At 30.0% G+C, this 57,299-nt stretch carries 70 protein-coding genes and 1 pseudogene (1 of these 71 only partly in view); 12 read left to right on the top strand and 59 right to left on the bottom strand.

The window, feature by feature from the left end; translation table 11 throughout:
- Positions 1-484 precede the first annotated feature (484 nt).
- The 5 genes from CRN98_RS09455 to CRN98_RS09435 all read right to left on the bottom strand — a co-directional run bounded on the left by CRN98_RS09455 (position 485) and on the right by CRN98_RS09435 (position 3,301).
- Complete coding sequence (locus CRN98_RS09455; protein WP_097027179.1) at positions 485-673, bottom strand: hypothetical protein; 189 nt, start codon at positions 671-673, stop codon at positions 485-487.
- A 281-nt stretch (positions 674-954) separates the two neighbouring features.
- Entirely contained in the window at positions 955-1,443 is a 489-nt protein-coding gene (locus CRN98_RS09450; RefSeq protein ID WP_097027178.1) for a DUF6773 family protein, read from the bottom strand.
- On the bottom strand, positions 1,421-1,639 hold the full coding sequence (locus CRN98_RS09445; protein WP_097027177.1) for a helix-turn-helix transcriptional regulator: 219 nt from the start codon (positions 1,637-1,639) through the stop codon (positions 1,421-1,423). The genes CRN98_RS09450 and CRN98_RS09445 overlap by 23 nt, the downstream gene beginning before the upstream one ends.
- 187 nt (positions 1,640-1,826) lie before the next feature.
- On the bottom strand, positions 1,827-2,297 hold the full coding sequence (locus tag CRN98_RS09440) for a hypothetical protein (RefSeq protein WP_097027176.1): 471 nt from the start codon (positions 2,295-2,297) through the stop codon (positions 1,827-1,829).
- A gap of 98 nt (positions 2,298-2,395) precedes the next feature.
- Positions 2,396-3,301 (bottom strand): AEC family transporter, encoded by a 906-nt coding sequence (locus CRN98_RS09435; RefSeq protein ID WP_097027175.1) that lies wholly within the window; start codon positions 3,299-3,301, stop codon positions 2,396-2,398.
- 332 nt (positions 3,302-3,633) lie between these two features.
- Here CRN98_RS09435 and CRN98_RS09430 point away from each other — a divergent pair, with 332 nt between their 5' ends.
- Positions 3,634-5,091 carry an NADP-dependent glyceraldehyde-3-phosphate dehydrogenase gene (locus CRN98_RS09430; protein ID WP_097027174.1) on the top strand — a complete coding sequence of 486 codons (1,458 nt, stop codon included), beginning with the start codon at positions 3,634-3,636 and terminating at the stop codon, positions 5,089-5,091.
- Between the two features lie 93 nt (positions 5,092-5,184).
- On the opposite strand, the gene CRN98_RS17735 is transcribed toward CRN98_RS09430, so the two are convergent.
- The gene (locus tag CRN98_RS17735) at positions 5,185-5,418 is read right to left on the bottom strand and encodes a hypothetical protein (RefSeq protein ID WP_179632079.1); all 234 of its coding nucleotides are present in this window, start codon (positions 5,416-5,418) and stop codon (positions 5,185-5,187) included.
- Here CRN98_RS17735 and CRN98_RS17730 point away from each other — a divergent pair.
- The gene (locus tag CRN98_RS17730; RefSeq protein ID WP_179632077.1) at positions 5,396-5,740 is read left to right on the top strand and encodes a hypothetical protein; all 345 of its coding nucleotides are present in this window, start codon (positions 5,396-5,398) and stop codon (positions 5,738-5,740) included. The genes CRN98_RS17735 and CRN98_RS17730 overlap by 23 nt on opposite strands.
- A gap of 192 nt (positions 5,741-5,932) precedes the next feature.
- Here the strand turns inward: CRN98_RS17730 and CRN98_RS09420 are convergent, their stop codons facing one another.
- The 4 genes from CRN98_RS09420 to CRN98_RS09405 form a co-directional block, all read right to left on the bottom strand.
- On the bottom strand, positions 5,933-7,987 hold the full coding sequence (locus CRN98_RS09420) for a cell wall-binding repeat-containing protein (RefSeq protein WP_179632075.1): 2,055 nt from the start codon (positions 7,985-7,987) through the stop codon (positions 5,933-5,935).
- A 286-nt stretch (positions 7,988-8,273) separates the two neighbouring features.
- Complete coding sequence (locus CRN98_RS09415) at positions 8,274-9,470, bottom strand: sensor histidine kinase (RefSeq protein ID WP_179632073.1); 1,197 nt, start codon at positions 9,468-9,470, stop codon at positions 8,274-8,276.
- Positions 9,454-10,146, bottom strand: a complete 693-nt coding sequence (locus tag CRN98_RS09410) for a response regulator transcription factor (protein WP_097027171.1) — start codon at positions 10,144-10,146, stop codon at positions 9,454-9,456. Before CRN98_RS09410 ends, CRN98_RS09415 begins: the two co-directional genes overlap by 17 nt.
- A gap of 117 nt (positions 10,147-10,263) precedes the next feature.
- The gene (locus tag CRN98_RS09405) at positions 10,264-10,623 is read right to left on the bottom strand and encodes a hypothetical protein (RefSeq protein ID WP_097027170.1); all 360 of its coding nucleotides are present in this window, start codon (positions 10,621-10,623) and stop codon (positions 10,264-10,266) included.
- A gap of 422 nt (positions 10,624-11,045) precedes the next feature.
- On the opposite strand from CRN98_RS09405, the gene CRN98_RS09400 reads away from it, so the two are divergent.
- The gene (locus CRN98_RS09400; RefSeq protein WP_097027169.1) at positions 11,046-11,609 is read left to right on the top strand and encodes a GNAT family N-acetyltransferase; all 564 of its coding nucleotides are present in this window, start codon (positions 11,046-11,048) and stop codon (positions 11,607-11,609) included.
- A 150-nt stretch (positions 11,610-11,759) separates the two neighbouring features.
- On the opposite strand, the gene CRN98_RS09395 is transcribed toward CRN98_RS09400, so the two are convergent.
- The 15 genes from CRN98_RS09395 to CRN98_RS09325 all read right to left on the bottom strand — a co-directional run bounded on the left by CRN98_RS09395 (position 11,760) and on the right by CRN98_RS09325 (position 21,829).
- Positions 11,760-12,464, bottom strand: coding sequence for an alpha/beta hydrolase (locus tag CRN98_RS09395; RefSeq protein WP_097027200.1), 705 nt, complete (start codon positions 12,462-12,464; stop codon positions 11,760-11,762).
- A gap of 170 nt (positions 12,465-12,634) precedes the next feature.
- Positions 12,635-13,000: a hypothetical protein gene (locus CRN98_RS09390; RefSeq protein WP_097027168.1), complete on the bottom strand. Its 366-nt coding sequence runs from the start codon at positions 12,998-13,000 to the stop codon at positions 12,635-12,637.
- A gap of 163 nt (positions 13,001-13,163) precedes the next feature.
- Positions 13,164-13,412 (bottom strand): hypothetical protein, encoded by a 249-nt coding sequence (locus CRN98_RS09385; protein ID WP_097027167.1) that lies wholly within the window; start codon positions 13,410-13,412, stop codon positions 13,164-13,166.
- Between the two features lie 328 nt (positions 13,413-13,740).
- Complete coding sequence (locus CRN98_RS17725; RefSeq protein ID WP_179632071.1) at positions 13,741-13,887, bottom strand: hypothetical protein; 147 nt, start codon at positions 13,885-13,887, stop codon at positions 13,741-13,743.
- A 139-nt stretch (positions 13,888-14,026) separates the two neighbouring features.
- Entirely contained in the window at positions 14,027-14,491 is a 465-nt protein-coding gene (locus CRN98_RS09380; RefSeq protein ID WP_097027166.1) for a DUF1648 domain-containing protein, read from the bottom strand.
- Positions 14,492-14,554: 63 nt separating this feature from the next.
- Entirely contained in the window at positions 14,555-15,088 is a 534-nt protein-coding gene (locus tag CRN98_RS09375; protein ID WP_097027165.1) for a GNAT family N-acetyltransferase, read from the bottom strand.
- Between the two features lie 141 nt (positions 15,089-15,229).
- Positions 15,230-15,580 (bottom strand): SdpI family protein, encoded by a 351-nt coding sequence (locus CRN98_RS09370; RefSeq protein WP_097027164.1) that lies wholly within the window; start codon positions 15,578-15,580, stop codon positions 15,230-15,232.
- 98 nt (positions 15,581-15,678) lie between these two features.
- Entirely contained in the window at positions 15,679-16,233 is a 555-nt protein-coding gene (locus CRN98_RS09365; RefSeq protein ID WP_097027163.1) for a flavodoxin family protein, read from the bottom strand.
- Positions 16,234-16,457: 224 nt separating this feature from the next.
- The gene (locus CRN98_RS09360) at positions 16,458-17,066 is read right to left on the bottom strand and encodes an HDOD domain-containing protein (protein ID WP_097027199.1); all 609 of its coding nucleotides are present in this window, start codon (positions 17,064-17,066) and stop codon (positions 16,458-16,460) included.
- A gap of 2 nt (positions 17,067-17,068) precedes the next feature.
- The gene (locus CRN98_RS09355; RefSeq protein WP_097027162.1) at positions 17,069-18,457 is read right to left on the bottom strand and encodes a leucine-rich repeat domain-containing protein; all 1,389 of its coding nucleotides are present in this window, start codon (positions 18,455-18,457) and stop codon (positions 17,069-17,071) included.
- A gap of 352 nt (positions 18,458-18,809) precedes the next feature.
- On the bottom strand, positions 18,810-19,232 hold the full coding sequence (locus CRN98_RS09345) for a VOC family protein (RefSeq protein WP_097027161.1): 423 nt from the start codon (positions 19,230-19,232) through the stop codon (positions 18,810-18,812).
- 59 nt (positions 19,233-19,291) lie between these two features.
- Positions 19,292-19,552 (bottom strand): TfoX/Sxy family protein, encoded by a 261-nt coding sequence (locus tag CRN98_RS09340; RefSeq protein WP_097027160.1) that lies wholly within the window; start codon positions 19,550-19,552, stop codon positions 19,292-19,294.
- Positions 19,553-19,625: 73 nt separating this feature from the next.
- Complete coding sequence (locus CRN98_RS09335; protein ID WP_097027159.1) at positions 19,626-20,441, bottom strand: MBL fold metallo-hydrolase; 816 nt, start codon at positions 20,439-20,441, stop codon at positions 19,626-19,628.
- 185 nt (positions 20,442-20,626) lie between these two features.
- Positions 20,627-21,301, bottom strand: a complete 675-nt coding sequence (locus CRN98_RS09330; RefSeq protein ID WP_097027158.1) for an HD domain-containing protein — start codon at positions 21,299-21,301, stop codon at positions 20,627-20,629.
- 129 nt (positions 21,302-21,430) lie between these two features.
- The gene (locus CRN98_RS09325) at positions 21,431-21,829 is read right to left on the bottom strand and encodes a hypothetical protein (RefSeq protein ID WP_097027157.1); all 399 of its coding nucleotides are present in this window, start codon (positions 21,827-21,829) and stop codon (positions 21,431-21,433) included.
- Positions 21,830-22,111: 282 nt separating this feature from the next.
- Between CRN98_RS09325 and CRN98_RS09320 the strand changes: the two genes are divergently transcribed.
- A complete protein-coding gene (locus tag CRN98_RS09320; protein ID WP_097027156.1) occupies positions 22,112-22,717 on the top strand; it encodes an FMN-dependent NADH-azoreductase in 606 nt (201 codons plus the stop codon).
- Between the two features lie 103 nt (positions 22,718-22,820).
- Here the strand turns inward: CRN98_RS09320 and CRN98_RS09315 are convergent, their stop codons facing one another.
- From CRN98_RS09315 to CRN98_RS09305, 3 genes are all read right to left on the bottom strand, one after another.
- Positions 22,821-23,909, bottom strand: coding sequence for a diguanylate cyclase (locus CRN98_RS09315; RefSeq protein WP_097027155.1), 1,089 nt, complete (start codon positions 23,907-23,909; stop codon positions 22,821-22,823).
- A gap of 172 nt (positions 23,910-24,081) precedes the next feature.
- Positions 24,082-25,299 (bottom strand): amidohydrolase family protein, encoded by a 1,218-nt coding sequence (locus CRN98_RS09310; protein ID WP_097027154.1) that lies wholly within the window; start codon positions 25,297-25,299, stop codon positions 24,082-24,084.
- Positions 25,300-25,311: 12 nt separating this feature from the next.
- The gene (locus tag CRN98_RS09305; RefSeq protein WP_179632069.1) at positions 25,312-26,418 is read right to left on the bottom strand and encodes a hypothetical protein; all 1,107 of its coding nucleotides are present in this window, start codon (positions 26,416-26,418) and stop codon (positions 25,312-25,314) included.
- A 230-nt stretch (positions 26,419-26,648) separates the two neighbouring features.
- Here CRN98_RS09305 and CRN98_RS09300 point away from each other — a divergent pair, with 230 nt between their 5' ends.
- The 4 genes from CRN98_RS09300 to CRN98_RS09285 all read left to right on the top strand — a co-directional run bounded on the left by CRN98_RS09300 (position 26,649) and on the right by CRN98_RS09285 (position 30,461).
- Positions 26,649-27,446: a MerR family transcriptional regulator gene (locus tag CRN98_RS09300; protein ID WP_097027153.1), complete on the top strand. Its 798-nt coding sequence runs from the start codon at positions 26,649-26,651 to the stop codon at positions 27,444-27,446.
- Positions 27,447-27,621: 175 nt separating this feature from the next.
- The gene (locus tag CRN98_RS09295; protein WP_097027152.1) at positions 27,622-28,260 is read left to right on the top strand and encodes a GNAT family N-acetyltransferase; all 639 of its coding nucleotides are present in this window, start codon (positions 27,622-27,624) and stop codon (positions 28,258-28,260) included.
- 256 nt (positions 28,261-28,516) lie between these two features.
- On the top strand, positions 28,517-29,368 hold the full coding sequence (locus CRN98_RS09290; protein WP_097027151.1) for a TerC/Alx family metal homeostasis membrane protein: 852 nt from the start codon (positions 28,517-28,519) through the stop codon (positions 29,366-29,368).
- Positions 29,369-29,612: 244 nt separating this feature from the next.
- Positions 29,613-30,461 (top strand): TerC/Alx family metal homeostasis membrane protein, encoded by an 849-nt coding sequence (locus CRN98_RS09285; RefSeq protein WP_097027150.1) that lies wholly within the window; start codon positions 29,613-29,615, stop codon positions 30,459-30,461.
- Between the two features lie 99 nt (positions 30,462-30,560).
- Here CRN98_RS09285 and CRN98_RS09280 read toward each other — a convergent pair whose 3' ends face one another.
- From CRN98_RS09280 to CRN98_RS17720, 10 genes are all read right to left on the bottom strand, one after another.
- Entirely contained in the window at positions 30,561-32,168 is a 1,608-nt protein-coding gene (locus CRN98_RS09280) for a hypothetical protein (protein ID WP_097027149.1), read from the bottom strand.
- Positions 32,161-32,871, bottom strand: a complete 711-nt coding sequence (locus CRN98_RS09275) for an ABC transporter ATP-binding protein (protein WP_097027148.1) — start codon at positions 32,869-32,871, stop codon at positions 32,161-32,163. Before CRN98_RS09275 ends, CRN98_RS09280 begins: the two co-directional genes overlap by 8 nt.
- Before the next feature lie 252 nt (positions 32,872-33,123).
- The gene (locus CRN98_RS09270) at positions 33,124-33,501 is read right to left on the bottom strand and encodes a PH domain-containing protein (protein WP_097027147.1); all 378 of its coding nucleotides are present in this window, start codon (positions 33,499-33,501) and stop codon (positions 33,124-33,126) included.
- A 211-nt stretch (positions 33,502-33,712) separates the two neighbouring features.
- Entirely contained in the window at positions 33,713-33,943 is a 231-nt protein-coding gene (locus CRN98_RS09265; RefSeq protein WP_097027146.1) for a DUF4351 domain-containing protein, read from the bottom strand.
- Between the two features lie 193 nt (positions 33,944-34,136).
- Positions 34,137-34,349, bottom strand: a complete 213-nt coding sequence (locus tag CRN98_RS09260; RefSeq protein ID WP_097027145.1) for a hypothetical protein — start codon at positions 34,347-34,349, stop codon at positions 34,137-34,139.
- A 227-nt stretch (positions 34,350-34,576) separates the two neighbouring features.
- Positions 34,577-34,981 carry a hypothetical protein gene (locus CRN98_RS09255; RefSeq protein ID WP_097027144.1) on the bottom strand — a complete coding sequence of 135 codons (405 nt, stop codon included), beginning with the start codon at positions 34,979-34,981 and terminating at the stop codon, positions 34,577-34,579.
- Between the two features lie 160 nt (positions 34,982-35,141).
- A complete protein-coding gene (locus tag CRN98_RS09250) occupies positions 35,142-36,158 on the bottom strand; it encodes an alpha/beta hydrolase (RefSeq protein ID WP_097027143.1) in 1,017 nt (338 codons plus the stop codon).
- Positions 36,159-36,585: 427 nt separating this feature from the next.
- On the bottom strand, positions 36,586-37,170 hold the full coding sequence (locus tag CRN98_RS09245; protein WP_278335422.1) for a type 1 glutamine amidotransferase family protein: 585 nt from the start codon (positions 37,168-37,170) through the stop codon (positions 36,586-36,588).
- Between the two features lie 313 nt (positions 37,171-37,483).
- Positions 37,484-37,978 carry a DUF7832 domain-containing protein gene (locus CRN98_RS09240; RefSeq protein WP_097027141.1) on the bottom strand — a complete coding sequence of 165 codons (495 nt, stop codon included), beginning with the start codon at positions 37,976-37,978 and terminating at the stop codon, positions 37,484-37,486.
- 99 nt (positions 37,979-38,077) lie between these two features.
- On the bottom strand, positions 38,078-38,236 hold the full coding sequence (locus CRN98_RS17720; protein WP_179632067.1) for a hypothetical protein: 159 nt from the start codon (positions 38,234-38,236) through the stop codon (positions 38,078-38,080).
- Between the two features lie 185 nt (positions 38,237-38,421).
- Between CRN98_RS17720 and CRN98_RS09235 the strand changes: the two genes are divergently transcribed.
- Together CRN98_RS09235 and CRN98_RS09230 are read left to right on the top strand one after the other, a co-directional pair.
- The gene (locus CRN98_RS09235; protein ID WP_097027140.1) at positions 38,422-38,628 is read left to right on the top strand and encodes a hypothetical protein; all 207 of its coding nucleotides are present in this window, start codon (positions 38,422-38,424) and stop codon (positions 38,626-38,628) included.
- Positions 38,629-38,643: 15 nt separating this feature from the next.
- Positions 38,644-38,937 (top strand): spore coat protein, encoded by a 294-nt coding sequence (locus tag CRN98_RS09230; RefSeq protein WP_097027139.1) that lies wholly within the window; start codon positions 38,644-38,646, stop codon positions 38,935-38,937.
- A 351-nt stretch (positions 38,938-39,288) separates the two neighbouring features.
- Here the strand turns inward: CRN98_RS09230 and CRN98_RS09225 are convergent, their stop codons facing one another.
- The 4 genes from CRN98_RS09225 to CRN98_RS09205 form a co-directional block, all read right to left on the bottom strand.
- A complete protein-coding gene (locus CRN98_RS09225; protein ID WP_423237094.1) occupies positions 39,289-39,504 on the bottom strand; it encodes a DUF5661 family protein in 216 nt (71 codons plus the stop codon).
- Positions 39,505-39,786: 282 nt separating this feature from the next.
- Positions 39,787-40,374 (bottom strand): GNAT family N-acetyltransferase, encoded by a 588-nt coding sequence (locus CRN98_RS09220; protein WP_097027137.1) that lies wholly within the window; start codon positions 40,372-40,374, stop codon positions 39,787-39,789.
- Positions 40,375-41,031: 657 nt separating this feature from the next.
- Entirely contained in the window at positions 41,032-41,199 is a 168-nt protein-coding gene (locus CRN98_RS09210; protein WP_341455806.1) for a hypothetical protein, read from the bottom strand.
- A 179-nt stretch (positions 41,200-41,378) separates the two neighbouring features.
- Positions 41,379-41,561: a hypothetical protein gene (locus tag CRN98_RS09205; RefSeq protein ID WP_097027135.1), complete on the bottom strand. Its 183-nt coding sequence runs from the start codon at positions 41,559-41,561 to the stop codon at positions 41,379-41,381.
- A 75-nt stretch (positions 41,562-41,636) separates the two neighbouring features.
- Between CRN98_RS09205 and CRN98_RS09200 the strand changes: the two genes are divergently transcribed.
- Entirely contained in the window at positions 41,637-42,053 is a 417-nt protein-coding gene (locus tag CRN98_RS09200) for a hypothetical protein (protein ID WP_097027134.1), read from the top strand.
- A 202-nt stretch (positions 42,054-42,255) separates the two neighbouring features.
- Here the strand turns inward: CRN98_RS09200 and CRN98_RS09195 are convergent, their stop codons facing one another.
- From CRN98_RS09195 to CRN98_RS09185, 3 genes are all read right to left on the bottom strand, one after another.
- Complete coding sequence (locus CRN98_RS09195) at positions 42,256-42,642, bottom strand: hypothetical protein (protein WP_097027133.1); 387 nt, start codon at positions 42,640-42,642, stop codon at positions 42,256-42,258.
- Positions 42,643-42,751: 109 nt separating this feature from the next.
- Positions 42,752-43,090 (bottom strand): hypothetical protein, encoded by a 339-nt coding sequence (locus tag CRN98_RS09190; RefSeq protein ID WP_097027132.1) that lies wholly within the window; start codon positions 43,088-43,090, stop codon positions 42,752-42,754.
- Positions 43,091-43,251: 161 nt separating this feature from the next.
- Positions 43,252-44,100: a PhzF family phenazine biosynthesis protein gene (locus CRN98_RS09185; protein WP_097027131.1), complete on the bottom strand. Its 849-nt coding sequence runs from the start codon at positions 44,098-44,100 to the stop codon at positions 43,252-43,254.
- A 229-nt stretch (positions 44,101-44,329) separates the two neighbouring features.
- Between CRN98_RS09185 and CRN98_RS09180 the strand changes: the two genes are divergently transcribed.
- Positions 44,330-44,794: a GNAT family N-acetyltransferase gene (locus tag CRN98_RS09180; RefSeq protein WP_097027130.1), complete on the top strand. Its 465-nt coding sequence runs from the start codon at positions 44,330-44,332 to the stop codon at positions 44,792-44,794.
- A 286-nt stretch (positions 44,795-45,080) separates the two neighbouring features.
- Here the strand turns inward: CRN98_RS09180 and CRN98_RS09175 are convergent, their stop codons facing one another.
- The 14 genes and pseudogenes from CRN98_RS09175 to CRN98_RS09115 form a co-directional block, all read right to left on the bottom strand.
- Positions 45,081-45,302, bottom strand: a complete 222-nt coding sequence (locus tag CRN98_RS09175) for a hypothetical protein (RefSeq protein ID WP_097027129.1) — start codon at positions 45,300-45,302, stop codon at positions 45,081-45,083.
- A gap of 452 nt (positions 45,303-45,754) precedes the next feature.
- Positions 45,755-46,093 carry a hypothetical protein gene (locus CRN98_RS09170; RefSeq protein ID WP_097027128.1) on the bottom strand — a complete coding sequence of 113 codons (339 nt, stop codon included), beginning with the start codon at positions 46,091-46,093 and terminating at the stop codon, positions 45,755-45,757.
- Positions 46,094-46,257: 164 nt separating this feature from the next.
- Positions 46,258-46,836, bottom strand: coding sequence for a hypothetical protein (locus CRN98_RS09165; RefSeq protein ID WP_097027127.1), 579 nt, complete (start codon positions 46,834-46,836; stop codon positions 46,258-46,260).
- Positions 46,837-47,111: 275 nt separating this feature from the next.
- Entirely contained in the window at positions 47,112-47,789 is a 678-nt protein-coding gene (locus CRN98_RS09160; protein WP_097027126.1) for an SMI1/KNR4 family protein, read from the bottom strand.
- Between the two features lie 207 nt (positions 47,790-47,996).
- Positions 47,997-48,146, bottom strand: a complete 150-nt coding sequence (locus CRN98_RS17490; protein ID WP_179632065.1) for a hypothetical protein — start codon at positions 48,144-48,146, stop codon at positions 47,997-47,999.
- A gap of 70 nt (positions 48,147-48,216) precedes the next feature.
- Positions 48,217-49,509, bottom strand: coding sequence for an MFS transporter (locus CRN98_RS09155; RefSeq protein ID WP_097027125.1), 1,293 nt, complete (start codon positions 49,507-49,509; stop codon positions 48,217-48,219).
- Between the two features lie 135 nt (positions 49,510-49,644).
- A complete protein-coding gene (brnQ, locus tag CRN98_RS09150; RefSeq protein WP_097027124.1) occupies positions 49,645-50,955 on the bottom strand; it encodes a branched-chain amino acid transport system II carrier protein in 1,311 nt (436 codons plus the stop codon).
- A gap of 88 nt (positions 50,956-51,043) precedes the next feature.
- Entirely contained in the window at positions 51,044-51,829 is a 786-nt protein-coding gene (locus CRN98_RS09145) for a gamma-glutamyl-gamma-aminobutyrate hydrolase family protein (protein WP_097027123.1), read from the bottom strand.
- 422 nt (positions 51,830-52,251) lie between these two features.
- Positions 52,252-53,991 (bottom strand): sigma-54-dependent Fis family transcriptional regulator, encoded by a 1,740-nt coding sequence (locus CRN98_RS09140; RefSeq protein ID WP_097027122.1) that lies wholly within the window; start codon positions 53,989-53,991, stop codon positions 52,252-52,254.
- Positions 53,992-54,510: 519 nt separating this feature from the next.
- Positions 54,511-54,780 carry a ribosomal protein L7/L12 gene (locus CRN98_RS09135; RefSeq protein ID WP_097027121.1) on the bottom strand — a complete coding sequence of 90 codons (270 nt, stop codon included), beginning with the start codon at positions 54,778-54,780 and terminating at the stop codon, positions 54,511-54,513.
- Positions 54,781-55,005: 225 nt separating this feature from the next.
- Entirely contained in the window at positions 55,006-55,746 is a 741-nt protein-coding gene (locus CRN98_RS09130) for a site-2 protease family protein (RefSeq protein ID WP_097027120.1), read from the bottom strand.
- A 251-nt stretch (positions 55,747-55,997) separates the two neighbouring features.
- Positions 55,998-56,093: pseudogene (locus CRN98_RS17940) on the bottom strand (alpha/beta hydrolase); the annotation flags it as partial.
- A 46-nt stretch (positions 56,094-56,139) separates the two neighbouring features.
- Complete coding sequence (locus CRN98_RS09120) at positions 56,140-56,943, bottom strand: hypothetical protein (protein WP_097027119.1); 804 nt, start codon at positions 56,941-56,943, stop codon at positions 56,140-56,142.
- 146 nt (positions 56,944-57,089) lie between these two features.
- Positions 57,090-57,299 carry the 3' end of an ATP-binding protein gene (locus CRN98_RS09115; RefSeq protein ID WP_097027118.1) on the bottom strand. It continues 621 nt past the right edge of the window, so 210 of the gene's 831 nt are visible here — the last part of the coding sequence; its start codon lies beyond the right edge, outside the window; the stop codon is at positions 57,090-57,092.

Raw genomic sequence — 57,299 nt, 5'->3', positions numbered from 1 at the left:
CATTTATTTATGGTACGGTTCAGTATTCATAATTCTAATGCTTTCAGTTACTTAATGCGTTATCTTCTACAATTGTTCAAATATCATGGATTTATGATTAATCAACACATTAAGAAAATTGTATCTTAACTTTTTAGTTGTGAAACAAGAAGTATAGTTATAATCTATGTGTATTTTCAGTAATAAAATCCTTATAAAGAGAAGTACAAAATCACTTGATATAATAAAATGACCACGACAAGGTAACATTTGATGTTGCCATATTTTCCATTCTCAAGGTATTTCTCTACCATTTTTATTATAGGCTCTGTTTTAAACCAATGTTGATATATTAGCATAATAAAAGTGAACAAATCAAGTTGTCCACTTTACTATTTAGTTCGTCTAATTTTAAAATTGTTCCTGTAAAGTGAATCTGCTGCTCTACAAATTGGAATTTGTCGGGCTTCGCATTATACTCATAATTTCACCGAAAAACTGGAAATTAACCTCTTTTACTAATTTCATCTGTTATTAATGATTTTGAAATATACATCGCTTTTATTATGTTCTTAAAGCGGGTGTGATGAGAGGTACCCTCCGCAAATTTTAGCTGCATTTTTTCACATTTACTGATAGTTGAAGATACAACTCGTAGCGCTTCTATCAATTCTTCTTTTGTATATTTGTCCATAGCATTTTACCTCAAATTCATATTTATCTGGCTTGTATTATAATACAATTGTTCTTTACTTCAATATAAATTATAATTCCATAAAAAATATGAATCAAATAAAATTTATACACAATTTATTACTATTATAAGCTAATTTAAACTTTTAAATGGAACACTTCAGCATTTAAAATATTTTCTAATTTAGCATAATCATATGCTTTTGAGCCATCTGACTTTCCTTGTTTCGTTTTATAAGAAGAATACGCATTACTATGACTACAAATTAAATCTCCTAATTTCTATTTTACATCGCTTTCTTCTTTATCTAATTCTTCTGCAATTTTTTTCTGCCTCTTTTGATTAAGTATATATATAGATGAGACTATAAATAAGGTTACAACTGTTCCAGAAACAAATAGAATTGCCAAAGTTATCATAAATAATGAGCCGTCTGTATATTTCTCGCCATATCTTGCATAATTTGCGATTCCTGCAATTACACATGTTGCTAAGCCACCCACAAGGCTACTTACTATAACTGATTTTTTACCGTTGTTTTTTGTTTCATACAAATCATTCCCTGCTATGATGTTCCTAATTACAATATATATGAAAGCTCCAAATAAGCATATAAGTTCTGTAGCATATTGTGAAGAAGGTATATTGAAAACATATTGCTTAATAAGTAGGGATATAATTAGTCCACCGAGCAACAGATTGCAGGCTTCACTGCCAATTTTACGTTTTTGAGCCACAGCTCGCTCATCATGTATTAAGTTTTTTTTCATGTTTTTCCTCCCAAAATAATTCATTTAATGTTTTGCCAAGTACTTTACATATTGCAATACAAAGATTTAATGTTGGATTATAATCACCAGCTTCTATTAAACCAATAGTTTGCCTTGTTACACCAACTGCTTTTGCTAAATCCTCTTGTTTCATATCACATTCAATACGAGCAATTTTCATACGTTTATTTTTCATATACTACCTCCCTACATTACATAGTATACTGTATATCATTCTTAATGTAAAGTATATATTGCATTTATTTGCAAAATAATAGCAGACAATTTTATGTCTGCTACATAAAACATAAATAATCTATATTTCGCATTAAAATACTCTTGCGACACAAAATGTAAAAGTTATTCGCTAGATCTTATAGCTCCTATATACCATAATGAAGTATAAGATATTTATTAGATATAACCTTCTCTGAAAATAATTGTAATTTTCTAAAACTCTCAACAAGCTTATCTCTAGATATTTCAATTATTTCATAGCTTCCTTCTGGCATATACGTATCGTTTCCTGTAAAACCATAATTTCCAGTAAGTTTTAAAGTAGGTGGACCACTTAAAAATAACTCAGCCCATGCCTTTGCTAACTTTAAAATAACTTCCGCTCCTTCTTTATCAAACAATGTAATTCCATAATTGTTTAATCCAAATCCTTTTTTGTAATTCATTGCTGGATTGATTGATGGTATCCAATTCAAAGTATCCTGTATGTATTGAACTATATCATCATGAATTAACACGATATTACTTAAATCTTCATTTGAAAAATAATATCCATCATACCCCATTTCATAATACTCATCATATGTTATTAAAAAAAATTCATGTTCAAGTGCCATAAAAAAACTCCTTTGCTTATGAAGTCTTATGTATGTTATTTCATCTTAAATTAATCTTGGTACGTAAAATAAGAACATTGTGACTTAGCTAATATACCTTATATCTGATACAACCAAACCATAATTGGCATTGTTACAATACAAACAATAGTTGTAACTACATTTATAATACTTGCATATTCTGCATTTTTTTCATAGATTTGAGCCATTTGCGTAACTGTTGATGCTGAAGGCGTGATTGTTGCAAGCAGACTGATAAGCAAAATCATCTTCCCATTCGATAATAAGTTCGCCATTCCGCCATATTTAAGTAGAAGCAGAATTATAACGGGACATATTATCATCTTAAGAAAAGTAACTATGTAAATTCGCTTGTAAGTAAATATCTGTTTGAAACTCATATTTCCAATCAGCATTCCCGTCACAACCATGCTAATAGGACCAATCATAACACTTACTGATTCCATGATTTCCGTGATGATATCCGGCAGTTGGATTCTTGTAACAAATAATAAAATCCCAAAGAAAATAGTAATCATATTGATATTTAAAAGAATTTTTTTAAAATCCATTTTTCGTTCTTCGCAGAGTACCATCCTGCCATGAGTCCAGAGAAGAATTATCTGTACAGATAAGAAAGCACTGGAATAAATAACCCATTCCTTTCCCAAGACAGAAGTTACAATCGGGATAATCAGATTTCCGGAATTTGAATACATTATGGATGCTTTTTCAACTGCATCCAAATGAAATATATTTTCAAGTACCTTTACTAAAATTATCAGTACAACATGAATCAATATTGCTGCCACCAAAGCAAGAATCAAGCCATTTCGGATGCTTTCTGTATATTCGACTTGAAAAGCATTGATAATTACACATGGCATTATCAGATAAATAACAACCATTGAAAGGCTTTTGCTCTCTTCTACTTTCATTAGACGCGTTTTCACCAATACGAATCCCATAGCCATAATTAAAAAGAGCTTGGCAATCTGTTTCATTAATAATAAACTAATCTCAATTCCACCTCCATAATTTAAGAGAAACAGTTATACTTTACATACAACCATTCACAATAAACTCATTTATGTTTGTCCCGAAACTTTTTATTTATATTTTAGCATATTCATCATTTAAATAAACATATATCTTTAGTATCTGTCTTATGCTTTATTGCTTTATTTTACATAAATTCCACTCAATTATAATAAATTATACTAAGTGAAAAAGTGTCTATTCATTAAGAGGATAGTTACTTACTGCTATGTTCAAAGTCTTTAAAAACAACTAAACTATCAAGTGTAATAATTATGTGAAAATAAGAGGTGACAATATGTTCAAGAAGATTGTTAGCAATGATATGATCTATAAAAATCTTTACAATGGTAAATGGGTTGAAAACTCAACAAATAAGTTAATTGAAATAAAATCTCCTGTAGACGGCTCCTTAGTTGGAAAGGTTCAGGCTATGGGCAAAGAAGAAGTTGATAGAGCTATAGCAAACTCTAAAGAAGCAGGAATAAAGTGGGCTGAAACTCCTATTAATGAAAGAGCTGAGATTCTTCATAAGGCAGCAGACATATTAGAAAAAAAGAAAGAAGAAATAGCTGAAATATTAGTACATGAAATATCAAAGGATAGAAAATCATCTATTTCAGAGGTGCAAAGAACTGCTGATTTTTTTAGATTTACTGCAGATGCAGGAAAAAATTTAGAAGGCGAATCAATTATGGGTGATAAGTTTCCAGGTGGAACACAAAATAAAATTTCAATTGTAATAAGAGTACCACTTGGAACAGTTCTTGCAATTTCACCTTTTAATTATCCAATTAATTTATCTGGGTCGAAAATTGCACCAGCTTTAATTGGAGGAAACACAGTTATATTAAAACCACCAACTCAAGGTTGTATTAGTGCCTTATACTTAGCACAGGTATTAAATGAGGCAGGTCTTCCACCAGGAGTAATGAATACAATAACAGGAAGAGGCTCAGAAATAGGAGATTATCTACTTACACATCCTGGGATTAATTTTATTAACTTTACTGGTAGTACAGAGGTAGGAAAACACATTGCCAGCATTTCTACTATGGTTCCGCTGCTTATGGAGCTTGGAGGAAAGGATGCTGCTATAGTCCTTGAAGATGCTGACTTAGAACAAACTGCATCTGATATTGTCTCTGGTGCCTATTCTTATTCTGGCCAGAGATGTACCGCTGTTAAAAGAATACTTGCCACTAATGAAGTAGCAGATAAATTAGTTCCTTTATTAAAAACTAAGATTGAGGATTTAAAGGTTGGAAATCCAGAGGATAACTCTACTATTGTACCTTTAATAGATAGCAGATCTGCAGATTTCGTTCAGGAATTAATTGATGATGCAATTAATAAAGGAGCAACCTTAGTTACTGGAAATAAAAGAAAGGGGAATCTAATCTATCCAACGCTATTTGACAATGTAACTATAGACATGAGGCTTGCATGGGAAGAACCTTTTGGTCCAGTTGTGCCAATAATAAGGGTAAAAGATATGGATGAAGCCATAGAAATATCAAATAAATCGGAATATGGTTTACAATCTTCTGTATTTACAAAGGATATTAACAATGCCTTCTATATAGCAAAAAAACTAGAGGTTGGTTCTGTTCAAATTAACGGCAAAACCGAAAGAGGACCAGACCATTTCCCATTTATAGGAGTTAAATCTTCTGGTATGGGTACTCAAGGTATAAAATATAGCATTGAAGCTATGACTAGACCTAAGGCTATAGTTATGAATTTAGATAAGTAAATATTTAATGTAAAGCTGCTGATAAAACATGTTTATCAGCAGCTTGATTATTTTAATTAGTTTTTAAATAATTTATCTAAAAATACACTTATCTTATAAAATCTCCTGAAAAGCTTCCAATTGAATTCCTCTGCTGGCTTGAACTATACATATATTTACATTGTCTATAGCAAAATTGCTTATAGGCCCTGTTATTGTTATTCTGGAAATTATATTCGAAAATTGGTTGATTTCAATAGGCTCCCAATTGTCAAGAACAACACCATTAAAGTTTCCTGGTGCTGATACAGTTGCAAGAAGATTATTGGATGCATCAAATGCTTTCACTGTGACTGTATCTGTTGAAACATATTTTAAGTCAATGGATGCAATTGGGTTAGTAAAAGTTATCTCGCGGGTATCAGGCGCATCTTTAAAGAAAATTGTTGTTATTGGCGAAGGTAAATTAGCTATATTGCCTGTACCACCTGAACTAATTGGTAGAAGGGCAACCCAGCCCGGGAAAGATGCTGTTGTAAAACCTGCATTAATTGAAGGAACAGGATCAAAATTATTCAGACCAAGTCCTTCAAAGGTTATCAGGAAGCATTGTAAATTTGTTGAGTTATTTGAATTAGACATTTTACTCCTCCTTGTAACTATTTCCTAATTAGAATTTTATTAACTATATTAAATTATATTCAATATAGTTAATATAGTTACATATAAGATAGATTCTTTGCAATTTCAATTTCTTCTTTTGTCCATTTTCTTCTTACAATAAATATATCAGGCCTACATATGAAAATCCTAAATGACCTAACAGATTAAACCCTAGAGAACATATCCCTAGGGCTCTTTTTTACTTGATAGAAATTAATGCATTGTTACTATCGTATAAACGTGCTTGGTCGCCAGTATTGTTCCAAATATAAGCTCCTGTCCACTTTAAATCCCCTGTAGCATTTCCACTAGCTATCCTTATAGTAGCTCCGGCCTTTAAAATATAACCCCTTGGAAAATTATAAGTTTGGTTTCCTTCTACACTTACGAGCTTCCATCCTGTCATGTCTGTATTTTTAGTGCTATTATTCTTTATTGTAACTATTTCTTTAACTAAATCTACACTTATTATTTGTATATTTTTATTAGTTGTCACAGGAGGAACAACGCCTCCATCATTGGAGCTTCCTGGCTTAGTATTAAAAGTTATATTACTTCCATCACAGGTAGCCACTATAGTTCCTAATTCATCTGTTCTATAAACAGCTGCACCAATATTTTTAAGTTTATCCAAAGTAGTTTGTGTTGGATGTCCATAAGTATTACCTTTTCCTACGCTTATAACAGCATACTTTGGTGATACTGCTGATAAGAACTCACTGGTGGTTGATGAATTACTGCCATGATGTCCAACTTTTAATACATCTGCTTTTAAATCATATCCTCTGTTTAACATTTCCTTCTCAGATACATCTTCAGCATCGCCTGTAAACAAGAAAGATTTACTGCCATAAGTAAGTTTAAATACTATAGAATAGTTATTTAAATCTTCATAACTGTCCCCATTAGGTGCTAGTATTTCTAAGTTTACATCTGGATCTAAATCTACAGATTCCCCAGGTATAGGAGTAGTTATTGTCATACCTTTATTATTTATAGCTGTAACTACATCTTGAAAAGTTTGAGTAGTTGAAGTTACTTTAGGCATATAGACCTTACCTACTTTAAACATATTAATTACTGTATCCAATCCACCAATATGATCTTCGTGAGGATGAGTACCTGCAATGATATCAAGCTGAGTAATCCCCATATTTTTTAAATAAGAAACTACTTTACTTCCATCATCATTGTTTCCAGCATCAATAAGCATATTTTTTCCGTTCGGAGTTTGAATTAATATACTATCGGCTTGTCCTACATCTATAAAGCTAACTTTTAAATCTTCTTTTCCACTTACAATTTTATTTGCCACTGCATCAGAAACTACTGCAGTGCCGCCTAAAATTATTACATTATTATATGTATCATGCTCAGCTCTTATTGAAGCCATTACTAATGGATCAATAGAGGTTCCTACTAAAATTAGAGGAGAGTCACTTAAAGCTGCTAGTGCACTTCCAGATAAAGCATCCGGGTAATTTGCCCCTGATGCAACATAAACCTTATCGTAACTAAACTCACTTGCAAAATGGTTTAATACTGCGGCATTAGTTCCATATCTGCTGCTTCCACCAAGTCTTGTAACACTATGTAATTGTGAAGCTATTTTATCACTTACAACTCCACTTCCTCCAACTATGTAACTTTTTTCATAAGATTTATTTGATAAAAATCCTTTAACCTGATCTGATAAATCAACTTTATCAGTAAGAAGTATTGGCATTCCCTTTTGTGCCGCAACTGGAGCTATAGATAGAGCATCTGCAAATCCAAATCCATTAGTTACAACTACACCTCTGGTATCTCCTATATTTTTAGCTACTTGCAGGGATGTTTCAAATCTATTTTGACCAGCTATTCTAGTAACTTCAATGTCCATCTTTCCTATTTCAGAAAGTACATTATTTGATACAACCCCAGCGCCCCCTACTACAAGTACATTCTTCACTTCAAGTCTTTCTAATTGATTTTTTGTATTTGGATCTAAAGTATTTTTCCCAGTAAGTAAAATTGGTGCATTATATTTTTTAGCTAATGGTGCTGCACAAAGTGCATCTGCAAATCCTTCCCCACTAGCTATTACTGCATAGTCGGAAGTTGTCCACCCTTTGCTTACAATTTCAGCTCCTGTTTCATACCTATTGTTTCCTGCTAGCCTGTCCTCTAGTGTTGCTGCACTAACTTGAAATGTTAAAAGCACAGATAAAGACAACGTTAGTGCCGAAACAACATTTAACATTATTTTCCTCATTTTTGTCCTCCTTTATTAGCATTTTATGGCTATTTTATTATAGTTTATTTTCTTTTTTCCGACAAGTGCATAAAATTGGTAATAAACAGGGACTTAATAAAGAATAATCACTCTTAATAACACTGCGGAGCAGTTAAATGGTTTTGCAATTAATTATTTTTATGATATTTAAAAAAGTGTATGCCAAAAAGACCTTACAGAATATTATTTTCTAAAAGGTCTAACAAAATATCATTTTAAAAATTAGGTTAACCAGCTACCGCCGAAAGTCTGGGGAATATATCAATTAGGGATGATATATTCCTGTAATAGAATCATGACGTGCTGCTGAAACAATAAATCGTGTCTCAACATCAACTGTACTTTCTACTTCTATTTTCCATCCGTGTTTTTCAAAGATTGACTTCACTATAGATAAGCCTAATCCTGCTCCAGCAATTTTCCGTGATCTTGACGGATCAACTCTATAAAAGGGTTCAAATACTTTATTAATATCCTCTGATGGGATTCCTATTCCAGAATCATAAATAGTAACTTTTCTCATATTATTTTCTACTAATGTCTTGATTAAAATTTTTCCATTGGTGATATTGTATTTCATAGCGTTCTCAAATAAATTAAAAAATGCTCTGTATATAAGGGTTTTATTTCCTTCAATTTTATCAAATTCTAACTCATAGGTAATATGAATATTTTTTTCGTTATATAATGACTGCAACTCAGCCTCTATCTGTAAAAATAATTGCTTTAAATCTATCTCATCTGCAAAATCTGTGTTACTTTCATTTGTCAGCATAAATAGATCGTCTACAATATTCATCAGACGTTTTAGATTACGTTCAGTCATTTCTATTGTTTCCTCATAGTCTTCAATTGTAGGCTTATTATCAAGTTGAAGAACTTGTATACCTGCATTCATAATTGAAAGGGGGGTTTTTAGCTCATGAGCAACTCTGGCAGAAAACTGTTTCTGATGTAAAAATGATTCATTTAATCTATCCAACATAGCATTAAAAGACTTTGCCAAACTGCTGATTTCATCATCTACATCTAAATTTGGTATTTTCTCTTTAAAATTATGGTCTTTAATATTGCTAACGGAAATATTTAAGTCCTTTAAAGGTCTCAGTGCTCTGCCTGCAACCAAATAAGTTACTATCATTCCAATACCTGAGAAAATAATTAAATATATATAACTCCATAATTCAAACTGCATTTTAGCCTCAATAGCTGGAGTTGCTGCAGCTGCTGTGCTTTTGAATTCACTTGCTCCCGCTTGTAACTTATTAATATCCTCATTTTGTATCAGCGGAGATTTATCAGATTCAACTGAATTGGTTAAATTGTTTTCGTACAAGGGCATAAAGGTATCATGTGCATTATACATACTGGAAAATGTTAAAATAATGGATGTCCCTAACAGGATAGCCCCAGTTAACAATGTAATTCTCATTCTAATAGAAACCTTATTCAGAAATTTCATTATCATCCTCCATTAAAATATATCCCTGTCCTCTAATATTTTTTATATATTCTACATTATCTTTTAATTCATTTATTTTCTTTTTTATTGAATGAATATGATATTTTAAAGAGTTGGAGAACAAATCTGCCTCACTATCCCAGACGTGCTCTATAAGCTCTTCCGAAGTTATTACTGTACCTTTATGAAAGAAAAAATACTCTAATATTGCATATTCCTTTTTTGTTAATGATAGCACTGATTCGCAAAGATAAGCAGTTTTGGAAACAGTGTTTATTTTAAGATTATCACATGTCAGCACTGCAGGCTTTTGTGTAAAGGAAATTCTTAAAAGCATACGTATACGTGCTTCTAGCTCCTTGAAATCAAATGGTTTAATTAGATAATCATTGGCTCCCATATCTAAACCTATTACTCTATCTTCTATATCACTACGGGCAGATAAAATAAGTACTTTAACACAGCTATCCTTTTTTCGTATTTCATTTAAGACCTCTAGTCCATCTAGCTTTGGCAGGTTTAGATCCAGAATAATCAGATCATATTCATTGACTTCATAAAGATATAATGCTTCTTCACCATCATAAGCATTATCTATTGCATATCCGCTTTTTCTCAAACCCTTTGACAGGATGGCTGATAACTCTTCTTCATCCTCAACTAAAAGCAATTTCATCTTGTAGTTCACCCCTTTATATAATATAACAGAAATAGCAACAGCCACAAATATAGCTGTTGCATTAAAACTATTTTATATTTAACTACTCGTCTTTTCAATACTTTAATTCTAATTCTATTTAGCTGTTACAGCAGTTGCTTCAGTTGTCTTAGCTGCTTCAGTTACCTTAGCTGCTTCAGTTACTTCAGCAGCTGCCTCACCCTTGTTATCTGCACTTGTTGCAGCAGTCGACTCAGTTACATCTTTTAACTCTCCATTTTTTAGCATCTTTTCAAATTCTAGCTTCTCAGCCTTGATATCTGCATCTGTTGCAGCAACCGCTGCCACTGATGGAACACTTCCTGCAACACTTGCTTTATTTACATTATCGTTATTTTCATTGCCTGCTGCAAATACTCCTTTAGACGCTGACATCATTCCCACCAATGCTAGTGCTGAAATACCCATTGTTATAATTTTTTTTGTTTGATTCATAATAAAAATCCTCCTATACATGTTTGATTATTATATAAGCCACAACCTATATTCAAATTATAGCAAAACAAAAGTTAGGAGACAGTTAGTTTTTATTATAATTATACCTGTACATTTTCATTGAAACAAGCTACTACCTTTTCTTACCCATAAGTATAGTTGAATCTACGTTTATAGGTGATATATCTACTTCACACAGACTATATACACTACAATGGAAATAGTATTGTAATTAGTATGTCAATAAATTATAATTAAGGAATAAATCCAGATATAACAGCATAAAACGGGTTAAAGCCTGGAGGAGTTTTCGAAAGAACTAAATTTATTAAGGTGAAAAATGATAGATAGGAATTGTAAAACATATCCCATATTAAAAATAATGAGTATTTTATTTGAAATACAAGTAAATGGAGGCAATTATGCAAAAGAATAGTTTATTTTCAGAATTTCCGTTTATTGAAACAAGTGAAATTTCACTGCGAAAGATTGAGAACTCAGATTTGGATGACCTTTACTCAATATATAGTAATAAAAACTTATTCAAATACAGGCCGTCAGAAGCAAAAAAGAATAAATCTACTGTTGAAAATATGATTTCTCATTTCCAAAGAGATTTTAATAAGAGAAAAACCATCTTTCTTGGAATTTGTTTGAATGAAGATTTAAAAAGAATTATTGGAGTTGCTGAAATATTTGATTTTGATGCAAAAGTAAACATGGTAACCATTGGATATACTCTAAACGAAGATTACTTCGGAAAAGGTATCGCCACTAAAACAGTAAAGGCATTACTTGATTATTTATTTAATACCATCCAGGTAAATAGAATACAAGCCTATGTTATGCCAAATAATATTAAATCAAAAAATGTGTTAAAAAGAAATCACTTTACAAAAGAAGGAACCATAAGGCAAGGGATAATTTGGACAGGAAAAGGTATTATTGATTTAGATTTATATTCATTTTTAAGATCAGATTTATAATATTTTTATTTTTGGCTCTGTTTTAAACCAATGTTGATATGTGAGCATAATAAAAGTGGACAAATCAAGTTGTCCACTTTACTATTTAGTTCGTCTAATTTTAAAATTGTTTCCGTAAAGTTAATCTGCTCGCCTACAAATTGGAATTTGTTAATTAATATGCTTTCTTAACCAATGCTTGAATACATTCAACTGTTCTTCTGTGTGAAAGTAATGTTCTCCTGCGTCCATGATTTCTAATCCACAACAGTATTTTTTAACGAAATAATTAATAGTTTCAAATTCACACAATTCATCCTTTGCTCCATACATAATATCTGTATCTGTATTCCATGTATTAATAGGATATTGCTTTACATAACAGAAGTAATCCCAATACAGCTTTTGACCAATGGGTGTTTCTATAGTCATTTCCTTTTGTAAACGCTCTGGTGTTACATTAAACCATATCATCATATTTTCGATAATTCTTTCCATATTAACTACTGGTGATAAAAATAATGCCTTTCTCAACACATCATTTTGATACGCTAAAAGACTAAAATAAGCCCCTACACTACATGCAAACAAACTCACTTCTTTCCAATGTTCTTTTGCATAGTTCATAATTATAGATAAATCACTAACGCAAAACTGTACTTTGCAAGGAGTATTATCACTTTTTCTTTCACCATGCTCTGGTAAATCAAAGCTTAATACTTGATAACCTTTTTTAAGTGCTTCTTCAGCTAAAATTTGAATCACAACATCTTCCTTGTTTGACATATTTCCATGTACTGCAATAAAAAGTTTTTCACTCTTTTCTCCCCACAAAACTGCAGGAATATTACTAATATTAAATTTATGTTTAAACATATTTCCTCCATAATTTATAGAGGCAAAACCCTCCATAAAAGCTCTTTATTTTTCTTGTTTATCATAATAAAATCCTCCTTTCTCAGCTAATTCTATATAAAGTATGTTAACTGCAAATTAGAATTTGTCGGGCTTCGCATTATATTTATAACCTTACCAATAACTGTAAATTAATTCCTTTTACTAATTTCATCTGTTATTAATGATTTTGAAATATACATCGCTTTTATTATGTTCTTAAAGCGGGTGTGATGAGAGGTACCCTCTGCAAATTTTAGCTGTGCTTTTTCACATTTGCTGATAACTGAAGATACGGGGCGTAGTGATTCTATCAATTCTTCTTTTGTATATTTGTCCATAATATTTTCATCTGTTATTAATGATTTTGAAATATACATTGCTTTTATCCTGTTCTTAAGGAGTGTGTGATGAGAGGTCCCCTCCGCAAATTTTAGCTGCATTTTTTCACATTTACTGATAGTTGAAGATACAACTCGTAGCGCTTCTACCAATTCTTCTCTTGTATATTTGTCCATAGCATTTCACCTCAAATTCTTATTATACATATTTATGAATTATAATTACATAAAAAATATGAATTAAATAAAATTTATACAAATATCGGTTGTCTTGTCTTAAACTCCTTCACCATAGTATAACTATGAGGAGCTTATCAATTAGTCTATGTGAACATTATCGTTATGGATGTAAAACACTATTAACAAGATATTTTGCTTTCTCATAATCGTTTTTCTTTACAGAAACAATATATTGTTTTTCATATCTCATATTGATTCCAAGACTTCTAAATTTGCCCCTTGTTGTGCCTGAATGATTTATGACTTTGCAGATATATTTAATGCCTTCCTTTTCTAAAATTCCTCTTACTTTTGATAGTTCTTCTAAGGAATATCCAATATATACATCTTCCTTATTAAATAAAAACAATACACATATCTCCTTTTAATTACCCTTACTTTATAATATATAACTATGTCGTTATATAAGAAAAATGAGAATCAAATATATACTTATTTATCATGATTATTTAATTTACGAATTTGAGCATTAGGACTTTCAATGTATTGTTTAGATATATAAATAGAGGTGTTACCCTTGGGTTATCGCTATAACACTCTTTACATATCATATTACTCATCTACCTTCTTTATCTTTTTTTACAATTTCGGCGTAATGAAGAATGTGAACTTAACTGTATTAAATCATATTTAAGAGTTGTAGCCAACATTATAGAAAATGTTGACTATACTGACTGCTATTTATGTTCTGCTTTCTTTAGATGTTTTAGAAAAAATTTATAGATATCTGAGATTCTAAAGACCTTTGAACCTATTAATCCTGCCAATTTTGAAATAAGAATACCAGTTATAATCCATATTGCAGTTAAGATTACGAGTCCCATATAAGCACCTCCGTTTTATTATATGGTAATCAAATTCATTTCTTGTTTCAAAAGAAACATCACCTATTGGAATTTGACAATCACTTTTTATTCCGTCTTCTTTTGATATTATATTACTCAACTTTCAATTGAAATTTGTCTATTTATTCTTCACTAGTTGAAAGATAAATACCCCAATAGACCCAAACATTAAAATTAGAAAGACTGGTAAGAATAGAGGTGATAGATTTTCTCCTGTGGTTGAGTGTAACGCCAAGTAAGAAAATACTAAGACTACTAACAGTTTTGTAGTTCCTATCATATTTTTTAAAATTCTATATACTTTTTCTTTGTTTTGCTCAGTCACTTGTATTCCTGTATTCCATATTTGTGGGAATTTTTCTACAACAGATAATCCAATAAACATAATCCATCCAACTACCAAAAGTACAATCAAAGAATTTTTATCTGTTATTTTATCAACCTCACCAGCAGCATTATAATGCCCAGGTATTTCATCAGGAATTGTTTGCCATGAAATAATCAAAAAAATAACTGTTCCAACTAAGCATAATAAACTTAAAAAATTAATGATAATGTCGTATTTATTTTTTTTAATTTTCATTTACATACTCCTCAGTTTTGTTAAATTATTAATTTACATTACTAAAACTAAAATTGGAATTTATCAAGATTTTTTCTGTAGCTGCCAATCATTTTTATTATAGACATACTCAAATGACTTAAAAGTTTTATTAAGCGATTCTGAATAGAATGAACCTTCTTGTTCAAAGGTAAAACCACATTTTTCAATCAACCGTTTAGATGATTTGTTATTTTGAAAACAACAAGCATATACATATTCTATTCCCTTAGAAAACAGATAATCAAGAATCTGATAAATTACTTCTGTCATTACTCCTTGATTCTGGTAGTTACGGTTCAGTACAAAACCCAATTCTTTTGTATCTTCTCTTCCGTTCTCAGAATCACTGTTTACTGCTATATGACCAATCACTTTTCTATTTTCTTTATTTTCTATTGCAAAAATATTGCTATTTTCAATATTTCTATGCAACGTTTCTTTTGAAGTTAACAGGTTACTATGATGCTTCCATCCAGCCATTTCTCCAAGACCCTCTTGGCTACAATAATCATATAAATCCTCTAAGTCTTTCTCTTCAAAACGACGAAGAACTGTCCTATCAGTTTCTAATCTCATATATATCACTACTCTCTTTTAAATTACTATTTATTGAGTTGTTTATATTGTTCATATATCACATTTTTTTACAATTTTAAATAATAAAAGCTCAAAAATATATGTATAAGTGAACTAATCTCTAAAACAATCCATTAATTATTACTTTCTTACTCCGTTCTTATCAAATAACTTTCTTAAATGTATTTCTGTAAATATGATAATTGCTATAAGAAGAATAGCTAAACCTACTATCGATATGCTTTCTGACAAATTTAGATTATTTCTATATAAGTATCTCATTAATATTGAGAAAGGTATAAAAATAATACCAATAAACAAAAGCATTGTTCCGCAGAAGCGATTTCCTTCATACCATGTGTCTTTATTCTTCATAGCAAAAGGTGTTTTATATCCAATGGTATTATTTATATGTTCTGGTGGGTACACTCTTAATACAAGCCCAAATATAGCCAAAACCACCCCCGTAATACAACTTGTTAAAACTCCCATGACTTATCTCCCCTCCATTTTGTTTCGTCATATTTTACTTTTGCGTCGTAAAATAAGAAAAAATACGAATTATTTGAGCTTCAGACTACATTCAAAATCTAAGACTTATTATTAAAAAATAATGCCAAGTTTCTTGAACTTTCCATTGCCTTTGTATCATCTTTAGCAGGAATACTATTTGTATCATGACTATAAACAACTGGTGCAATATCCCTCGAATTCATGTGATGTAAAAGTCTACATGCTGTAGTATAAGCATCTTCAATGCGTCCATCTCCACCACCAACTATTATTACTCCACCCTTTTTTTCTTTCTGAATAGGTTTCACTTTTCGAAAATACCTTGCACAAAAATACGTTTGCAACCTACTTGTAATAGCCAACAATTGACCTGTTAGTTGAGAAAAGTAAAGTGGTGATGCAATTAATATATTATCGCATTCTTGAATATATTTATAAACTTCCTGCATTTCATCGTTTAAACAACAACCATCATTCTTCCAACAGTATCTACAATCAATGCAAGGTTGAATGTCACAATCATATACATCTATAATCTTATATTCGCCCTCTAGGTGGTTAGTAAATTCATTTACCAAAGCCATGGTATCACCATTTTTTCTAGGTGTGCCACTAAAAATGAGCGTTTTCATTAATCATTACCTCTCTATTTAATTAATAAATAATTTATGGAAAGCACCTCATTAATTCTAAGTCCAGTTTGACTCTGAATTATTATTACTGCCTTTGTTAATATGTCATTTTCCTTTAATGCACATTGAAGAATCTTATCATATATATCTCCTGGAATAGGTTTAGTATAACTCTACTATTTTACACTTACATTAATTTTATCAAACATATATTGTCTTTTATTTCAAGGAAAAGTATTCTCAATCACATTGGGTAAAACTTTGTAAATTGAGCAATTCATTTTTCTTTCAAAATATTCTTTTATTTCAAAGAGCTTATTCCACCTTATAACAGTATATTCATTCATACCATACCTACGTGTTACATCAACTAATCGTTGCTCCATTAAACAAAATCCTGTTGGTAACGCTAAAGCATCACATAATTGAATCAATAAATCATAATCATCATAAATTACCGAATCAATATACTTTTTTATAAAGTCATAATCTTGCTTAGTTACATCTAACTTACCAATTACAGACCTTATATCTTTTATGCTATATGAATGAGTAATACATATTTTAGCCACATCATCCCAACCTTGATTACTGCAATATTTAAATCCTTCAATTGTATGTCTTTCCTGTACTACACCAACCCTACGACCTATATCATGTAACAATCCTAAAACGTAAGCCTTATTACTGTCTATATTATTACAACATTCAGAAATGTTTTTACAAGCCAAAGCCACATACTCTGAATGTTGTACCCATTTTCCTTTATTTAGTCTTGCCGCTTCTCTCAAAACATTTATTGCGATATCTTTATTAGGATATTTTTTATTCATATTTAATCCATCCAAAACCATTTTATTCTCTTCTCTATAATTCCGCTCCACTTTTTTAATGGATTTCCTCTTAGATCTAGCGTTTCTAATCTTTCAAGTCCCACTAGCGATGTGCAGTCAATGATTCTATTATCAGACAAACCAACCCTTTTAAGACCTGTTATTCCAGCCAATTCAGAAATATCCACAACCTCATTTTTATCCAGTGAGAGTGATTCTAAATTCTTTAAATTTGATATACCTTTTATCGTCTTTATCCCATTACTTCTCAAATCCAGGATTCTTAGTGCAGTTAAACTCATGAGTGGAGCAGCATCTTTTATCTGATTATCATACAATATTAATGATTCAAGATTCTTTAGTTCTGCTAATGAAGTTATGTCTGTAATATGGTTGCTCATTGCTGTAAAATATTCTAAATTTTCAAGATGTTTAACAAAGGATAGATCTGTAACATCATCATCATTCAGCCAAATTGACTCCAAACTTTTACACTTTCCAAGCCATGTATAATCATTTATTTCATAACAAGATATACCCAATTCTTTAAGTTTTAGAAGCTTTGTAAGTGGTCCCCAATCTTCCATATGGTCCTTTTTATCCTCACAGCAGAAGCCTATTCCTAAAGAGGTCAAATTAGCTGCATATTCAATTCCATCAATCGATTCAATATTTCCTGGAAGCTCGAGTTCTTTAAGTTTTTCCATATCTTTCTGTGTAATTATTCCTGTTCTGCTTTTTTTGCAAGCCTTAACAAGACAATCCAAAAAAGTTTGATCTTTAATAGACACTACTGGGCTTTCATCTTTCTTTTTTGTACTTTTCTTTGTCTTTTCTGTATCATCAGTTTTTGATGGTTTGTATTTTTTTATGACTGTTTCTATTATATCAACAGGCTCCAATTCATAGTTCTTAATTTTCTTAACAAATTCTTCAAAGGATACCGCTAATTTAATTGAACATTTCTTAATGTTTTCATAATTAAGAGGTAATGTTACCATTCCAATATTCCCTTTATAAAATCTGATTTCCTGCCCATCACTCAATAATGAATGTGAACATAAATGAACAGCCTTCTTTTTGCTTTTCAAGTCAATACATAATGCATCTCCATTTAATGTCCCAGCAATTGTAAAAAAACCATGAGTAAATATGTTTATGCCAGGAACTGCATCCTGATTTTCTTCTAGTATTCTTTCTATTGGATAAATAACAAACTCACTATCAAGCTCAATAACTTCTGATGGTGCACAAATACTCAAAGCATTCAGGAATTCCTGCGGCAACTTATTATTGGAAAGTTCTTTTACTTTTGCTATTTCTTCTTTACTTGGAACATAAAAATTTTCTTTCCCATAGTTATTCATAAATTCTTTAATAATTTTATCCATTAGCTCATTTCCCCCACAAATTACTACTTTGTCTGCAGATTATATAAATAATCTTTACTTCGCAGTTAATTACTCTTGCGGCATAAAATAAGAAAGCTACAACATAACTGAAGCTAAAATTATATTACTTCAACTCTACAAATTGGACTTTACCTCTTATTTTATCTTCTGTAACGCAGACCTGATATCTTTATACACTAATGTCTGCATACTATTCTTATATATTTCTGTATCTGCTTTTAATAAAGCTTCTTTGATACAAGGTACTAAATCCCTCTTATATTTTGCAATATTAGGTAATGGTATTATATTTTCATATTCATCTTCGCTTTTGCGTGTAATAAAAATAAATTTATTTAACTCTTTTGAACATCGGATGATCTTCATTGAACTCAATCAAATCCCATAAATTTCCATATAAATCTTTAAATACTGCAACCGTTCCATAATTCTGTTCTTTAGGTTCTCTAACAAATTCTATTCCTATTTTTCTCATTTCATTATAATCACGCCAAAAATCATCAGTTCCTAAGAATAAAAAAACTCTTCCCCCTGCTTGGTTTCCTATAAAAGACTCTTGTTCTGGCTTAGATGCTCTTGCAAGTAATATTGTTGTTCCATTTGAACCTGGTGGAGATACTACTACCCATCTTTTTTCTTGCTCGGGTTGATATGTGTCTTCTATTAATGTAAAATGAAGCTTTTTTGTGTAAAACTCGATTGCTTCATCATAATCTTTTACTACTAAAGCAATATGTACAACTGATTGAATCATTATTTTTCCCCTCTTATTCTATTAAAATTAATACGCTAATTAACTAGCATATAAATTTACTATTTACCTTTATGCCAATTATAAAAATCTTTTAGGTCTGCCTTACGTTCCTGTGGTAACGCTGTTTTCTTAACACCGTTAATTGCACCTTCCAGTGCTAACAATCTATGAATACACGCAGAAACATCAATTTCTTGTATTTTCAGCCATGCTTGTTCTGCACCAATATTTTTTAATTCATCATAAGTAAATATACCCACTTCATTTAACTGTCTTTCAACTTCTCTTCCGATATTTGGTAGTTTTGATAATTCTCCCATAATGAAACTTCCTTTCAAATTATTATTCATAATGCTTAACCTTAAATTGGAATTTGTCGACTTCGTGTTATGTTCATAATTTTTCCAGCATCTCATAACTCAATGTACGAAATACCTGACAGTAATTTTGAAATCCATCCTGCCCGATAATATAAATATTGGGCATATAGTCCATTCTTGTTTTTGAATACATAATACGTTCCAAGCCATTATCTACAGCTGTATGATTGCTTAAAGCCACATCTACTTTTTTACGCATTGCTTCACTGATAAAGTAATCCAATGACTTGAGATATTGTTTCACTTCATTCTTTGTCCACGGTGGTGTCGTACCTCCCCATAATGCTGCCATATGTATTTCTCCATCTTCTTTTACAGGGAATATGTAACTTAATCCTCCTGGAGTATGACCAGGAGTACCGTAGACATATATTGTTTTATCACCTAATGTTATGGTATCACCATCCTGAATATAAGCATCAATTTTGTAATCTTTCCACGTTTCCGGTCTATCAGGTTTTGTTGGATGTTCTTTCCAAAAAATATCATCCACTTTAGAAAGATGTGTATCAACATGATATTTTTCAACAAACCATCTCCCACATCCTGTATGATCAACATGTCCATGCGTCAAAACCAGTTTTTTTATTGTATCAGGATTCCACCCTACATCTCTAATCGCATCTACTATTGCCTCAAAAGCTTTTTTTGCCGGCCAAATAGCGTCTATTACTATCAACCCATCACTTGTCTTTAATACAAAACAATTTGTTTGTTTTTGTGCAACAATTAGCAAATCGTCAAAAATCTTAGCATGAGTAAAAAATGACATATCCTCCATTGCTTTGATTGTTTCTTCCGTAATAACTGGTTTATTTAATCTATTCATTTAATATACACTCCTCTGTACAATATTAATTTATAGTTGCACAGAGGATAAGCGATTCTTTGGATGCATACGTAAAAATATCTTCATGACTTCACCTTCTCTACAAATTACTATTTATTGAGTTGTTTATATTGTCCATATGTCGCATTATTTACTGCGGCGAACTATCTTACATACTTTAAACTTTACTTCATGCAATCTATTTCTAATTTTAATCTGTTAAAATACTTCTCCATAAAATTAAGTCTTTCTTTTCCGATTTCTTTTGCTTTTTGAGTATATAATTTATCTGGGATTTTTTTCAACTTTACTTCGTATTCAATTAAAGGCGTATGTTTTGAAACATCTTTTAATCTTCCATTTTCAACAGTATTAGATTTGAGATAGTCATTTAATGTCTCATCTACTGTTAGTCTTTGTCCAAATTGTCCTGCTAACATAAAAATACGAGCAATTCCACTTGCTCCTATAACATCAAGTTTATCTGAATCAAAGAGTATTTTTGCTTCTATTGAATTAGGTTCATTTCCAGTTCTGAATCTATGTGTTATAATACAGTGCTTTATCTTCTCGATTTTATCTTCTTCATATTCTAAATTTCTTAATATATCCTCTGCAATCACACTGCCTAAAACGGCATGGTCAATTTCCCCCGTTTTATCTTGGCTTTCTTCAACCCTTGCAATATCATGTAATAATGCTGATGGAATAAGGATTTCTAACTTAACATCTTTCTCATATTTTGCAAGTAATAAACAAAGATTATAAACTCTAAATACATGGTCTAAATTATGTGCTGAACAGGTTAATTTATCTTGAACAATTTCTATAATCTTTTTATGCTTTATTTCTGTATTCATATATTTCCCTCCAATTTGTAAAATTTACACAGATACAGAATACCAAACATATGTTCTTATGTCAAATTATTCAACAACCGACTCTATTGTCGTTTCATACAGTCCAACTAGTTAACTCCGCTTCTTTATTCATTTTAATTCTTCTAATTCAATAACATATTTACTATTTGGAAGATACTTTACCCTATAGTTCTTCTCTTCCTGAATCTTATTAAACCAGGGATTATAATAGTAAGTCTCTTCCTCCAATACAAAGGATGGAGTTGTCCCTTTTGACTTAACATTCACATTGCTGCACTTTCCTTTAGTAGTCCTATAATCACTATTAATATAATAGCTAATATCTTGGAAACGGGCCGTTAGTATATTTGCATAGGCATAAACCGTCCAAATCATAAGTAGAGGGGAAAAAAATATTAAAAATGCATATTTCTTTTTATTCTTCTCCTTAATCAAAATTACTAACAGTCCAATTACCCAAAAAAACGTAAAAAATATTTGAAATAATGTATCTATTATAAAATCCATGTTTCACAATCCCTTCATTATTGAAAAAATAATATAAAATTTCCTATATATACATTTTATCCTAACACTTTCCTATTATCAAAATAAATTTCATACTTTAAACTTTATAAAACTATTCATAATCTCTAATATGAGAATTATCCTTTTACCTATAGTCATTTTACATATTGTTACCCTATTGGTTTTATATTGCAATAATTTCAAATGGATATTAAAAATATATTCACCAATACTAATTAAGAAAGCTTAATAACGCCTAATTAAATAAGTTGGAGGTAAAATATGAGTAAAGTATTGTATATTAAAGCAAATGCAAAGTCAGATGGACTTTCTAGAACATTTAAGATTTCTGATATCTTTATTGAAACATATAAAGAGGCTCATCCAGAAGATGAGATTATTACATTGGATTTGTATAATGAAGGAATAGATTTTCTTCCAAAGGGAAACCTTGACGCTGTAAAGAAACCTGAAGAAGGAATAGATAAAGATCATCCAATATTAAAGTATGCATATCAATTTTTAGAGGCGGATAAGTATGTAATTGCAGAACCATTATGGAACTTAAGCGTTCCAGCTATCCTAAAAGCTTATATTGATTATATTTCTGTTACTGGAATCACATTTAAATATACTGAATCAGGCCCTGTAGGATTATGCACAGGTAAAAAAGCAATTAACATTACTTCAAGAGGTGGAAATTATGACGCTGAACCCTATGTATCCTTTGAAATGGGTGATAGATATTTAAAAACAATGTTTGCTTTCTTGGGGATAACTGATTTTACAACCATATCGGCTGATGCCTTAGATGTTGTTGGAAATGATGTTTATGCTATTGTTGAAAAAGCCGTAATGGTTGCTAAAATAACAGCAAGGAATTTTTAATTAGCTAATAATAACTAAAAATTGAAAGCCTACGCTATAAGTGAGCGTAGGCTTATTTATTCATAAAATGTTTATAAGCTTCCTCTTTCAAATCCTAATTAAACTAATCTTTGCTATTATATAAGACTACTTTATTTCTACCTGCCCTTTTAGCTTCATATAATGCAGTATCGGCATGTTCAAGAAGACTATCTATATTATTAGTTATATTCGGATATGTTGAAATTCCTATGGAAATTGTTATATTAATATTAACTTTATCAGAAATATGAAACTTGCTACTTTCAACGTTTTTTCTTATTCTCTCTGCAACTTCCAAGGCATGAGCAGCTGGGCAATTCAATAGAAGCACAGAAAATTCTTCGCCCCCATTACGAGATATTATATCATAAACCCTACATGTATTAAGTAAAATTACAGCTAAATCTCTTAATACAATATCCCCGCAGCTATGTCCATATGTATCATTAATTTTTTTGAAATAGTCAATATCTAAAAATAATAACGATAAATTTTCGTCATTTCTTATTATCTGTTGAGCCACAATATTAAACATATTATCAAACTGTCTTACATTATTTAAACCAGTTAAAAAGTCTATGGTCGCTTCACTTTTTAATTTTTTATATAATTGGACAGATTCACTTAAATACTCTGTAAATTTGAATATAAAATATGACATAAGCACTGTACTAATACTGTATACAGTAAAAACTTTAAATAGAAATATTGGATCTTTAATAAGAATTATCATTGAAATAGAGTTTAATATTAGTGAACATATAATGGAATAAATCCATTTACTTTTTCTTTCTACTTTTATTAAATTGATAGCACTGAATCCAATTCCCATTAGTAAAATAACTATTAGTGCAATTATAGATGTGTTAGAAAGGCCGAAATGTAAAATACGAAAAGTCCCCATTATTAGTGATGCTATAATTGTAGGTAAAAACCCTCCATAAAGGGCAGATAAGAGAATTGGCAAGGCACGAAAATCAGTTATTATTGAAGGAGTAACTTGTATACTAAATAACATTAGCAAAATCCCTAATAAGCCTGCATAAGTTCCGATTAGAATCCTTAAAGGTATTGACGAATTTTGGTTTATATCTTTTTTCATGGCAAAATTTTGAAATATGCTAATAAAGGTTATCAAAATACATGAATTTATAAATAGTTGAGTAAACATAGTATACTTGCCCCCAAATTCCAAGTAGATAATTTTAACTAGATAAGTTTATCTTACACAGCAATAATTAATAGTGTATAGTAAATAGAATTTTTTTCAATAGTTATTTTAAAAAGTTTATATATTAAAAAAGCCCACCAGCTTCATTAAAAGAAGCAGCAGGCCTTATTAATTATTTCTTAATAACTCTGTCCCCTTTAAAAAACACCTCTCTAATATCCTCAGTATCATCAATTTCAATTCCTGGTACCCCATTTGCAACTATAAAGTTTGCTTCCATTCCCTTTTGAAGACTTCCAAAATATTTATCTTTTCCAAGGACCTTTGCACCATTTAAAGTGATTAATTTAAGTATCTCATTTTCATTCATACCCTTTTCATGTAAAAGCTTCATGGAAGCACTTGAAAGTTTCATTAAAGTTTCTGGGCCTTTAAGTTTATCATCATCAAAATTTAGCCATGGTGCTTTATTTGAGGGGGGAAGATATGAATCCGTTGCTATTGATACAGTTACATTGCTTACTACAAGATTTTCTATATCCTCTTTAGAATTTGGCGGAAGATGAGTTCCTCCTAGCGGTGTTGCAACAATTAATGTATTTTGCTTTGATGCTATTTGAGTAAGCTCTGGAGTTATTCCATGGGCATGGTGAAGCACATCAAATCCAGCCTCAAGAGCCATTTTTATCCCCTCACTGCCTGCTACATGTGTGCCTATTTTCTTGTTTTTATTATGGAAAATCCGAACTATCTCTTTTAGCTGATTACATGAATATATTATCTCCCCTGCTCTCGGTACTATTCCATCCTTTAAATTAGCAGGAGTTGCATTAATAAAAATATTTTCTCCAGGATATTCATTAAGTTCTGACATTTGCCCCAAGATGTATTCATTTGTCAGCATTTCAAACTCTACAGCCTTTGATCCAGTTATAGCTGTAAAATGAACTATATGGTCAAAACCAATTGATATACTATTTAATGAAAAAGAAATATTAATTGGTAAATTGGAGATATATTTTTTATAATCACTAAACTTTAAATTACACTCAGGATGACCACAAATTTGTTCTCCTATTGCAGTTATACCACTGGATAATGTATGAAGTAATAGAGACTCCCCTCCCATTAAATGTGTAGCTTCTGTTACTGGATATATTGATCCTGGAGCATATTCAAGAATGTGTGTATGACAATCAACTAGAGATGGTGTAATAACATAATTACTGTAATCAAAAACCTTTAAATCCTTATAAGTATCTTTAATTACATTCCATCCCCCTATATCCTTTATTTTACCATCAGATATAACCATTGCCCCATCATATATTGTGCCTAAGTCGCTAACTGTAACTAACTTCCCTGACCTTACTATATAACTTTCTGCCATATACTCCTCCTTTTATGAAATTAGTGGAGTCAAAAGTAGTGCTATTAAGAATGCACTTATAAGTCTTATTGCAGACCCAATAATTGCTGCATTTAAAGCCTCTTTTTCATTTAAATCAGAAATATCAGCCCATGTAATTGGAATTTGACCAAAAATTACTGAAAGAGGCAATCCAGAGTTTGCTAGTACAAATGATCCAACCACAAGACGAGGATCTAAGGCAGCTTTAATTTCAGTAAGCTGTGCCATTGCAAGGGTTGGGCTTGCAAGTATAGATACAATACCTGTTTTAGGTTCAATGTTTAATATTAGTAATATTGAACTTAATCCACTTTCAATTGACTTCCAAATTCCCAAATAATCTAAAAATCCAATTACAGTAAAAACTGCTGCAACTGCTGGGATAATCACTAGAAATAAAAGTTCTGCTCCCTCTCTTGCTGAACTGAATAAGGTTTCAAGCACTCTAGTATTTGGGGTAAATCTTGGTAATTCTTCAAGCTCAACCAATTTAGTATCCTTATATATGGTTTTTGATAAAATAAATGGTATTATGATTAGTGGAATAAATATGCTAAATATGATTAAAGGAAATGGATTAATATTAAATATAGAAAGAGCAACAAGACCAATTGCGAAAGTAACAAAGGATTGTGGTGATTGTATCATTGTTGCTATTGCAATCTTTTGTTCAGCTTTAGTTGCTTTTGCTTTGGTTAAAATAGGCCCAGCAATTTTGCCCGCTGCATTAATATCGCCTAATATATTGTATATGCTTGGTATAATTACCGATGGATTAATTTTAAATAGTTTCATTACAGGAACAAATATCCTTATTAAAGCATCTGTAAACCCTAGTCTCTCTAAAATTCTTCCTAAAATAACACTTACAATGATAGCTATTCCAACCTCACCAGTTAGAAAAATTGGAACAACAATTGAGAAAACTTCCTTTGTTATCTTGTCAAATAATCCTGACAATGAATCTGGCTTAAATAAGAGAGTTATCAAAGATGCTACTACTAATATAAGCCCTACAATTTCAATTCTTTCCCACTTAGCTCTTTGACTTTTAGCTTTTTCACTGAGATTTGAATCTTTTCTTTCTTGATTCCCCATATTTATCTCCTATTTTTCATTAATATTGCATTTATACTATGTTATGAAAATCAGATAACATATGTGAAAATATTTTATATTTGTTGCTGTGTTTACTAATCTTGTTTACCATTTGGTTGCTTTCTTTGCTGTATTTTTGTTTTATTCCTTTAAATTCTTTGTAGCCTAGTTTTCATATAGAAGAATATGCTATAATTTGTTAAGATAATTTTGGAAATGGTGATGGTAAAATGAAAAATAAATATTTAATTGGCGAGGTTTCTAACTTTTTCAACATAAGTAAAGATGCTTTAAGATATTATGATAAATTCGGATTAATAAAACCTAAAAAAGATGAGCTTAATGGATATAGATATTATGATGAAGAGGATATAGTTAAATTATCATACTTAACTTCGTTAAAAGAATTAGATATGCCTTTAGAAGATATAAAATTTATACTATATCATAAATCCTTAAGTGAAATAAATAATATTTTTAAAAATCAGGAAAATGTAATAGATAATAAAATAAAAAAACTAGAAAAAATTAAAAATACTATTGTTGAATATAAAGAAGACTTTAATAAGGCTATGAATTATATAAATAAATTTAAAGTTATAGAAAGCCCTTTGTTTATATACAAAGTTGAGAACTATGAACTAGATGAAAATATGATTAATATTTTAAAGGAATTTAATCCTGATGCTAATATGGTCTCAATTAGATATTCTGTTATTTTAGATAATCATTGTTTTGATGAAATAAAGTTAGGTGAAAACATGAAATATGCTATTAGTGGAATAATTACTAATGATGCCGAACATATAATGCTAGGTAGTAATTGTAATAAATTCAGCAAAAGAAAATGTATATACACAGTTATTAAAGCTGAAAATGATATTAAAGCAGATGATCTGGCTGAACTGAAGGACTATCTAAGTGATAATAATATCCAAGTGAATGATGATATTTTAGCTAGAGCAATAGCTTTTGAATCTGTTGAAAATGCTTCTATAGATTATTATGAAATGTGGATTCCTATATAAATTAATTTATCATAATATAGTAATAAAAAATTTTTATAAAATAAAACTTAAAACTATTGACCTTGGAGTTACTCCAGGGTTTATTATTTTTTTGAGGGTTCAACTAAAGTAAAAATGCTTTTGATATGTTTACTTAATAAACAAATATTAATTGAAAATAACTGGAGGGTTTTAAATGAGTAGTTTAATTTACAGAGAGATTAGAAAAAGTGATTATAGTAGAGTAAAAGAACTTATTAATGAGGCATTTAAATTTAAGCAATATACTTCAAATTCAAAAGTTTTAGATATTATTTTAGAAATTTATATAAGAAGCTGTCTTCTTGAACAAGATTATACTCAAGTCATAGAAGAAAATGGAGAAATTATGGGCATATTATTTGGAAAGACAAACAAGAAAAGCAATTTTGTAAAAAATGCAGATAACATCTGGTCTTTACTTGTATGTTGGGTAAAAGTTTTATTTACTAATAAAAAAGATAAAGAACCCTTACTAGACTTCAAAAAAGTTACCAATGCCTATTCTAATTTAATTAAGGAATGTAATGATAATTTTGACGGGGAGGTAGTACTTTTTATAGTTGACGAAAAATGCCGAGGTAAAGGTATTGGTAAAAAGCTTGTGAATAATTATTTAGACTTTTGTAAACGTAAGGCTGTTAGAAGTTTATATCTATTTACAGATACAAAATGTAATTATGGGTTTTATGATAATAATGGCTTTAAAAGAATGGGTGAAAAGCAAATCAACATTAACACTATAAATGGACCATCAGATTTAGGAGTATATTTATATTCCTATAAAGTTAGTTAATATTTAATCAATAATTAGTAATAGGGGCTTATTTATTAAGCCCCTATTACTATTACCATTTGAGAACTTGATGCACTAAATAAAATAAAAAGCTGATGCATTGTTCTGTCTATATCCCTTATGGCAATGTTTACAATTGAAATTGTTGATGCTATACTAAAATGTAACTATCAGATGGAATGAATTTTTAAACAGGACAAGCCGTAGTTATACTTAATTATTTTTCGACACTAAAAAATATTGGAGGGACTTTAATTTGGAGACAAAACAGGCGTTAAAATGGGTACTATTTTGGATTTGTGCCGCATTACTTTTTAACTTAGGAATTTATTTTACACTTGGTGAGCAAAAGGCTATAGAATTTTTAGGTGGCTATGTTATTGAGCAAAGCTTAAGCCTTGATAATCTATTTTTATTTATTCTTGTATTTAGTAGCTTTGGAATAAAGAAAGAATACCAAAGAAGAGTATTAAATTATGGAATAATGGGAGCAATAGTATTACGTTTAATATTTGTAGTCTTAGGAGTTGCGGTAGTTAGCAAATTCCATTGGGTACTATACATATTTGGAGCCATACTAATTATAAGCGGCTTAAAAATGATGCTTAAACAGGAAGATGAAGAAGAGCATAACTTCAAAAACAATAAGCTAATAAAGCTTTTAAATAAGGTAATCCCTATAACTGATGAACTTGATGGTGAGAAGTTCTTTGTAAAAATAAACAATGTGCTTCATGCTACTCCATTACTGGCAATACTCGTAGTTATTGAAGGAACAGATATTTTATTTGCTATAGATTCTATTCCAGCAATATTTTCTATAACAACAGATCCATTTATCGTATATACATCAAATATGTTTGCTATAATGGGGTTAAGAAGCTTATACTTCTTACTTGTAAAAATAAATGATGCATTCAAATATGTAAAATATGGAGTTGCATTAATATTAGTATTTACAGGTGTAAAACTTTGCATACTAATGTTCCATATAGAAATACCGGTTGCACTTTCTGTAGCAATAATCTTTGCAATATTATTAGCTAGTGTGGTATTTTCTATTATGATGAAGAAAAATGAAGATGAACAAGTCAGTGCAGAATCATAAACTTTTATAAAAGCCTGATAGTTAAGAGCAGAACTTTAGATGGTTCTGCTCTTTCTTTCTTTTTCTTAAGGAAAAGTAAGTATATTTATCTATAGCTTTGCTCAACTTGCCACTTGCCACGTGGGTGGCACTTATGCTTATTTGGTAATGTTTACAACTTAATTTATTGGTGCTATACTAAATTCGGTTTAAAATTATTTTTTAATTATCTTTCAGTACTAAACAAAATTGGGGGGACTCTAATATGGAGACAAAGCAGGCGTTAAAATGGGTACTATTTTGGATTTGTGCCGCATTGCTTTTTAATTTAGGAATTTATTTTACACTTGGTGAGCAAAAGGCTATAGAATTTTTAGGAGGCTATGTTATTGAACAAAGTTTAAGCCTCGATAATCTATTCTTATTTATTCTTGTTTTTAGCAGCTTTGGAATAAAAAAAGAATATCAAAGAAGAATACTAAATTACGGGATAATAGGTGCAGTAATCCTGCGTTTTATATTTGTACTCTTAGGAGTTGCAATAGTTAGCAAATTCCATTGGGTATTATACATATTCGGAGCTATATTAATTATAAGCGGCTTAAAAATGATGTTTAAACAGGAAGAGGAAGAAGAAATTGATTTCAAAGACAATAAGTTAATAAGACTTCTAACTAACATAATCCCTATAACTGACAAACTTGAAGGTGAAAAGTTTTTTGTAAAAATAAACAATGTGCTTCATGCTACTCCATTACTGGCAATACTTGTAGTTATTGAGGGAACAGATATTTTATTTGCCATAGACTCTATTCCAGCAATATTTTCTATAACAACAGATTCATTTATTGTGTATACATCAAATATATTTGCAATACTATCATTAAGAAGCTTATACTTCTTACTTGTAAAAGTAAATGATGCATTTAAATATGTAAAATATGGAGTTGCATTAATATTAGTATTTACAGGTGTAAAACTTTGCATACTAATGTTCCATATAGAAATATCAGTTGCACTTTCTGTAGCAATAATCTTTGCAATACTACTCGCTAGTGTCCTAGTTTCTATTATGATGAAGAAAAATGAAGATGAAAACCAAGTTAGTGCGTAATTAAAAACCTTTGTAAAATCAAATAGTTAAGAGCAGAACTTTAAATGGTTCTGCTCTTTTTTCTTTTACTTCCATTTCCTCCCAGGGGTCTGGCCCCCATTATTTTAACCTAAACGTTTTTGGTGCTACCTTATAGGTTAATATAAGAGCAACAGCCATGTATATTATAGTTACTGCAATAACTACAACTGTAAAAATATATGAAGAAGTTTTGATTTGAAGACATGCGTAACTTACAATATAAACAATAAAATTTATAAATTTATATAGAGGACTTTTTATAGTTAACTGAGCTGTATATGGCTGTATAGCATAATACATAAATAAATTATGTATTGAAAAGAAACAAGCTAAACAAAGAATACACAAAAATAAAGGCACTGCGCTGATAAGCTTAGCTCCAAAGCCTGCTACAATTAAAACTCCTGCAATGGATATACATAAAGCTAATGCTGGGATAATATTAAGTAAAACAGTAAATTTAAGTCTTATGGTAAAGTTTAATAAAATAGTCTTAGGCTCTCTATAATATCCATACCTTAAAAGGCTTAAATCACAGTTGTAAAACATGGCCTTGCAAATTTTTTCTCCTGTAGAAAGCATATACATAGAAAACAGAAGAAGCGGTGCACTTTTTAAAACAGCACTAAAAAGCTCCTCTTTTATATCAGGCATAAATATTACAAAAGCACTGGAGGCTAAGAAACCAACTGCTATTATTATAACTCTCATTTTTATAGGATTAATTAACATTTTTCTATGACGTTTAAAAAATATTGCATTTAAGTATTCATACCCCTGTTTTCCCTGGTAAAGCTTGGAGCTAAGCTCTTCCTTTGAAATCTTATCCTCTTTTAGCTTTACATCTCCAAAGGTCATGTCACTTTTAAAAGCATTTATATCAAATAGATTTTCTTTAGTTAATAATTCCTTTGCAATAACAGCATAGCTTTTGTAATTCCATAAATAAAGTAAGGAAGCTGCTCCTAAGATTAATACACCTAATACTACAAAGCCGTTAAATAGTATGGGTTCTAAATTAATATAAAGATCTAAGAATGGCAGTACATAAGCAAGTATAAGTATTATAACTATAGACACTAGTGTAAATGTATTTTGCTTTGAAAGTACCTTTCCCATTTTAATATATATAAAAATATTAAAGCACTCTCCCATAAACCTACAGGAGGTTAGTATCACTAGCATAGTTAAAGCCTTTATGGGCGAAAATCCAACTATCATCCCTGCAATTATCATAGGAACTATAAAGTAAATAAAATTTGCTATGTATTTGTATAACATTGCACTTATATAATATTCTCTGGCATCTGCTCTCATTAATGTTATCATGTTAAAAGCAGATCTATCAACATAGTCAAAAACTACACTATTCATAATGGTACCATATATAATGTTTAAAAAGAAAAATATATGAAGAAATCTAGTAAAAAATAACCCTGTTCCTTTAGACATAAAATAAGCTGGCAGTACAATCATTAGAGCTAAATAAAGCCCCTTTTTTAAAATTGCCCAAATAGCACCTAGTATTTGACTTATAATACCTATAACAATTTTAGCTTTTGTTTCTTTGTATAAGCTATCTGGTACTTTTTTGCCTATAATAGGAACCCTTTTTAGAAAATGTATAAAAGTATTTGCGCTTTCAGCATAGGAAACGTTAAAGCTGTTGATAAAAGTTCTAATCATCATTAGCCTCCCTTAACACTTCCATTATTTTTTCCTCAAATTCAGCGCTCCTTATAACCTGGCTATCAACTTCCTCTAAAACACCATTGTTTAATACTACAATTTCATCACATAAGTCCGTTGCTAACTGCAAAATATGAGTTGAAAAGATAATTATATGTTCGCTTTTTATCTTCTTTAGTAAATTTTTTATCTCTAAAGCTACAACTACATCAAAGGAAGTTAAAGGCTCGTCCAGCAAAATTACTGGAGGTCTTGTTATTAGAAAACAAATCATTTGTATTTTATTTTTCATACCCTGAGAGTATCCTTTTATAAGTCTGTATCTGTCTTCTTCATTAATCTTTATTATGTTAAAATACTCTTCAATGGTTAATAAGTTTTGTATCTTATCTTTATTAATATCTATAAAGAATTTTAGAAATTCATATCCTGTTAAAAATTCAGGCAGCACAGGCTCTGAAAATACATATCCTACCTTTGAAAAATCTAGTTCACTTTCTCCTTTTCCCTCTTCAAAAATCTTAACTGAACCACTATCATACTTTGTATCTCCACTTATGCAGTTAAATAAAGTAGTCTTTCCTGCACCATTACGTCCTAAAAGTCCATAAATCTTACCTTTCTCAAAGGTAAAAGATGCTTGTTTAAGCACTTGCTTGTTGTCAAAGTTTTTTTCAATGTTTTTTACTATAAGTTTCATTACTTGTCTCCTTTTAATGTCAAGATGCTCATTTTTACATTTATGCCTTTTCCTATTTCCTTTTTTTCAGCATTCATAAAGTCACACCCTTAAAATTTGAATTATTAGTAATTATAACATATTTTTACTTAATTCTCATATTCATTAATACTTGTCTATGCTTTTTCTATAAACCTCGTCATTTTTTCCTTTTTTACCCAGGGGCCTGGCCCCCATAGAAAAAAGCTTCCTAAATTAGGAAGCTCTTTTATTCTATCTTAAAACATAATCAGCTAAAACACTTTGTAATTCATAAATATTTAAGCTTTTATTAAAAGTTTTTTCAATTGGCATAGCTGTTCCTGATATCCATATTTTCAATTCAGCATCTAAATCAAAGTGTCCTGCTGTTTCTATGCTAAAATGAGTTATGCTTTTATATGGAAGTGAATGATATTCCGTTTTTTTGCCTGTCATTCCCTGCTTATCAACTAAAATTAATCTTTTATTTGTAAATATAAACATATCTCTAATTAGCTTGTACGCCTTTTCAATATTTTCAGTTGGAGCTAATATATGCGCAAAATCTTTTCTCACTTCATTAATATTAACTTCTGAAGCATTTCCCATCATTCCATCAAATAATCCCATTGCATTGCCCTCCATTCCAATTCTACATATATGTTAACTTAATTATAATTTTTAATCAATGATAAATTTTACCACAATAAAATTAAAACTACAGAAATTTATAAATTATAAATTTCTGTAGTTTATATGTGGAAGTATATAAAAAGTTTCCTAACTTTTAAGCTTAACTATAATATTTCTGATTATTATTGAAGTTTTCCTTTAGAGATATTTAAAAATATCTTTCCAAATCATCAATCTTTTCCAATTCAAAAATATCAGTAGCTATTACATCTATGGTTTCTTCAGGCATCTTCTTTATTTTTTCTATATAGCCATGAGGTATAAATTTAAACTTCTTAATAAGAAGCTTTATAAGAATTTCGGATTTTCCTTCTGTCTTACCTTCTTTTATTCCTTCTTTTATTCCTTCGTCTCTTATCATTTTACCTATTTCAGTCATGCTAACTACCTCCTTAAATTTTTGTTTTGATATTTCATCTCCAAACTTATCAAACAATGCATATAGTAAGTATATTATATAATTTTAAATCTTTATTACAAAATAAAACAGACCAATCTTAAAATTCAAAAATTGATCTGCTTTAGATATCGTTAATGCATATTTAAATATATTACAAGTGCTTTCTTTTTGTTTATAGCTTTTTATATTGAACTCTATTTTCTGAATCATATTCAGTGACTACTGCTTGAAATTTTCCATTTTCAACTTCTGCCTTAAATCTTTTCCCATCCATTGTGTGTTCTTCAACAGGAAAGTCGTCTTTAACTACATCCTTATATTCAAAAGGATGCCCAGTTGGGACTTTATTAAGCTTTTCTATATCTACATGGCTTTTTTCTGACATCAATATCACTCCTTATTATTAGAATTGACTCCAATAATATTATGAACACATTCTATGCCGATTATTTATCTATATTTTTGCTTAACTTGCCACTTGCCATGTGGGTGGCACTAAGCAAATATGATCAACTATGATAATACTTATTCTTTTTATCTCCTTATAAAACCAAAAGAAGCCAACTCAAGTTGGCCCCTCAGCTAACGGTCCTCGTAAGCTAAACATCTGAATTACTTACCTATGAACATATTTCTGCTAGATGGACCCCAGTTTCCTCCTCTGAATCCACTCATTCCCTCCAAGTTAACAAAACAAGGGAGCACAATATACATGACACCAGACATTGCATTAACCCTAAATGTCATGACGTATCTCATCCTCGAATTGTCAGCAGGTGTTATCATTGCCATGTTAGGTCGTATTGCGTTCTCTGCCATTAGAGCATCGTTCATTCCTACGGTCGCGATTCCAACAGGACCCATATTGCTTCTAATCCAATAATTCGAAACATTTGTTGCTGACGCTAAATCAGTCCGCTGATCATATGTTATTAAAATTTGGTTTGGTGCAATTTGTCTAGCCTCCACTATAATTGGATGAGGGACCATCTGTCGGTATTCATAAAAACCTGCCATTTTTTAACCTCCACATATTGATAAAATAGCCCAATGATCTATTATATAGTATGTAGATTCATTTATTTAGGTGCAAAATGATCATTTAGAATTTCGTAAAACTTTTTTACTATTCTGCTCATTAGTATAGAAATGAAAAGATATTCGTCATATGAACTTTTTACTTATGACTTTTTATTAATTTTATTATTTCATCATTTATAATATCAGGTGCAAATTCATGTATAGAATGTCTTGAACCCTTAACAACCATTTGTGTACTAGATGTAGACCACTCTTTCAAAGCTATCTGACTATTTTCCCATTCAGGAATTGCTAATACATTACTCTCAGAAGTCAGTATTCTAATTGGGATATTACCTAATTTTCCGTTATCTAAAACTATTTTTGCATTATCGCTTGCCATTTTACCTTCATCTATAATATTTTTGTTATACATAGTTTTAAGAGTCATTGCAAGATATAACTGTTTCAAATCATTAGGTAATAGTTTAAGATTATTTTGTCCAGACACAATTTTTGAAGAATAACTTGTATGATTAATTGCTAATCTAGCTATGCCTAAAGATTTTAGTGTCTGATACTTAAAGCCTGCACTATTGCTGGATCCAACCTTATTTTTAAAATAATACTCTGGGCTACCAGCATCAATTAATACAATGCCCGAAACTTCATTTTTATATGTTTGCGCAAATCTTATTAATGATAATGATGCTAGTGAATGGCCAACTAGTATATATGGAGGCTTTTGTCCTGATTCTAAAAGAGCTGTGTGCATTTCTTTTACAATAGAATCTATATCTCTTGAAACATCTGTTACTTCACTCCAGCCATGTCCAGGTTTGTCATAAACAGCTATTTTAGTATAGTTTGAAATTACATTGTAAAGAGGATAAAAGTCTGCATAAGAGCTTGGCTCATTTAATCCTCCAGTAAAAACTACAGTTACATCCCCTTCTCCTTCGCTAAATATATTGATTTTATGATTATTTACATTAACCATATTTCCTACTTGAGGATAGTTTTTAGAGTCATTATATTGACCAATTTTTTCATAGGATAAGCCAATTAATGAAATAAAAACTACAATAATTAGGCCTAGAAATATACCTCTTCTAAATCTTTTTTGAGTTTTCAATTTGACTTTTCTTTTCTCTTCTCCTCTACTTAGGTGCATTTATGAACCTCCTCAAATGATATATCGCCTCTTTATTTGGTAGTGTAATCACTCTACTGTAAAATTTAACTTTTAATTAAATCAATTGAAATTATAACATATATTTTCAATTTTTACATTGATATTTTTATCAAGCAATGTAATCATTATCTCGGCACTAAGCAAATTTTTCCTGCCCTTTATTTACTAATGTCTCTAGTATTGCTCACATAATGTTAAAACAGGACTATTAGGATAGCTTTTCAGTTCCACTATCAAAGCCTATAGTTAATATAAAAGTAATCTGTACGTCGCACTATATTTGAAATACGACATAAAAAATATCGCAAATTCATTTCTGAATAATGCGATACTTTAATATATTATTTTTGTTTACTTTTTAAATTTATTAAAAAATTGAAATTTGTCCATATGATTTTCTCACATTCTAGCGAATTGCACCATTTTTAAAGTTATCATACCATTGCGCCATTTCTTCGTCACTGTCAATCTCTAATATCTTAAAAATTTCATAAGCAAATTCAACAGCAGCAGTTTCATTTGCAGTGATAACTTTATTGTCAACAACTACCTGTGCAGGGATATAAAACGCTTCTCCCCTATATCCTTTTTGTTCTTGAAATAATTCTAGGCTGTCTCCTGTATGCTTTACATTGTCAAGTAACCCATGCTTGCATAAGAAAGTAGTTGCTCCACAAATAGCTGCTACAGGAATGTGTAATTCCATGAGCTTCTTAATAAATTCTGCAATTTCCCTATAATCATTTTCTTCCCATGAAAGACCACCTGGGAGAATAACCATGGCAAGGTTATTAAAATTCTGATAATCATTTATATTGTAGTCAATAGACGCATTAATGCCGCCCATTGATATCTTCGAAACATCATCAACTGCAATTGTTTTAACCTCATAATCTGAAAAAGAATTGACAACTGCAATGGCATAACTTGCTTCCCAATCATTCCATCTCTCTGTCAATACAATCAGTACTTCATTTTTAATATTATTCATCATATCCCCCTGTCTTTAGAAGGGCTAAAATATAGTCACCCTCCTCATGTTTTTAAGATATATAATTTTATATGACTTCATATATATCATCTCCTTCCTTAACTATCATAAACCAATTATAACATATTTTGTAAATGTCGCAATATTTAATTTTCAAAGAACATTTTAATTCGCATATTAAATAGTAACTAGAATTTTAATTGAATTGCGACACAAAAACACCGTAGAATTCAAAATATTAAATAATACGGTGTCCATGCAAATTATTCATTTTTCAATTGTTATGTTAAATAGTAATTATGTATTAATTATTCTATCTCACACATCCTACTTTTCCTTTTTTAAAGTTACTATAGGCAGTATCTAGCATAATGCTTATACTTTTGTAGTTATTCCATTTATCTTCCACTTCATATATGTTGTATTCTATATCAAACTCACACAAAACCAAGTCTGAATAATCTCTTAAATAGTATTCATAATAACCTTTTGTAAATTCAAGTCCCTCCTGATTAAAATCTTCACTCCACAACTTGCCATCACAATTTTTAAGTAAAAACTCCACTCCTGTCATCTGTTCATTCCTTACTTTCTCCAAGTCTTCCTTGGAATATTCCCTATGAATACTTCCTTCCAAGTTATGTTTAATAATCCATGCTATATACATTCCCATATGAGTTGCAGCATACACTACTCCATCTTCAATATGCTTGCTGTTTTCTTTATTCTCTTCACAATTAAAGCGCTTACAATATCCATTATAGGCATCATCAAAATGCCAATTTACATTATCAAAATTATCTTTCATCTCATTACTCCTTATATATTTATATTCTATATTACTTTTTTACATAATCTTCTTATTATAATTTAAAAACACTTGAAAGATATTCGCTTAATATACATCTTAAATCATCATCTGTATTGGTTTAAAGTTATATAATTTAATAACTATTTCATGATTTTTTACAACTATAATTAAACTAACATGAATATTATACCATAATACCCACATATTTTCACTAATTACAGAAAGCATAAGAATTTCTAACACCTCATTATTCAATTCTCAAAGATCATTATTCTTATCTTCATTTCCAATTAGTTATGCTATATTTCTTTTAATCGTTTATGTGACTATATTTATCTTATTTATTATTTAAAAAAATATAAGTTTTATGTTTAGCATTATATAAATTACATATACTAATGCAGAAATCAATATAAGAAGTATGAAATGGAGGTTTTAAAATGAGAAAACTTGCTGAAGGAGAAATACTTTCATTAACAGGATTATTAAAGCTTGAAAGTGATGGTTTAGCAGTTTCAAGAGCAATGCAATCACTTATAACAGATGATGATTTAAAGAAGCAAGCAGAAGCAGGTATATTGGCATCTGAAGGTAGAATAAAAGGGTTACAGCAATTTATTAATGAAAATAGCATTACAGGAGTTTAAAGGAGGTAAAATGATATGTCAACTATTTTAAGCAACATAGTTCAAAACACTACTGATATAAATGATGAAGTTATAGCCAGCAATATGCTTGCAGCTGCTAAAGGTGCAGCGGATGCCTATTTAAACGCAACAATTACAAGCACAACACCAGAATTAAGAGCAATTTATTCATCTGGTCTTACTCAGGTAGTTGGCGGCCATTCAGCACTTACTGAGTTAACCGTAAACAAAGGTTGGATTAAACCATATAATGAACCTAGTAAGCAACTTTCAGATGTTATAAATAAGGCCCAAACAACAGTTGAATAAATTAAAAAATATTACAAAGAGTCATTTTGACTCTTTGTTTTTTACGTTTAGTTTTTAATACTATATGATTAAATTATTAAAGAAAATTGTCCATACTTTCAATTTAAATAGTTAGTCGCTTTATTTTCATATTCCGTACTAGAAATTTATATATCTCATAGCTAATATAAAAGTAATCTGTAAGTCGCACTATTTTTGAAGTGCGACGTAAAAACACCATAAAATTCAGGTTTGAATAATACGGTGTCCTAGTAGATTGTTCGTTTTTCAGTTGTGACATCAAATAGGAAATTGTGTCATGTCATTGTATTTTGATCCATTCTTTCAATTGTTGAATTACCTTTTTAGAATTTAATCACCCCAATATTTTTCTGCCTCCTCCTCCATTTTAGTTAGCCTTTTATAATAATCTGGGTATTCATTTAAATGAGCAAGAGCTATTTTGCCAGTTATAATAGGATCATCATTAGTTGTGTTAGTAAATGGGTTAATAGTACCATGCTCTAATTCAACATTTAATCCAATTCTAAATTGTTCTACATCAAACTTGTCAAATTTAATATTCAAATATTTAGCAATCCATATAGCTTCTCCTATAGTAAATTTTTTTTCGGAGACATCCTTTTATTATTACATCTCATCATATTATAAAAACAAGGACACCTGTACATATATACCCCCGCAAAGAATAAATATTACTATAGATTATGTATAAATAATTATTTTGATACATAATCTAATTGCTATATTTCATATTATAGAATAATGTTATTATTCTTAGGCACCCTGTGTTACGTAATATATTACCAATGTTACACATCATTAGAATAAGGCCAACGAACAAAATGCTCATTTTATTCGCTTCTTCATTTTTATCGGATATCCAAATCCCTGAATAACAGTAAAAAAATTAAAGCTCTTTTTGTACATCTTAAATCCCAATTTCTCATAGAGTCGTTTTGCATTGGTGTTTTTGGATAGCACTTCTATATAGCATTCATCGTATTCTGGTAATTGGCACACAAAATCTAATAGCTTTGTAGCTACTCCTTTTCCACGCATACCTGCATCAGTAGTCAAGCAATCAATATATAAATCACAATCGTTCTTTACTGCTGGAGTTTCTGCAATCAATCTAAGTTGTTTATATATCATCGTTCCTTTAAATTTTCCGAATATTTTTTTGCATACTTGAATGTCAAAACAAAATACTCTTTTTTTATTTGTGCCAATTCCAAGAATCCCAGTAACTTTTCCCTCATGGAAATAGACATAAATCATTGAATCATCCAAAGATGACATAAAAAGTTCAACCAATTCGGACTTATCTTTTGCAAATGAAAATATATTTCTAAATCCGTCAACAAATAAGCCGACAGCTTCACGTTTTTTTGTTTCATCCAGGTCGCTAAGGCAATATATATGTAAATCAGCCATATACACAATCTCCTATTACATAAATTAAGTTCGTCTTATCTTCCAACGAAGAACGAGCTTACTAAAATTATACTATATAATATTAAATATTTATCCATATATTCCATAACTTTACCAATTAATATTTCAAATACCATATTATTTAGTTTTCAAAGAACATTAATAGTATTTTAAATTTCAATAGTTACGTCGCCTTTTGCTCATAATCTTACTTGCACCTGATTTTTTGTTTTATCTTGTCGGATAGCCTAAATACAACCGTTAATACTATCACAATTAGCACCAAAGATAATAGCATCAATGCAACATATGGTGTACCTGTAATCTGAGGAAAAACATTCTTAATTCCTGTTTTAGTTAATAGTCCAAACGCTATGCCCAAAATTATAAAACAGCTTTTTTTAATCATATTGTCACCTCTGTCAAATATAAATAATCCTTACTGCACATTTATTTACAATTGTTTATTAATATACAAAAATTGTAGCACATCTTCCATATTCTTAACACCTTATTATTACACTTATGAATTATAATTCTATTTTAAAGCACCGCAATATTCAGTTGTCAAAGATCATTATTCTTATCTTCATTTCCAATTAGTTATGTCGCATTTTTCTCATGTGTAAACTTTAGTTTGGAGCTGTAGCAACTACTTTACTTAATCATTTCATCTTTAGATTCAACGTGCATAATCTTTTGAGCTCTTATTATTGCTGCATACTCAATAATTATTTGATCCCAAAGAATATCTAAAGGAGTTTTTGTTTTTATTTCTTGGATAAGCTCCAAGGTTTCCTCTGGAAGATAGTTAGAAAAAAACATGAGTTTCAGCATTCTTATTCTTAGCTGGAGCTCCATGGCCTACTGCATTTTTATTATTAGGTTGTGTACCCTGTTTTCTTTTGGAACGTTCCTTATTTTTATGACATTTTTATTGTTTACATTTAAATTTCATTTACATAATTACAAATATGTAACTATACTTCCCTTTGCAATAAAATCTATCTCTGCCTTACCGCTCCTTTTACCCTCTTATAACTTCTTTCTCTCATGCATTCTCTAAGGCTATCAACAGCATTTTCTTTATTCACCCTTTTACTAGAGCAATAAGGACATGATAAGTATCTACCCTTAGCCATTTTGTCTACATCTTCAGATAGTAATATAAATTCTAATTTACACATTCAAAATATTTTTAACCATTTTTTATATGCTGCATATTATGATACTGTGTTTAGAATTTTTATGGAGGCTTATTAATGGCATTTAGAAACGAATATCAAGGCCCTAAACAAAATCTTAATCAAGATTCAAATGAAGCTGACTTCGCTTATCGCCAAGACCCTCACATGGGGATGCACTGTCCTATGATGTGCTGCTGTCCAATGATGTGCTGTTGTCCGATGATGTATGGAACTCAAATGATGCCAACGCAGCTTTCTCCTGCCCAAATGATGCCTAATAGTGGATCTGATGATCCTGATCCTCCCCGCCCATTTTTCCCTGGAAGACCATTTTTCCCTGGAGGATCTTTCTTCCCTGGAGGACCTTTTTTCTTTGAAGAACCTTTTTTCTTTGGAGGACCTTTTTTCCCTGGAAGGCCTTTCTTCCCTGGGAGACCTTTTTTCCATAGGAGACCTTTCTTCCCTAGGAGACCCTTTTTCCATGGGAGATAGAGAGAATAAATAAACTTTAATCATAATTTAAAACATAGCTGCAGTTTATGCTGCAGTTATAATTTTTTTACAACAAACTAAATAAGCACCTGGAGTTAACCAAGTGCTTTATAATATTCTTTCACAATACTAATATATCAATGTTTTAATGCATTTGCGCTAAATTTGTCCCAAATTTTTATAATACACCTTTAATGTAATATTATGAATGGAATTTCTCTTCATAAAAGTATTTTTTTGTTCGCAAAATAAATATTAATTCTATAAATGTCAGCATAAAGTTTGTAGAAAGAAATAGATGTTTATTTTGTAGACACCAAATAATATATACTAATAGGAAAAATGTACTATAAGTTATCATTGTCCAATAGCCCCATTTTTTAAGCTTTAAAAAGCCATAAGATGCTATTAGCAAAATTATAAATAATACTATATTCATTATATCATGTGAAAAAACAGGTAATGGTATAGCAGAAAAACTAAGGCTTTCTAAAAGATCGGGAAATATTGATAATAATATTGATATTAAAGCAATTAAAACGTTTATACCTCCAATGAATATTATTATAAAAGGTCTTTTTTCATTCATTCATAATCACACTCCTATAAATGTATCTTCTACTCCAGAGGAATTATTCTATATTTATAATGTTGGAGGCTATTTCAACCCTACAAATTGAAGTTTTGCGATTATAATCTTACTTTTTTTCTACTAGTAAGCAATTCTTTGGTCCAATATAACCAATAGAAAAAACAAGTATAACCATAATCACTCCAAACGTTATAATTGAAATTACAGGTTTAATGAACCAAGACAACAAAAATCCAGATATACCCACTGCTAACATTATAACAAGCACTTTTTTCAAACGGCATATGGCAATTCGAGGATCATATTTTCTCTGTTCCTCCACATCCATTTGCCAATACCACTTTATCCACTTAGAGGATTTTTCAACATTCACTATTAAAAGAACTATATATATTGCCAATGAAGCAAAAGTAATTACAACAATACCTCTTTGAAATTTATCCATTTTTCCCACCACACAGTTTCCAATTTATTGGATTTTTTATATATAATTAATATATCACATAGCCAATATAAAAGTAATCTGCACTTTGCACTATTTTTGAATTGCGCAATAAAAAATCGCAAATTCAATCTCTTGAATAATGCGATTTTTTACGTTTATTATTATAGTAAAATAGTTCCCTTTGCCAAAATAGCTACCTCTCCAGACACTAATATTTCTTTTTCAGAAGTGCTCATATAAACCTTAATTTTACTAGGTCTGCCGACAAATCTTCCTTGATTTATTATAATCTCATGACCTACATTAAAAATATTATGCTTATATAAATATGCACCTAATGGTCCAGCTGCACTTCCTGTTGCAACATCCTCAACGTTTCCTTGATTATCCCAAGTCCGTCCTTCTATATAATTCACATCAAATATATAAGCAAATTTAGCACCTACTTCTTTTAACATTTCTTCAAATTTAGAACTAATTATTTTTGCATTCTCTATTCCTGAAGCTAATGGTACTAATAAGTATGGTAATCCTGTTGATACAACTTCCATAGGAAATTCTTCGCTTAAATTCTCTTCTGACAAGTTCAATGCATGTACATATTTATTTCTCTTCTCTTTTGAAACTTCACAGAGGAATTCCGCTTTTCCTTGATTCATTTGTACTTCATAATACTCCTCTATCTTTTTTGAATTAGCTATAATTATTTTTTGATTTAATTGAAATGTAATTGCTATATCTTCTTCATTTCTAAAAATATGACTATGAATAGTAGCAGCTGCTCCCAAAATAGGATGCCCCGCAAAATCCAATTCTTCATCTACTGTAAAAATTCTTGCATTAAATATACTATCATTTATTCTTCTCACAAAAATTGTTTCAAATTGCTTAAACTCTTGTGTTAATTTCAACATAAGATTATCTTCTAATTCCTCATTACAAAAAACAACAGTTAATCCATTGCCAGATAAAATTTCATTGCTAAAAACATCAACATGAAAATATTCCATTTTAATTCCTCCTTATATAAAAAATATAATTAACATTTATTTTACCTAAAATTATAACATATAGTGTAAATACCGCATTATTCAATTCTATTATTTGTGTCAAATATATGGTAAAATTAAACATGCGTCATGTTTAATTCAAATATCTCTGGAGCCGTGAAAATCGTATATTGCACACTACAATTAACTAGTTAAATGCAATTACTATAATTGGGAGGATGATTATTAGATGACGAAAATATCGAATCAACAAATTATAATTGACATAAAGCCGCTAAGAGCAGCGGACCGTAACCGTTGGAACATTTTGGCTCGAAGTTACAAAACCTTTTACAATACTGAGCTCTCCGACTCCGAATACGATGAAGTTTGGAACCACTTGCTGAACTCCGATGAAATCTTCGGTTTTGGCGCATATCTTCAAGGAAACTTGATTGGTATCACTCACTACCTGTTCCATCGCACTATCTGGATGGAAAAAGTCTGTTACCTACAAGACCTCTTTGTCGATGAAGTTGCCCGTGGGCATGGGGTAGCTCGCGCACTCATTGAGCAAGTAGCTCAAGCTGCACGCGAACATAATGCTTCTAAACTCTATTGGCAAACTCACCAAAACAATGCCAACGCTCGTGTTCTCTATGACAAGATTGCGCATCACAAAGGTTTCATTCGCTATGACTATTCGCTTGAATAAAGTAAGCATGACCGTCGTATCATCACATCCGGCTTTCAAGGAAGCCGGATTAGGCATATACCTCAACGTAAAAACACCCCCTATATGCTTCCACTCTTTCCCTTGTGTTCTAAAACTATATATTGTTCCATATTTATTTTTGAATTGCGACATAAAAAATACCGCATATTCTCGTTGAATAATACGGTATTTTAAAAATATAATTTTAAATTTTGTCTTATAATAATATAATCTAGCTGAATAAAAACAATAAACATATTAGTAAATATATTGCATTTTAAATATCTTATGCTTTATGACTCATCATAATATTTTTTACTTTTTCAACATTTTCTGGCTTTATTAATTCTAACATTTTAGGAATAAAAGTCATCATGTATTCTTTATTAAATGTACCATCATTTTGTTTTCCAAAGCTTTCAGATAATAACTCTTTAGCCTTCTCTTGATTCTTTTCTTCTACATTTTGCATTATAAAGTTAAAGAAATTCTCTTGTCCTTGATTCATTTTAAGTCTCCTTTAATTTAGATATTTTTATAAATTATAATAATAACATTTATAAATATCAATGTAAATTAATGGAGATTGCATAAAACTTATAACAAATTTGTATCTTGTAAAATCTTTTGGAGTTACTAATAGGTTATAAAGATAATCATTTATACATTTTATTAATACCGCATTATTCAATTTTCAAAGAACATTTCATTTTTATTATTGACTCACAATATATCACGTCGCAATAATTTCATATTCCGTACTAGAAATTTATATATCACATAGCTAATATAAAAGTAATCTGTAAGTCGCACTATAGTTGAAATGCGACACAAAAACACCATAGAATTCAACTTTGAATAATACAGTGTTCAGGTAAATTGTTCGTTTTTTCAGTTGTTATATTAAATAAGAAAAATATGACCAAATAAAAAATAGGTTAATTTAATATTACAAATCTTTTATTGGATAAAACCTACTTTTTTAGGTATCTCTCCGCTTTCCTTATAATCATTAAATATATGAATTATAATACGTAGAGCCAAATAATCGAATTTAATATCTTTAAAGCGATTAAAGGCATTTTTGCATTCTTTTATTATCTTTATTCTTCCATCTTCAATTGCTTTAACATAACTATCTTCATCAAGTACATTCTTTTCAATAGAAATCAATCCATCGTACTGAAGGCAATCACCTTTATTATATGGGGCATTCCAATTCTCACCTGAATACTCATATATTAAACATCCATCTATTTCTTCTTTATACCTACCATAACCCGTATACCCTAAACTCATTTATACCACCTCAATCAAAGTCATTTATATAATTCTATTTCACAATAAGTTACAATTCTTCAATACACTATAATTTCAGTATTATACTTAATATAACATAATTTAAAAACACTTCATTATTTGGACAGATAATCCTAGCAGGTCGTACCTAATAATAATTCCTTTCAAAGATACTCATTAATTAATGGTAGTATTTCTCCAACACCAATTCTATCTTCTTCATCGAAAGATACTTCCTCATATCCAATTTGATATAATACAGCATCAATATCATTACTTATAAGCATATTAATAAAAACTTTCAAAGTTTCATCATAGTCAAATTCTAAAACTAAACTATCTCCTATATTTCCCAACATTTTATAGTGGCTATCATTTAAATTTATATATTTTTTATCTATTACCGCAATAATTTTTGTACATTCCAACTCAGTAAAGTCCTGAGTCTGTCTCCTTATTTCTTCGTTTCTTTCTAATAAATTATAAAAGTTTTCTACTGCTAGCTCATCAATGTCACCACAATATTCTTCAAACAATCTAACTGTTCCACCTAGCTTTTCAATACCTTGTATAAATTCTTTTATCTTATTATCTTCGTCAAAGGAATCAAAGGTAGCAACATACTGGCCATTATCAATTTTACTTTTTATATTTGATATTCCCTCACCTATAAATTTCTTAACAAACATTAAATATTTATTTTGATTGTTATCCTTAAGAATTTTTATATAAATTTTTGGCATCATTCACCTCTTAAAATTAGCTTATTATTTTCAGGTTATTTGAACCGTTTTATCTTACTATTTTAACTTTACTAATCGTAATTATATCATAATCTTCATGGTGAAAGATTATTAATATTACAATAAATGTAACATAATTCTATTTTTTAACACCTTATTATTCAATTCTCAAAGAACATTGTTTGCATTTCCAATTTCAATAGTTACGTCACATTATAATCATATTCCGTACTAGAAATTTGCATATCACATATAATTAATATAAAGTAAACGTGTTATTTATTTCTTAATGTCTTTTTTAAATAGTCAATAGTATGTATTCCTTTATCTCCACTGCCAAGATTAAATTTTGCTTCTTCTCCTATTTTTTTTACCAATTTAAAATCTTTACTTTTGATAATATTAATCATAAGCTCAAGAAACTCATTTAGATTATTTGATAAAACAATCTTATCATTTTCATTTCTTCCAAAATTTACAACTTGTCCTATAGTTCCGTTTATATCTGGATCTAAATCTATACCAATGTGATTTCCCCACCCATCAGAAGCAAATGGAACCCAATGATCATTAGCATATAAACATTTTATTTTACCTTCATTAATTGATGTACAATATTCATCTAGAGCTTTTTCATGGGTAAATTCACACCATTCTTTCCATGTATATATAAGTACTTCTAGTGATATAAATTGCAATCCTAATATAGCACCTAAATAAACATTTTCCTCCCCATTAGTAATATTTCCATTATTACATTTGTACAGTTCTGCTAATTCACTTGGAAATGAAAATCCTAACACTTGTTCTGCTTTTTTTATTTGCTCATCTATTGCTCCTTTATTAAGATTATTATCATATTTCTTTATTAAGAAACGTCTTCTTAATAACTTATTGTATTCGTTTATAATTTTACTCCAGTTTTCTCTAATACAATTTATATTATCTTTCACTTAATTCCTCCTAAAGATTATGTATACCTCAAAATAAAATAATGTGTAAAGTTGCAATTTAAATAGTTACATCGCCTTTTGCTCATAATCTTACTTGCACCTGATTTTTTGTCTTATCTTGTCAGATAGCCTAAAAACAAACGCTAATACTATCACAATTAGCCCCAAAGGTAATTTTGTAATATAATATCGATTCTTCTAATTTTATTATAAATCAACAAAATTACTTAGGCAAATATATCCATTTACTAATAAAAAACAAATATCCTGCTTAGCTTGTTTTAATAGACTTAAATTTTTATCATTAAACTCTATTTTATCCGTTTCGACATATCCTCTCTTTACTATTTGAGTCATAAGATGCTCCTTCATATAAGTTTTATATTATCTACATTTATTGTCCCCAAATTATAAAATAGTACTTCAGTTAATTATGCGTTTTTATTTTTGGTATACCAGGTCCAGTTTCTTTCATTAATGTAACGCTAATAAACCCAATCAAATTTATAAATCCAAAAAGGAACATACTCCATTTAAGACCAAATGCGTGATTTTGGATTGGATTATTAATATTGGAGATTGACATTAACATATTTGTCAGCAAACCTCCAAAAATCGGTGAAAGAAATCCCGCTGCAAATCCACATGAAGAGATCAGTGCAAAGGCTGCACCAACGCGGTTTGAGTTCATATCTTCAAGCTCCATTGGAACAGTATATGCACCTGGCATCCAAATGCTATTGCCTAATCCAAATATCGCTACACCAATAATTGCACACCAAACAGAAACACTTGATCCTAAGGCTGCAAATGAAATTCCTATTACCTCTAAAATCTGCCCTAATGCCATGGATGGCTTTCTTTTCCCAGTCTTTGTTATCATCACCCCGCCAATCATTCCTCCTATTATTCCCATAGCTGGAAAGGCTATAGCTGACCAAAAGCCTGCTGAAGCTTCAGTCATATTTCCTATTTCTAAAAGGAATGTGGGCAGAATTACAGACATATAAGAGTAACAAAAGAAATCACAAACAAAAGTAATGCACAAAAGCTTAATAGTACGTCTTTTCCAAAGATTTAAATACATATTTTTCTCATAAACTTCATTTTCATCATTTCTCTTTACGTCATCAGTTTTTTTCTCATGAAAAATCATTATCCATAAGGCTAATATAATAATAATTATAAAACCTGATATACCTATTGCATGTTTCCAAGATTTTTTAAATAGTGTGTACATTGGTACAAGAAGTGAAAAACTCATTACAGTTCCGACAAAAGGAAATAGACCATTTATAGTATTCATACTCTCACGTTGTTTTGGGGTGTACCACTTCATAATAGCAGATCCGATAAATGGTATCCCCAGTCCAAAGCCTATACCATATAATGCTCTCCCAATCAGAAAGATTGTGTAATTAACTGACACATAGTTAATTAATACTCCAATACCAACGAACATCATTGATAAAGTAAATAGGTTTTTCGTTCCAACCCTATGTTCAATAACTCCACCACCAATACTGGCTAAAATAATTGGTGGATACATGATTGATATCGATAAATTAAGTAATGCATCATTGTTACCAATGTTATAATAATCTCTCAATACGCCAAGTAAGGGTGATGGCGCCATTTGTTGAAAATATGATATCAAAAGTCCCACAACAATCAATATACTTATATAACTCATTTTATTTTCAAAATTATTTTTATTCATCTAATCACCTTCCATAATAATTATCATAATAAAAACAAAGAGTCAGCCTTGTTAACTGACTTCTTGATAGTCTAGCGTATATTCACTTACATGGTGATATGTTTTAAATTATTTGTGAGTACACTACATTCCAAATCATGAAACTATTTCCAAGTCTTGTTTATATGTCATTTTATAAATTATAGTTCCAAAAATAAATCCAACAATTGCAGGGATTAGCCATGCAAACCCGGATGAGGCAAATGGGATCTTAGCAATTAAAGCACTTACTGCTGGCATTTTTAAGCCCCACATTGCTAATGCATCAACCATACTTATAAGTAATGTGCAAATAACAGCCCCTCTATATGAACCCTTATTAGGTATATATTTATTGAATAATCCAAAGAATACAAGAATTATTGCTACTGGGTAAATTGCGACAAATATAGGTATAGCATAGCCAATTATTTTTTCTACTCCAAGATTACCAAGTATTATACCAACTATGTAAGTAACAGTTACACATGCCTTGTATGAGATTTTACCTTTTGTAACTTCACTTATAAAATCACCTAGTGAAGAAGTAAGACCGATACAAGTAGTTAAAGTTGCTAAAAATACACTTACCGAAAGCATTACTATACCTACATTTCCAAGTAGTTGCTTTACAAGACCAGTAAGCAATACGGATTTGTCTGTATCTAGTGGAACCGTTCCACTAGCACATGCACCAATAAACAATAACCCTCCATATACAATAAACAATCCCATAAAAGCAATAAGTGAAGCACCCTTGACAATACGCTTACTATCTTTTGGGTCTGTGTATCCTTTTGATCTAATAGTACCAACGAAAAGAGCCCCACAAAGGAGACCAGTCAAAACATCTCCTGTTTGATATGCAGTAATAAATGCATTTGAGAAAGCATTTTTTATACCAGTATCTGATGGAACACCAACAGGTAAAATAAGTCCTTTAATAACAATAAGTGTCAATAATATTATCATAACCGGTGTTAGTATTTTACCAACCTTATCTATTACTGAGGATTTGTCTATTGTAAAATAATATGCTAATGCAAAATAAATAACAATTACTGGAAGTGATGGAATTTGTGGGAATAAAGGGTGAACACCCAACTCATATGCAACAGCTGCTGTTCTAGGTATATTTGCAAACATTCCAACCCCAATCATAACAGCTAAATTAAATATTATGTAAAACCATGAACTTACTGGTTTACTAAGTTCAGCAAAAGACCCACCTGCTTCTGAAACTGCAATTATTCCTAAAACAGGCAATAAAATTCCAGTAATAATCAAACCTATAAGTGCTGGTGACCAACTGCTACCAGAAGCCAAACCGATTGCTGGTGGAAATATGATATTACCTGCACCGAAAAAAACTGCAAATAATGCGAAACCTACGATAAGAACATCTTTTAACTCTTTTTTAGAATACATAAATTCCCCTTCTTTCTCTAATATCTAGTGGTAAGAGCCTTTTAGCTTTTACACTGATTTGTTTTCATTTTCTAATTCGCTAATCTTTTTATGATCTTGCTTTGAGGCATGCTTCAACAAATGCTTCAAATAACTTAGAAAAATTATTAGCCTTACCATTTAGCATTTCAGGATGCCATTGTAATCCCATAACAAATCTATCACCTGGCTGCTCAATAGCTTCAACGACTCCATCTTCAGCACTTGCAGTTATTATTAAGCCATCTCCTAATTTATCAACACCTTGATGATGAAAACTATTGATTCCTATTTCATTACTTTTAAAAATTTCATAAAGTTTGCTTTCATGTTCGATTTTAGCGGTCTGAGTAGCATAATCAATTTGATAATTGGCTAGGAAATGTTCACGTTTAGTAACATTTGCTGCAACTAAATCTTGGTGAAGAGTTCCACCCTTAAGTACATTTAGCAGTTGACAACCTCTACAGATTCCCATAATAGGCATATTAAAGTCATTTAGAGCTTTGTTAAGAATGCCAAGTTCCACATTATCACGTTTGATACAAATCTCACCAAGAGTTGATTCAGGAGCTTTATTATAAAGTAATGGATTTACATCATTTCCTCCTGTAATAATTAAACCATCCAATACCTGAAGAACTTGAATCAAATTTTCAAAATCCTCTACTATAGGTAAAATCATAGGAACTCCACCGGCTAATTCAATTGCTCTAATGTAATCATCTGCAAGTAACTGCCACTGCTGAAGTGGTGCACCCAAGTGTGCTATTGTTCCTATCTCATCTTTTCTTGTGAAATTTGACGTAATTCCAATAATTGGTTTTGTCATTGTGGTTTCCCCCTTATTTCTCATCAGTTAAAATTTTTTTAATTTTTGAAAATTATATTTGACACTGTTAAATGAATCCATAATAGCTTATATATTAATAATCCTTGCTGTATTTGCCGCTACCACAGTTTCTATAATTTACAATCGTTTTCAACTAGTAGGATTTATCCTCCTTTCTATTGATTTTGTTTAATAAAGTTATATGACTTTCATAATTTATAATAAGCAAAAACCGTGCCAATGTTTTGTTTTAAATTGAACGAAGAAAATGGCGTAAAATCAACATTCTCAATATTATAAATCTGCAGAAAAAAACCTTATTTTCAAATTGATTTTTCAAAATGAAAATAAGGTTATATTATCTACATAATTACACTAAATTTCAGCTTTCTACAAATTTGCCAAGTTGATAATTTCGTTTTCCAATTTGACAAATTCTGAACTAATTATAAGGAGTTTAGTCTCCTATACAATGTTGTAAGGCTAATCCCCATGCTCATAGCTACCTTTTTTTTACCTTCCATGCTATATCCATACTCATTAAGTAATTCTCGGATAGTTTCTAGTTCAAATTGTTTAATATTTTTACTTGTTAATGTCTGTTTTCCTTTTTGGGACTGATTTTTTATTTTATTAGATACACTATCATACTGAATTATATCAGTCTTTTCCACATTCATTGAATATTCAATTGCATTTTGCAGTTCTCTAACATTACCTGGCCAATTATATAATAAAAATGCTTTTTTAGCTTCATCAGAGATATCTTTTATATTTTTACCATACTTATTATTATATACCTCAATAAAGTGCCTAATTAATACAAGTATATCTTCCATTCTTTCCCTCAAAGGCGGAATATCTACGGACATGACATTAAGTCTATAATATAGATCCTCTCTAAATTCTCCTTCTTCAATCATTTTTTCTAAATTTCTATTTGTAGCAGCAACTATTCTAATGTTGAGTTTTATTGGCTTCGTTCCACCTACTCGCTCCATTTCTCCATATTCAATAACTCTCAAAAGCTTTGGTTGGAGATGAAGCGAAAGGTCTCCTATTTCATCAAGAAAAAATGTTCCGTTATTTGCCAACTCAAACTTTCCTGGTTTTCCACCTTTTTTGGCCCCCGTGAAGGCACCATCCTCATATCCAAAAAGTTCACTTTCCAATAGATTTTCAGGTATTGCTGCACAATTGACAGCTATAAAGGGTTTCTTTTCCCTCTTACCATTATTATGAATTGCTCTAGCAAAAAGCTCTTTCCCAGTTCCACTCTCTCCACGGATTAAAACATTTGAATCACTTCTTGCAGCAATAACCGAATCATCCTTTGACTTTTTTATACTTTCACTAATACCGATTATATTATCCAAATTAAAATTTAAGTATGAATAATCAGCCAGTAGTTTATATGCAATACTTCCCATTTCCTTTTTATCTCTGAAGGAAAAAAGTATTTCAGAATTGCAATTCATGGATTGAATAGGTTTTATTGCAACGTATAATCTTACTTCTTCTGAAGGAGTATCCAGATTCAATTCAAAATTATCATAGACCTCTTTTCTTTCAATTATTTCAGAGATATTAGGAATAGGCAGAATGTCTCCTATATAAGTATTGTTATCAGGTTTAATGTGAAATATTTTTTTTATTATATCATTATATGAAATTATTTGACCCCTGCTATCAGTAACAATTATTCCTTCATTTACAGTATTTAAAATTGTTTTAAGCCTTTCTGCGTTCTCTTTTTCAATAAGCTTAGAACTTAAAAAATCTGCCATATTTTTTAGAAATAATAATAAATCCTTTTCCTTATCCATTTGTTGTCTTTTCATTTCCTCAGAAAAGGCACCTATAGCAATGGCTCCAATTGTTTTGTCTTGCTTTATTATCGGATATATAATGGAATATTCTTTATAGCATAGTTTAGTTACAGGGCATGTTTTGCAAACCTCATGTTCCTTAGGGTTATTTATTACAAGAGGTTTTCCCGAATTAACTACATAATCAGTAGAACCTCCCTTTGGCAATGGAAGACCTTCATATTTTTCATATTCTCCAGTACCTATAATACGATAAAGATTTTCATCAACTACAAACATATCAAATCTAATAACAGATTGTGTTGTTTCAATTAATTGTCTGATATAATCAGTTATATGAGAAAGTGTTGAATCCATAGGTAGTCAGCCCCCTCAAATGTTTCTTATTCGAATTACATTTATAATTATTATACCAAAGCAGGCTGCAATTAAAAAGACAGTTTGTTACAAAAATAAACATGGCCGCCATATGAACATTGATAGTATTACATATTAAAAGTACAATAACCCAAGCTTCAATTAGATAATTACTACTTTAATAATCAAAATTTTAAGTTAAAAGAAAAACCCTTGAAAAATCAAGGGTTGCTAAATAGACCTTATAATCAGCTTTACATATAAATTTAAAATATTGATTAGTTATATCAATTTTCTTAGTTTTTTTATCCTGTTTAATAATAACTTTATCTAGCACATTAAACTCTTCGCTGCTTACATCAACGATTATATACTCTCCATCTACTGGAACATATGTCCTGTATTAATAAATTTGACCATGTTTTAGAATAGTGTTGATAACATATCAATTTTTAAGGGAAGTCATTTTTGACTTCCCTTAATTCGTATTTTGAGAAATTATTAACACATTTAAAATTCCTATTTACTTAAGGAATCAATATATTCTTTCGCTTCTTTCAATCCAAGTCCAGTAGCAATTCTATATTTTTTTATTGCTTCAACTTTTTTACCTTCTAAAATAAGACTTTTTAATTCATCCGTTATTGTATCAGGTACTCCAACTTGTTTAGCAATCTTATTTAAATTTATATTTATGCGTGTTATATCACTTCGCATCTGGATAATACTACTTACTATCCATAGTAATAACCCTGCTACTGCAATTCCAAAAATAGTTAAGTGATTCATAATTATACTCCTTTCAAGTTCACATAATTCTACAAATAAGTATTATATTACAGTTCGCTCATGTCCTAATTGTACCATTAAGTTCTATATAATCAAATAAATAATGGAAGTTTTAATTTAGCTATGTTTTAACATAATGTTGGAATTTAATGAAAAATTATATATGGGGTTGTCCATCTATAATCTTAATGTAAAAAATACCACAGAAATTTATTTAACTTATAATTATTTAAATCTGAAAATGCTTTTAAATATATCTTTATAATTGAATGTATTATAAAGATATATGGCACTGATTGCTAAAGATAATACTAATATACTATATATAATTATAAACTTTATTTTACTATATTTGTCCAGTTTGTAATAAGAATCAGTTTTATATTTGATAGTGAAATTATATGTTTGATAAACACCTGCTACCATAATAAAAAATAATAGTATCTTACTCTTTAATTTATTTACTGATATAAACATATATATTAAAAATGGAAATCCAATATAGCATAAAATAGGGGATATTGCTTCAACTATATGCCCACCATCAAGAGGCTTTACAGGTATTAAATTGCTTAAATTTACTATTATTGAGGTAAAACTTAATACTAAAAATGTATAATCCCCAGTAACATGATAAACTATATAATAAATAAGTCCAAGTATACCTCCAAATAACGGTCCTCCCATTGCAATAAGTGCATTTTCTTTACAATTTTTAGGATTTTCATGAACTATATATGCTCCAATAGGAGTAAAGCCTCCAAAAACAACATTTACCTTTAAAAATTTTGATGTAATATAATGACCTAATTCATGAATAATAAGAATAAATAAATATCCTATTGCATACTTCAAATTTATAGCAAATCCTAATATTAAAATTGTTAAAGAGGCTATTATAATACTAAACAGCGTCTCTCTGATACTTGATTTTTTTATTGGTTCTCTATGGCTTTCTTTTTCCATAATTTTCTTCACCTACTATCTGAATATAATAAAATGTTATAACTTTGTGTTTTATTACCATTATTGATTAAATTATAGTGATATGGTAATTATGTAATATAATATCGATTTTTCTAATTTTATTATAAATCAACAAAATTATTTAGGCAAATATATCCATTTACTAGTTACAAAACAATATGAGTTTTCATAAAAAATGCCGTATAATTCACTTCTTCTGAATTATACGGCACTTAAATAAATTATTAACTTTACTCTTCAATATATTTCATCAATTCCTCATTAAACTTATCTTTTTCATCATAAAACGAACCATGTCCACTGAATTTAAATGGTATAAGCTTTTAATTTTTAATACACTGTTCTTGTACTTTACCTTGTGCAAATTAAATCTTAATGCATTTTAACGGTAATGAAAATTAAACTTATTAAGAATGTTATTGTAGAAAGTATCACAGCTATAATTAGAAATCCTGTTAATAAAACATTGTATTTTATTAAATTAATAGTTAATATATACTTTGACAAACCTAAAGCATTAAGTATAAATATTATTAAAAATATAACCCATAATCCTCTAGATGCTCCCTTTATATCTGCATAACTCAATGATATGTGGGATGATATACATATGGATATAAATAAAAACGCATAAAAGTATGGATTTTCAAAGTTCTTTAGCGAGAAAATAACTTTTATAAGCTCTCTATAAGAATTTATTATTCCTTCCATTGTACCTCTATTTAATACTGTAATATCCAAACTTTCTACTAAAATATAAATAAACTTGTTATAAGCCTGTGGTATTATAAAACGCATTAAGGCAATTATATAAAAAACCCCTCCAAATATCGGTGCTATACCTATAGAAAAATTTCCTATCTGTTGATAAATGCTGCCTTGATTATAACTATGCTGTACATATCCCATTACCCCATTTTCATCCGGTTTTTGAAGTAATTTTATCTTAGTAATCTTATGACCAAATAATAAAGCAAAAACAGCATGGCTCAGCTCATGTATTGGAACACCAATAATCCCTGTTATCATTAATGCTTTACTACCAAAACTTCTTTGAAAATTTCTTATAGAACTATTTCTTAATACTCCAAGGAGTAACCCAACTAAAATAATCATTCCTGCAATATATAATGTTTCTATAAAGCTTCTAGCTAGTAACTCAATTAAAAACGTCATTCTATGTCTTCACCTCCTGTTAGCTAATATTAAATAAGCCCTTTATCTAAATTATGAAAACTTGCCACTTGTCATGCGGGTGGCACTATAATATTATAGAGTTCTACCTACTGATTTACAATAACTTTATCCTTCAATAAACTTCATCATCTCTCTTTCAACCTATAATTATTTTCCTTCCCCTCGATTTCTACCACGTTTCCTCTGCACATTTCAAAAATTCGGCTTCCAACTGCTTCGTCTAAATCCAAAAGTTTTTCCATAGTATATTCGCTGGAAATTACCATAGGATAGTTATTTAAATATCTATGATTTATTATTTCAAAGACTATGTTGATGTCTGATTCCGTAACCTT

Origin of the sequence: Clostridium peptidivorans, assembly GCF_900205925.1 — a bacterium.
GTDB lineage: Bacteria > Bacillota > Clostridia > Clostridiales > Clostridiaceae > Clostridium_AK > Clostridium_AK peptidivorans.
Note: the sequence above shows the minus strand (reverse complement) of the source record. Positions and strands in the feature narration are given on the sequence as shown.

Coding starts and splice junctions, on each gene's coding strand:
- CRN98_RS09455 (WP_097027179.1), bottom strand. CDS start 673: ATGGACAAATATACAAAAGAAGAATTGATAGAAGCGCTACGAGTTGTA.
- CRN98_RS09450 (WP_097027178.1), bottom strand. CDS start 1,443: ATGAAAAAAAACTTAATACATGATGAGCGAGCTGTGGCTCAAAAACGT.
- CRN98_RS09445 (WP_097027177.1), bottom strand. CDS start 1,639: ATGAAAAATAAACGTATGAAAATTGCTCGTATTGAATGTGATATGAAA.
- CRN98_RS09440 (WP_097027176.1), bottom strand. CDS start 2,297: ATGGCACTTGAACATGAATTTTTTTTAATAACATATGATGAGTATTAT.
- CRN98_RS09435 (WP_097027175.1), bottom strand. CDS start 3,301: ATGAAACAGATTGCCAAGCTCTTTTTAATTATGGCTATGGGATTCGTA.
- CRN98_RS09430 (WP_097027174.1), top strand. CDS start 3,634: ATGTTCAAGAAGATTGTTAGCAATGATATGATCTATAAAAATCTTTAC.
- CRN98_RS09420 (WP_179632075.1), bottom strand. CDS start 7,987: ATGAGGAAAATAATGTTAAATGTTGTTTCGGCACTAACGTTGTCTTTA.
- CRN98_RS09415 (WP_179632073.1), bottom strand. CDS start 9,470: ATGAAATTTCTGAATAAGGTTTCTATTAGAATGAGAATTACATTGTTA.
- CRN98_RS09410 (WP_097027171.1), bottom strand. CDS start 10,146: ATGAAATTGCTTTTAGTTGAGGATGAAGAAGAGTTATCAGCCATCCTG.
- CRN98_RS09405 (WP_097027170.1), bottom strand. CDS start 10,623: ATGAATCAAACAAAAAAAATTATAACAATGGGTATTTCAGCACTAGCA.
- CRN98_RS09400 (WP_097027169.1), top strand. CDS start 11,046: ATGCAAAAGAATAGTTTATTTTCAGAATTTCCGTTTATTGAAACAAGT.
- CRN98_RS09395 (WP_097027200.1), bottom strand. CDS start 12,464: ATGTTTAAACATAAATTTAATATTAGTAATATTCCTGCAGTTTTGTGG.
- CRN98_RS09390 (WP_097027168.1), bottom strand. CDS start 13,000: ATGGACAAATATACAAGAGAAGAATTGGTAGAAGCGCTACGAGTTGTA.
- CRN98_RS17725 (WP_179632071.1), bottom strand. CDS start 13,887: ATGGGACTCGTAATCTTAACTGCAATATGGATTATAACTGGTATTCTT.
- CRN98_RS09380 (WP_097027166.1), bottom strand. CDS start 14,491: ATGAAAATTAAAAAAAATAAATACGACATTATCATTAATTTTTTAAGT.
- CRN98_RS09375 (WP_097027165.1), bottom strand. CDS start 15,088: ATGAGATTAGAAACTGATAGGACAGTTCTTCGTCGTTTTGAAGAGAAA.
- CRN98_RS09370 (WP_097027164.1), bottom strand. CDS start 15,580: ATGGGAGTTTTAACAAGTTGTATTACGGGGGTGGTTTTGGCTATATTT.
- CRN98_RS09365 (WP_097027163.1), bottom strand. CDS start 16,233: ATGAAAACGCTCATTTTTAGTGGCACACCTAGAAAAAATGGTGATACC.
- CRN98_RS09360 (WP_097027199.1), bottom strand. CDS start 17,066: ATGAATAAAAAATATCCTAATAAAGATATCGCAATAAATGTTTTGAGA.
- CRN98_RS09355 (WP_097027162.1), bottom strand. CDS start 18,457: ATGGATAAAATTATTAAAGAATTTATGAATAACTATGGGAAAGAAAAT.
- CRN98_RS09345 (WP_097027161.1), bottom strand. CDS start 19,232: ATGATTCAATCAGTTGTACATATTGCTTTAGTAGTAAAAGATTATGAT.
- CRN98_RS09340 (WP_097027160.1), bottom strand. CDS start 19,552: ATGGGAGAATTATCAAAACTACCAAATATCGGAAGAGAAGTTGAAAGA.
- CRN98_RS09335 (WP_097027159.1), bottom strand. CDS start 20,441: ATGAATAGATTAAATAAACCAGTTATTACGGAAGAAACAATCAAAGCA.
- CRN98_RS09330 (WP_097027158.1), bottom strand. CDS start 21,301: ATGAATACAGAAATAAAGCATAAAAAGATTATAGAAATTGTTCAAGAT.
- CRN98_RS09325 (WP_097027157.1), bottom strand. CDS start 21,829: ATGGATTTTATAATAGATACATTATTTCAAATATTTTTTACGTTTTTT.
- CRN98_RS09320 (WP_097027156.1), top strand. CDS start 22,112: ATGAGTAAAGTATTGTATATTAAAGCAAATGCAAAGTCAGATGGACTT.
- CRN98_RS09315 (WP_097027155.1), bottom strand. CDS start 23,909: ATGTTTACTCAACTATTTATAAATTCATGTATTTTGATAACCTTTATT.
- CRN98_RS09310 (WP_097027154.1), bottom strand. CDS start 25,299: ATGGCAGAAAGTTATATAGTAAGGTCAGGGAAGTTAGTTACAGTTAGC.
- CRN98_RS09305 (WP_179632069.1), bottom strand. CDS start 26,418: ATGGGGAATCAAGAAAGAAAAGATTCAAATCTCAGTGAAAAAGCTAAA.
- CRN98_RS09300 (WP_097027153.1), top strand. CDS start 26,649: ATGAAAAATAAATATTTAATTGGCGAGGTTTCTAACTTTTTCAACATA.
- CRN98_RS09295 (WP_097027152.1), top strand. CDS start 27,622: ATGAGTAGTTTAATTTACAGAGAGATTAGAAAAAGTGATTATAGTAGA.
- CRN98_RS09285 (WP_097027150.1), top strand. CDS start 29,613: ATGGAGACAAAGCAGGCGTTAAAATGGGTACTATTTTGGATTTGTGCC.
- CRN98_RS09280 (WP_097027149.1), bottom strand. CDS start 32,168: ATGATTAGAACTTTTATCAACAGCTTTAACGTTTCCTATGCTGAAAGC.
- CRN98_RS09275 (WP_097027148.1), bottom strand. CDS start 32,871: ATGAAACTTATAGTAAAAAACATTGAAAAAAACTTTGACAACAAGCAA.
- CRN98_RS09270 (WP_097027147.1), bottom strand. CDS start 33,501: ATGGGATTATTTGATGGAATGATGGGAAATGCTTCAGAAGTTAATATT.
- CRN98_RS09265 (WP_097027146.1), bottom strand. CDS start 33,943: ATGACTGAAATAGGTAAAATGATAAGAGACGAAGGAATAAAAGAAGGA.
- CRN98_RS09260 (WP_097027145.1), bottom strand. CDS start 34,349: ATGTCAGAAAAAAGCCATGTAGATATAGAAAAGCTTAATAAAGTCCCA.
- CRN98_RS09255 (WP_097027144.1), bottom strand. CDS start 34,981: ATGGCAGGTTTTTATGAATACCGACAGATGGTCCCTCATCCAATTATA.
- CRN98_RS09250 (WP_097027143.1), bottom strand. CDS start 36,158: ATGCACCTAAGTAGAGGAGAAGAGAAAAGAAAAGTCAAATTGAAAACT.
- CRN98_RS09245 (WP_278335422.1), bottom strand. CDS start 37,170: ATGAATAATATTAAAAATGAAGTACTGATTGTATTGACAGAGAGATGG.
- CRN98_RS09240 (WP_097027141.1), bottom strand. CDS start 37,978: ATGAAAGATAATTTTGATAATGTAAATTGGCATTTTGATGATGCCTAT.
- CRN98_RS09235 (WP_097027140.1), top strand. CDS start 38,422: ATGAGAAAACTTGCTGAAGGAGAAATACTTTCATTAACAGGATTATTA.
- CRN98_RS09230 (WP_097027139.1), top strand. CDS start 38,644: ATGTCAACTATTTTAAGCAACATAGTTCAAAACACTACTGATATAAAT.
- CRN98_RS09220 (WP_097027137.1), bottom strand. CDS start 40,374: ATGGCTGATTTACATATATATTGCCTTAGCGACCTGGATGAAACAAAA.
- CRN98_RS09210 (WP_341455806.1), bottom strand. CDS start 41,199: ATGTTTTTTTCTAACTATCTTCCAGAGGAAACCTTGGAGCTTATCCAA.
- CRN98_RS09205 (WP_097027135.1), bottom strand. CDS start 41,561: ATGTGTAAATTAGAATTTATATTACTATCTGAAGATGTAGACAAAATG.
- CRN98_RS09200 (WP_097027134.1), top strand. CDS start 41,637: ATGGCATTTAGAAACGAATATCAAGGCCCTAAACAAAATCTTAATCAA.
- CRN98_RS09195 (WP_097027133.1), bottom strand. CDS start 42,642: ATGAATGAAAAAAGACCTTTTATAATAATATTCATTGGAGGTATAAAC.
- CRN98_RS09190 (WP_097027132.1), bottom strand. CDS start 43,090: ATGGATAAATTTCAAAGAGGTATTGTTGTAATTACTTTTGCTTCATTG.
- CRN98_RS09185 (WP_097027131.1), bottom strand. CDS start 44,100: ATGGAATATTTTCATGTTGATGTTTTTAGCAATGAAATTTTATCTGGC.
- CRN98_RS09180 (WP_097027130.1), top strand. CDS start 44,330: ATGACGAAAATATCGAATCAACAAATTATAATTGACATAAAGCCGCTA.
- CRN98_RS09175 (WP_097027129.1), bottom strand. CDS start 45,302: ATGAATCAAGGACAAGAGAATTTCTTTAACTTTATAATGCAAAATGTA.
- CRN98_RS09170 (WP_097027128.1), bottom strand. CDS start 46,093: ATGAGTTTAGGGTATACGGGTTATGGTAGGTATAAAGAAGAAATAGAT.
- CRN98_RS09165 (WP_097027127.1), bottom strand. CDS start 46,836: ATGCCAAAAATTTATATAAAAATTCTTAAGGATAACAATCAAAATAAA.
- CRN98_RS17490 (WP_179632065.1), bottom strand. CDS start 48,146: ATGACTCAAATAGTAAAGAGAGGATATGTCGAAACGGATAAAATAGAG.
- CRN98_RS09155 (WP_097027125.1), bottom strand. CDS start 49,509: ATGAATAAAAATAATTTTGAAAATAAAATGAGTTATATAAGTATATTG.
- brnQ (WP_097027124.1), bottom strand. CDS start 50,955: ATGTATTCTAAAAAAGAGTTAAAAGATGTTCTTATCGTAGGTTTCGCA.
- CRN98_RS09145 (WP_097027123.1), bottom strand. CDS start 51,829: ATGAGAAATAAGGGGGAAACCACAATGACAAAACCAATTATTGGAATT.
- CRN98_RS09140 (WP_097027122.1), bottom strand. CDS start 53,991: ATGGATTCAACACTTTCTCATATAACTGATTATATCAGACAATTAATT.
- CRN98_RS09135 (WP_097027121.1), bottom strand. CDS start 54,780: ATGAATCACTTAACTATTTTTGGAATTGCAGTAGCAGGGTTATTACTA.
- CRN98_RS09130 (WP_097027120.1), bottom strand. CDS start 55,746: ATGGAAAAAGAAAGCCATAGAGAACCAATAAAAAAATCAAGTATCAGA.
- CRN98_RS09120 (WP_097027119.1), bottom strand. CDS start 56,943: ATGACGTTTTTAATTGAGTTACTAGCTAGAAGCTTTATAGAAACATTA.